A 55244-nucleotide genomic window follows, 5' to 3' on the forward strand; every position below is an offset into this window, starting at 1 on the left:
AGCTACAAGACGGTGAACGGCTTCGCGCAGCGCGAGATCGAATGGCTGCTGTCGGTCGGCGGCATCGAGGTGCGCTGCAACCACGCGCTGGGCCGCGAGCTGCACCTGGATGCGCTGGCCGCCGAATACGACGCGGTGTTCCTCGGCCTCGGCCTGGCCGGCGTGAACGCGCTGGGCCTGGGCGAGCAGACCGGCGTGCGCGACGCGGTCGACTTCATCGCCGAGCTTCGGCAGGCCGCCTCGCCGGCCGACGTGGCCATCGGCCGGCATGTGGTGGTGATCGGCGGCGGCATGACTGCGGTCGATGCCGCGGTGCAGTCGCGCAAGCTGGGCGCGGAAGACGTGAGCATCGTCTACCGCCGCGGCCAGGAGAGCATGGGCGCCTCGGCCGACGAGCAGAGCTGGGCCAAGGAAAACGGCGTGCGCATCATCCACTGGGCCGCGCCCAAGGCCCTGCGCGCCAAGGGCGGCGTGCTGCGCGGCATCGACTTCGCGCGCACCGCGCTGGCCGGCGGCAAGCTGGTCGAGACCGGCGAAAGCCTCGCGCTGCAGGCCGACATGGTGCTGTGCGCCATCGGCCAGAGCTTCATTGCCACGGTGCTCGAGGACAGCGGCGTGCAGCTGCAGGGCGGGCGCATCAGCACCGACACCGAAGGCCGCAGTTCGCGGTCCAAGGTATGGGCCGGCGGCGACGCGCGCTTCGGCGGACGCGACCTCACGGTCGAGGCAGTGGAAGACGGCAAGCAGGCCGCGCTGTCCATCGACCGGCATCTGCGCGCGGCCTGACGCCGCGCTTGCCACCTCTTCTTCGCACCCTCTTTCATCCAGCGTCGCACATGGCCGCGACACACGGCCGCGACAGGAGCATTTCATGGCAGACCTGAGCATCGACTTCGTGGGCATCCGCAGCCCCAACCCTTTCTGGCTGGCTTCCGCGCCGCCGACCGACAAGGAGATCAACGTGGTGCGCGCCTTCGAGGCCGGCTGGGGCGGCGTGGTCTGGAAGACCGTGGGCGAAGACCCGAACGTGGTCAACGTGCACGGGCCGCGCTATGCCGTGTCCTATGCGGCCGACAGGCGCGTGACCGGCTTCAACAACATCGAGCTGATCTCCGACCGGCCGCTGCGCACCAACCTGGAGGAGATGACGCGCGTCAAGCGCAACTGGCCCGACCGCGCGCTGGTGGCCTCGGTGATGGTGCCCTGCACCGAAGAGTCGTGGAAGAACATCCTGCCGATGATCGAAGACACCGGCTGCGACGGGCTGGAGCTGAACTTCGGCTGCCCGCACGGCATGAGCGAGCGCGGCATGGGCGCGGCCGTTGGCCAGGTGCCGGAATACATCCAGATGGTGGCCGAGTGGTGCAAGCACTACTCGAAGCTGCCGCTCATCGTGAAGCTCACGCCCAACGTGGCCGACATCCGCCCCGCCGCGCGCGCCGCGAAGAAAGGCGGCGCCGACGCGGTGAGCCTGATCAACACCATCAACTCGATCATGGGCGTGGACCTGGACGCCATGGCCATGTTCCCCAACACCGGCGGCATGGGCTCGCACGGCGGCTACTGCGGCCCCGGCGCCAAGCCGATCGCGCTGCATATGGTGGCCGAGATCGCGCGCGATCCGCAGACCGCGGGGCTGCCCATCTCGGGCATCGGCGGCGTCTCGACCTGGCGCGACGCGGCGGAGTTCATCGCGCTGGGCAGCGGCTCGGTGCAGGTGTGCACCGCCGCCATGGTGTACGGCTTCAAGATCGTGCAGGACCTGTGCGACGGCCTTTCCAACTTCATGGACGAGAAGGGCTACCAGAACCTCGAGCAGCTGCGCGGCCGCGCCATCGGCAGCATCACCGACTGGAAGGAGCTCAACCTCAACCACGTCGACAAGGCCGTGATCCACCAGGACGCCTGCATCCAGTGCGGCCGCTGCCACGTGGTGTGCGAGGACACCTCGCACCAGGCCATCACCGCCACCAAGGACGGCATGCGCTACTTCGAGGTGAAGGAAGAAGAGTGCGTCGGCTGCAACCTGTGCGTGTCGATCTGCCCGGTGCCCGGCGCGCTGTCGATGCGCACCCTGAAGCCCGGCGAGGTGGACGCGCGCACCGGCCATCCGGTGGTGGCGCAGTACGCCAACTGGACCACGCACCCGAACAACCCGATGCGCGCCGACCAGCACGCCTGAGCAAGGACACGAACCCGGCGCAGACCGGGCGACGGCAGGAGGGGAACGACAACACGGCAAAGACCACAACACACGTTCAGGAGACAACCCACATGACGACCCCATCGCACGGCGGCGCGCCCGCCGCCAACCTCTGGAACGAAGACCTCGCGCCCACCACGCTGGCGCAGCGAACGTGGCGCTGGTACCACTTCGCGGCACTGTGGGTGGGCATGGTCATGTGCATTCCCGCCTACACGCTGGCGGCCAGCCTGATCGAGGGCGGCATGTCGTGGTCGCAGGCGGTGCTCACGGTGTTCCTGGGCAACGCGATCGTGCTGGTGCCGATGCTGCTGATCGGCCACGCCGGCGCGAAGTACGGCATTCCGTACGCGGTGATGGCGCGCGCGTCCTTCGGCACGCGCGGCGCGCGGCTACCGGCCCTGCTGCGCGCCATCGTGGCCTGCGGCTGGTACGGCATCCAGACCTGGTTCGGCGGCGAGATGATCTACACGCTGGTCGGCGTGCTCATGGGCCAGCCGCTGGGCGGTGACAAGCTGCCGATCCTCGGCATCAACGGCGCGCAACTCGTGTGCTTCCTGATCTTCTGGGCGATCCAGCTGTACTTCGTGGTGCACGGCATCGAGTCGATCCGCCGGCTGGAGACCTACACCGCGCCGCTGAAGATCATCGTGTGCATCGCCCTGCTCTACTGGGCGGTGCAGCGCGCGGGCGGCCTGGGGCCGATCTTCGAGCAGCCCTCGCAGTTCGAGCCCGGCGGCAAGAAGGCCGGGCTGTTCTGGGCGGTGTTCTGGCCGTCGCTCACGGCCATGGTGGGCTTCTGGGCCACGCTGGCGCTGAACATTCCCGACTTCACGCGCTTCTCGCGCTCGCAGCGCGACCAGGTGGTGGGCCAGGTGATCGGCCTGCCCGCGCCCATGGGCCTGCTCGCGATGATGGCGGTGATGGTCACCTCGGCCACGGTGGTGATCTACGGCAAGGCGCTGTGGGACCCGGTGGACCTGGCCAGCCGCATGACCGGCGCGGCGGTGCTGATCGCGCTGATCATCCTGCTGATCGACACGGTGAGCGTGAACCTGGCGGCCAACCTGGTGGGGCCGGCCTACGACTTCTCGGCCCTCAACCCGGAGAAGATCTCCTACCGCAAGGGCGGCTACATCACCGCCGGCATCGCCATCGTGATGATGCCGTGGAAGGTGCTGGAGACCACGCAGGGCTACATCTTCACCTGGCTCATCGGCTACTCGGCGCTGCTGGGGCCCGTGGCCGGCATCCTGATCGCCGACTACTACCTGGTGCGGCGCAAGGAACTGGACGTCGATGCGCTCTACCGCGGCACCGGCCAGTACGCCTACGGCAACGGCTGGAACATGGCGGCCATCGTGGCCTTCGTCGTCGGCGTGCTGCCCAACATTCCGGGCTTCCTGAACGCGGCGTTCCCGTCGGCCGTGCCGTCGATGCCCGAATTCTTCAAGACCATCTACACCTATGCATGGTTCGTCGGCGTGGTGCTGTCGGCCGTGGTGTATCTCGGCCTCATGAAGGCGCGCGCGCCGCAACTGCAGGGCGTGGCCGCGCCGCTCAAGAACCCCAGCTAGAAAAGGAACTCATGCCATGACCGTACTCATTCGCGGTGGCACGGTGGTCAACGCCGATGCCGAACAACGCGCAGACGTGCTCTGCGAAGGCGACAAGGTGGTGCAGGTCGGCGCCGGCCTGCAGGCGCCCGCCGGCGCGCAGGTGATCGACGCCGGCGGCGCCTACGTGATGCCCGGCGGCATCGATCCGCACACGCACATGCAGCTGCCCTTCATGGGCACGGTCGCGGCCGACGACTTCTTCACCGGCACCGCGGCGGGCCTGGCCGGCGGCACCACCAGCATCATCGACTTCGTGATTCCCGACCCGCAGCAGCCGCTGATGGACGCCTTCCGCATGTGGCGCGGCTGGTCGGAGAAGTCGGCCGGCGACTACAGCTTCCACGTGGCCGTGACCTGGTGGAGCGACAGCGTGCACAAGGACATGGGCGAGCTGGTGCACGAGCACGGCGTGAACAGCTTCAAGCACTTCATGGCCTACAAGAACGCGATCATGGCCGACGACGAGATCCTGGTGAAGAGCTTCCAGCGCGCGCTGGAACTCGGCGCCATGCCCACGGTGCACGCGGAGAACGGCGAGCTGGTCGCGATGCTGCAGCAGCAGTTGCTGGCGCAGGGCATCCGCGGGCCGGAGGGCCATCCGCTGTCGCGACCGCCGATGGTGGAGGCCGAGGCCGCCAACCGCGCCATCGCCATCGCCGACGTGCTGGGCGTGCCGATCTACGTGGTGCACGTGTCGTGCGGCGAGGCGCTGGAAGCCATCACCCGTGCCCGCGCGCGCGGCCAGCGGGTGTACGGCGAGGTACTGGCCGGCCACCTGGTGGTCGACGAAAGCGCCTACCGCGACCCCGACTTCACGCGCGCCGCCGCCCACGTGATGAGCCCGCCCTTCCGCTCGCGCGAGAACCAGGCCATGCTGTGGCGCGGCCTGCAGGGCGGCAACCTGCAGACCACCGCGACCGACCACTGCACCTTCTGCGCCCCGCAGAAGGCGGCCGGCCGCGACGACTTCACGAAGATTCCCAACGGCTGCGGCGGCGTGGAAGAGCGCATGGCCGTGCTGTGGGACGCAGGCGTCAACACCGGGCGGCTCACGCCCTCGGAGTTCGTGCGCGTCACCTCGACCAACGCGGCGCAGCTGTTCAACCTGTATCCGCGCAAGGGCGTGATCCAGCCCGGCGCCGATGCCGACATCGTGGTGTGGGACCCGAAGGCCACCAAGACGCTGTCGGTGAAGACGCAGCACTCGAAGAGCGACTTCAACATCTTCGAAGGCCGCGAAGTCATGGGCGTGCCCAAGCACACACTGAGCGCTGGCCGCTGGGTCTGGCGCGACGGCGACCTGCGCGCCGAGCCCGGCACCGGCCGCTACCTCAAGCGCCCGGCCTTCGCACCGATGTTCACCGCGCTGGAACGCTTCAAGCACCAGCATGCGCCCACGGCCGTGGCGCGCTGAATCCCCAAGGAGTCTTCGACATGAATGCAGTAGTGGAAAAGCAGGTGCTCAAGATCAACGGCGAGCGCCTGTGGAACTCGCTGATGGAGCTGGCGTGCATCGGCGCCACGCCCAAGGGCGGCGTCAAGCGGCTGGCGCTGACCGATCTCGACAAGCAGGGGCGCGACCTCGTGGTGTCGTGGGGCAAGGAGGCGGGGCTATCGATCACGGTCGACAAGATCGGCAACGTCTTCATGCGCCGCGAGGGCACCAACCCCGCGCTGCCGCCCATCGTGTCGGGCAGCCACATCGACACCCAGCCGACCGGCGGCAAGTTCGACGGCAACTATGGCGTGCTCTCTGCGCTGGAGGTGGTGCGCACGCTGAACGACCAGGGCATCCGCACCGAGGCACCCATCGAGGTCGCGTTCTGGACCAACGAGGAAGGCTCGCGCTTCGTGCCGGTGATGATGGGCTCGGGCGTGTTCTGCGGCGCCTTCAGCCTTGAGCACGCCTACGCCGCGAAGGACACCGAAGGCAAGACGGTGCGCGAGGAACTGGAGCGCATCGGCTACGTCGGCCCGCAGACGCCGGGCGACCACCCCATCGGCGCCTACTTCGAGGCCCACATCGAGCAGGGCCCGGTGCTGGAAGACGCGGGCAAGGTGATCGGCGTGGTGCCCGCGGTGCTGGGGCTGTCGTGGTACGACTGCGTGGTCACCGGCATGGAAGCCCATGCGGGGCCGACGCCGATGCACCTGCGCCGCGACGCGCTGCAGGTGGCGACGCGGATCATGCAGGAGGTGGTGGCCATCGCCTACAGCTACCAGCCGTACGGCCGGGGCACGGTCGGCATGGTGCAGGTGCACCCGAACAGCCGCAACGTGATTCCGGGGCAGGTGAAGTTCTCCATCGACCTGCGCAACGTGAACGACGAGCTGCTCGACCGCATGCACGCGGAGATCCTCGCGTTCGTGGAACGCACGGCCCGCGAGACCGGGCTGGGCGTGACCATCGAGCGGGTGTCGTACATACCGCCCTGCCCGTTCCACCCCGACTGCGTGGACGCGGTGCGGCGCGCGACCGAAGTGCTGGGCTACTCGACGATGGACGTGGTGTCGGGCGCGGGCCACGACGCGATCTACGCGGCGCGGCTGGCGCCGGCCGGCATGATCTTCGTGCCCTGCAAGGACGGCATCAGCCACAACGAGATAGAAGACGCGCAGCCCGACCACCTGACGGCCGGCTGCAACGTGCTGCTGCACGCGATGCTGGAAAGAGCGAAACGCGTGGACTGAAGCGTGGACTGACGCTTCTTACTGGTACGCCGCCAGCTCCTGCTTGGCGATGGCGTTGCGGTGTACCTCGTCGGGGCCGTCGGCCACGCGCAGGTGGCGCTCGTAGGCGTAGAAGTGGGTGAGCAGCGTATCCTGGCTCAGGCCCATCGCGCCGAAGGCCTGCATGGCCCAGTCGATCACCTTCACGCAGTTGTTGGGCGTGAGCACCTTGATCATCGCGATTTCCTTCGCGGCGACTTTGTTGCCCACGGTGTCCATGCGGTAGGCGGCGTTGAGCACCATCCAGCGAGACTGCTCGATGAGCATGCGCGACTCGGCAATGCGTTCGCGCCACACGCCCTGCTCCGACAGCGGCTTGTGGAAGGCGGTGCGCGACACCAGCCGCTGGCACATCATCTCCAGCGCCGACTCGGCCATGCCGATGGCGCGCATGCAGTGGTGGATGCGGCCCGGGCCGAGACGGCCCTGCGCGATCTCGAAGCCGCGGCCTTCGCCCAGCAGGATGTTCTCGACCGGCACGCGAACGTTGTCGAACACGATCTCGGGGTGGCCGAAGGGCGGGTCGTACATGCCGAGCAGCTGCATGTCGCGCACGATGGTCACGCCGGGCGTGTTCTTCGGCACCAGGATCATCGACTGCTGTTTGTGGCGGTCGGCGTTGTCGGGGTCGGTCTTGCCCATGAGCACGAAGATTTCGCAGCGCTCGTGCATGGCGCCGGTGATGTACCACTTGCGGCCGTTGATGACGTATTCGTCGCCTTCGCGGCGGATGCTGCAGCGGATGTTGGTGGCGTCGCTCGAGGCGACCTCGGGCTCGGTCATCGCGAACGAGGAACGGATTTCGCCCGCGAGCAGCGGCTTCAGCCAGCGCTCCTGCTGGGCCTTGGTGCCGTAGCGCGCCAGCACTTCCATGTTGCCGGTGTCGGGTGCGGAGCAGTTGAATATCTCGGCGCACCAGTAGCGCCGGCCCATGATCTCGCACAGCGGCGCGTATTCGACGTTGGTCAGGCCCGGGCCGTGTTCGGCCTCGGGCAGGAACAGGTTCCACAGCCCGCGCTCGCGCGCCTTGGCCTTGAGGCCGGCCATCATCGGCAGTTCGGCATAAGGGCGGCCCGCGCGTGCATTGGCGGCCAGCTCTTCCTCGCGGCGCTTTTCGTTCGGATAGACGAACTCGTCCATGAACTTGAGCAACTCGTCGCGCAGCGCGATCACCTTGGGTGTGAATTCGAAATGCATGGTGCGTCCTTCAACAAAGTGCGTTCGAAGTTAAGCGGCGCACCGGGTTTCGCACGGTCCTTCGCGCGACAGCCGCGCGGTGCCGCTGTCACCTGTGTGCCAGCGGCCGGCCGGCGCGAGAATGGCGGCCCATGAACACCCAGAACAACGAGACCCCGCAAAAACCGGCTGCCGCGCGCCCCGTGCGCAACGCGGCCACGCTCATCGTGCTGCGCGACGGCGCGCGCGGCCTCGAGGTGCTGATGCTGCGCCGCGCCGAGAAGGCCAACGACCAGAACAGCGGCGCCAGCGTGTTCCCTGGCGGCGTGATCGATGCGCACGACCGCGGCCTGCACGGCCACTGCAGCGGCATGGACGACAAGACGGCGAGCGAGCGCCTCGCGGTGCCCGAGGGCGGGCTCGACTACTACGCAGCGGCGATCCGCGAATGCTTCGAGGAAGCCGGCCTGCTGTTCGCGACGGACAAGGCGAGCCAGGGCCGGCTGGTGGCGCTCGACGGCATGCCGGCCGAACGGCTCTCGGCCATGCGCCACGCGGCGGAGCAAGGCACCGACGCGCTGCTCTCAATGTGCGAGAGCCACGGCTGGCAGCTCGCGGCCGACCGGCTCGCCTACTTCACGCACTGGCTCACGCCGCCGGGCATGCCGCGCCGCTTCGATACCCGCTTCTTTTTGGCATCGATGCCCGATGCGCAGACGGTGCGCCCCGACGGGCGCGAGACGGTCGAGCACATGTGGCTGCAACCGGCCGAGGCCGTCGCCCCGGTGCGCGGGCTCAAGCTGATGAACGTGACGCGGCGCATCCTCGAGCAGCTCGCGCAGTTCCGCAGCGTGCAGGAGCTCATGGACCATGCGCGCGGGCTGAAGCACATTCCGCGCGTCATGCCCCGGCTCGCGGATGGCCCCAAGGGACGGCGGCCGGTGAACATGGAAGAGCCCGCGTACGACGAAGTCGGCCGCGTCGACCCCGACGGCGAAGGCGGCGGGCGCTATGCGCACGAAGCCGGGCTGGCGATGCGGCTGTCGGCGCGGGTCTGGCGGGTCACCGGGCCGGCCGATGCATCGGGCGCGCTGCCGCACAGCTATTTCGCGGGCGTCGAGGGCGGCGACTGCGTGCTGATCGACCCCTCGCCCGCGAGCCCCGCGCACATCGCGGCGCTGCGCGATGCAGCGCCCGGCCAGGTGCGATGGATCTGGTCGACGCTGGCGCGCCCGCTGGAAGACGCAGCGCGCGAAGCCTGGCCCGAGGCGTCCGCCGTGCAGCCTGCGGCGGGCGAACGGCTCGACCTTGGCGGCGCCACGCTGCATGTGCTGAACGGCGAGGAGGGCCCGCAGTTCCTGCTGGCCGAAGACAGCACGCTGTTCACCGGGGTGGCCGCCACCGCTGTCGGCACCGCCGACTGGATCGCACCGCGCCACGGATTCCTGCGCCGCCACGCCAAACCGTCAATGCCGTAAGAATTCCGTGGCATGCATCGTGCAAGATCGCACCATGCTTCCCCTGTCTCCCGACGCGCTGCGCCAGCGGCTGCGGTCCTTTGCTTCCCGCGCGCAGCCCGTGCGCATCCTGCTCACGCTCGGCAGCCTCATGGCGCTGTGCGGCTTCACCGGCCATCCCGACGCGGTGATCCCCCTGTTCCTCGGCGCCATTGCCAGCGCGCTCGCCGAAACCGACGACAGCTGGCGCGGCCGGCTGCGCGCGCAGGTGGTCACGCTGGCCTGCTTCGCGGCCATCGCGTTCGCGGTCGAGGCGCTGTTCGGCCTGCCGTGGCTGTTCATCACCGCGTTCGCGCTCGCGGCCTTCTGCCTCACGATGCTGGGCGCGGTGGAGGCGCGCTACAAGGCCATCGCGTACGCGACGCTGATCCTCGCGATGTACGCCACGCTCGGCATCGAGAACATGGCCTCGCACGGCACGGCGGCCCTGCGGGGGCGCGAACCGTTGCTGCTGCTGGCGGGCGCGGCCTGGTACGGCGTGTTCTCGGTGCTCTGGTGCGCGATTTTTCCGGCGCAGCCGGTGCAGGCGCGGCTGGTGACGCTGTTCACGGTGCTGGGCAACTACGTGCGCTTCAAGGCCTCGCTCTTCGAGCCGCTGCGCGGCATCGACATCGAGCGCAAGCGGCTCGCGCTCGCGCAGCTCAATGCCGAGGTGGTGAGCGAACTCAACGCGGCCAAGGAAAGCATCTTCCGACGCATCGGCGCGCGGGCGCCGACCGGGCGCATCTCGCGCTATCGCGGCCTCTACCTGATCGCGCAGGACGTGCACGAGCGCGCCAGCTCGTCGCACGACGACTACAACGCGCTGGCCGACGCCTTCTTCCACAGCGACCTGCTCTACCGCTGCCAGCGCGTGCTGGGCCTGCAGGGACTTGCGTGCCTGCGGCTGTCGGAATCGATCGCGCGGCGCGAGCCCTTCGACACCGGCACCGAGACCGTGCAGGCCCTGGCCGACCTGCGCAGCGCCATCGAGCACGAGCGGGCCCGGGCCGTGACGCCCGAGCGGCTGGTGCTGCTCGCATCGGTGGAGGCGCTGGCGCGCAACCTCGCGCAGCTCGACGGGCAACTGGCGGGCGCGAGCCAGCCTTCGGCGCGCGCCGGCCGAACCGAGATGGGTTTGTTCGACCGCTCGCCGCGTTCCTGGCGCGACGCCGTGGAGCGGGTGCGGCGGCAGCTCACGGTGCGCTCGCCGCTCTTTCGCCATGCGCTGCGGCTGTCGATCGCGCTGGTGGCGGGTTATGGCGTCATGCAGGTCATCCATCCGGCGCAGGGCTACTGGATATTGCTGACCACGCTGTTCGTCTGCCAGCAGACTTACGGCGACACCATCGCGCGCATGGGCCAGCGCATCGCGGGCACGGCGCTGGGCGTGGTGGCGGGCTGGGCGCTGCTGCAGCTGTTTCCGCAGCCGCTGGTGCAATCGGTGATCGCGGTGGCGGCGGGCGTGGTGTTCTTCGCGACCCGCGCCACGCGCTACCTGCTGGCCACCGCGTCGATGACGCTGCTGGTGCTGATGTGCTTCAACCAGGTGGGCGACAGCGGCGTGCTGCTGGTGCCGCGGCTGGTCGACACCGCCATCGGCAGCGCGATCGCCGGGCTGGCGGTGCTGCTGGTGCTGCCGCACTGGCAGGCCCGACGCATCAACGAACTGGCGGCCACGGCCATGCGCGGCCATGCGGGCTACCTGCGGCAGATCGTCGAGCAGTACCGCACCGGCGCGCGCGACCACCTCGACTACCGGCTGGCCCGGCGCAACGACCACAACGCCGACGCGGCGCTGTCCACCGCGGTGTCCGACATGTTCCGCGAGCCGGGCTACGTGCGGCCCCGCGCGGGCGTGGCGCTGCGCTTTCTGATCCGCTCGCACACGCTGCTGAGCTATCTGTCGGCGCTGGGCGCGCACCGCGCGGCGCTGCCCGACTCGGCGCAGATGGCGGTGCTGCGCGGCGCGGCCGAAGGCGCCGTCGCGGCGCTCGAAGCGCTGGCGGCGGGCCTGGAAAGCGGCTCGGTGGACGGTCCGCGCGACACCGCGGCCGAGCTGGCGGCACGTTCGGCGCTGGCCCAGGCGACCGCCGCCGGCGGCGAATCGGACCCGCAGGCGCGAACTTTCCATACAGAGATGGCTCTGATCTGGCTGCAGATCGACGCCTTGCGCACCCATGCAAGCGAGTGGCTGCAGCCCGAGGGCAGCGAAACGCCGACCGCGCCTGCCTGAGCGAGCATCCGTGCGATCAGGTCGGTTGAAAGTGGCCGCGCCGGACAGCCCCTGGCGCGGCAGGTAAAATTACCCCTTCATGTACCGCTGGTTTGCCGCTACTGTCCTTGCCATCATGTTGTCCTGCTACGGCTTTGCCGTGCTTGCCCACAACATGATCGGTGCCGGCCATTCGCATGCCCAGCAGGCGCAGTCCTCGCAAACCACCCTGACCTCCAAGACGCTCGTCGCCGCCACGTCGCTGGCCGACGAAGCCCTTTCTGACGGCCAAACACTGGTCGCCGATGCCGATTCGGCATCGGACGATGCCAATTCGCTCGATGAAGCCGGCTCCGAGCACGCCGAGCTGGTCGACGCCCGCAACGACATCCCTCTGCCGCTCCTTCTTTCGGAGCAGCCACCCAAGCTCGGCCTGACCACCACGGTCTCGCCGTTCCTCGCCCGGCCCAAGCGGCCACCCCGCGCAGCGTCCTTCGTCGCCTGAGGCCGCAAGGCCCAGCGTGACCGGGAGCCGCCACGGCTCCCGCCTCCCCGATCCGGGCCAGCCGGCCATTCGGCGGCACCCCGCATCGCCCAGACAGCAATTTCGTTTTTTCCGGCCGTTCGCCGCTGCGCACGCCAATTCGCCCCGCAAGGCGCCGGCCGCTCAACAAGCATCAAGGACTCATCACAATGAACAACAGCTCTCCCGTCTACGCCAGCCTCGACCTGCCGCTGGCCTCCCCCCAGGAACGCAACCGCGTCCTGCGCAACACCTATTGGCTGCTCGCGCTGTCGATGGTGCCCACCGTGCTCGGCGCCTGGATCGGCGTTTCCACCGGTTTCTCGCGCGCGATGTCGCCGGGCATCGGCCTGATGGTGTTCCTCGGCGGCGCCTTCGGCTTCATGTACGCCATCGAGAAAACCAAGGAATCGGCCGCCGGCGTGCCGGTGCTGCTGGCCTTCACCTTCTTCATGGGCCTGATGCTGTCGCGCCTGGTCGGCACGGTGCTCGGCCTGCAGAACGGCGCCAGCCTGGTCATGACGGCCTTTGCCGGCACCGGCGCGATCTTCCTGGGCATGGCGACGCTGTCGTCGGTCATCAAGCGCGACCTGTCGGGCATGGGCAAGTGGCTCTTCATCGGCGCCATCCTGCTGCTGGTGGCGGGCATCGCCAACTTCTTCCTGAAGTCGAGCGCGCTGATGATGACGCTGTCGGTGCTGGCCATCGGCATCTTCTCGGCCTTCATCCTGCACGACCTCAAGCGTGTGAAGGACGGCCTGGAGACCAACTACATCTCCGCCACGCTGGGCGTGTACCTCAGCATCTACAACGTGTTCCAGTCGCTGCTGGCCCTTCTGGGCATTGCCGGCGGCCGGGACGAGTAACAGCTCCCAGTAAGGAAGGAACTCTCATGCGCCTCACCACCAAAGGCCGCTTCGCGGTCACGGCGATGATCGACATCGCCCTGCACGGACGTTCGGGCCCGGTCACGCTGGCGTCGATCAGCATGCGCCAGCGCGTCTCGCTGTCCTACCTGGAGTTGCTGTTCGGCAAGCTGCGCCGCAACGACCTGGTCGAATCGACACGGGGCCCGGGCGGCGGGTATTCTCTGAGCCGCAAGGCAGCGGATATTTCCGTTGCCGACATCGTCCTCTCGATCGAGGAACACGATGCGGAATCCACCCGCCAGCGCGGCGCCGACGTGCCTGGCGAACCCGGCCGCTGCGAAATCGACGAACTCTGGGCCACCGTGAACCTGCGGGCGGTCGAGTTCCTCAAGTCGATCTCGCTGCAAAGCCTGGTCGACGAACAAAAGGCCAAGGGCGTTCAAGCCGCCGCGCGGACCGACAGCCGGCGCACGCCGGCCGGCCAGCCGGCCACGCGCAAGCCTTTCGTCGTCGACGCGCCGAACTCGGTGTTCGCACTGGGACGGCGCCAGCAAAGCGCCAGCTAGCTCCAAGCCAGCCACCGCCATAGCGGCCCATGCGGCAGGGCCCGCCGCCACGGATCGACGTGGCGGCGGGCCTTTGCCTGCATGGGCTTTTTGTCGTTGGTTTCAACCTTTGGAAGCTCAAGGAATCCTTCATGTTGCGACGCAACACGAGCGGCACAATGCACCAACATTGTGCAAATAACACCCGCGCGACCCGGACGACTTCGGCTCGCGCCGCACCGCGTTTCTCAACGGCCATGACCTCCAAGTTCCTGTTTCCCCTCTCGCTGCTTTCCGTGATCGTGCTCGCCGCATGCGGCGCCAAGCAGCCTCCCGCCGCCGAGACTCCGCCGCCCGAAGTCGGCGTGGTGACGCTGCACGCGTCCGACGTGCCGGTGCGCACCGAACTGGCGGGCCGTACGGCCGCGTTCCGGGTGTCCGAAGTGCGCCCGCAGGTCAACGGCATCGTGCGCAAGCGTCTGTTCGAGGAAGGCAGCATGGTCCGTGCGGGCCAGGTGCTGTACGAGATCGAACCCGGTCCGTTCGAGGCCGCGCACGAGCAGGCACGGGCCGCGCTCGCCACCTCGCAGGCCAGCATCGCGAGCCTGCGCGGCAAGGCCTCGCGCTTCGGCGAACTGATCAAGGCCAACGCGGTGAGCCGCCAGGAGCATGAAGAAGCACAGGCCGCACTGGTTCAGGCCGAAGCCGGCGTGAAGGCCGCGCAGGCGGCGGTGAAGGCGGCGCGCATCAACCTCGGCTTCACCCGCATCACCGCGCCCATCGCGGGGCGCATCGGACGCTCCAGCGTGACAGAAGGCGCGCTGGTGGTGCCGGGCCAGACGGCGGCGCTGGCCACCATCCAGCGGCTGGACCCGATCTACGTCGACGTGGTGCAGTCGAGCCTGGAGCTGACGCGCCTCAAGCGCCGCTTCATCTCTGGCGACATGGCGCCCGCCAGCACGCAGGTCGGCCTGCGCATGGAAGACGGCCTGCCCTATTCGCACACCGGCACCCTGAAGTTCTCCGAGGTCGCGGTCGATCCGGCCACGGGCTCGGTCACGCTGCGCGCGGAGTTCCCGAATCCGCAGGGGCTGCTGCTGCCCGGCATGTACGTGCGCGCGCAGGTCGAGTCCGGCGTGGAGCGGCAGGCCATCCTCGCGCCGCAGCGCGGCGTGGCACGCAACGAGAAGGGCGAGCCCACGGCGCTGGTGGTCGGCGCGGGCGACAAGGTCGAGCTGCGTGCGCTCGAATTGCGCACCACCTCGGGCGACCAGTGGATCGTGAGCAAGGGCCTGCGCGAAGGCGACCGCCTGGTGGTCGACGGGCTGCAGCGCGCCCACCCCGGAGACAAGGTCAAGCCCGTGCCGGTGACGGCAGCGCCTGCCGCCACGGCTTCTTCCGCAGATTGAGCAACACGACGTGATCGCGAATTTCTTCATCCACCGGCCCGTGTTCGCATGGGTCATCGCCATCCTCATCATGCTGGCGGGCGGCGTGGCCATCCGCACGCTGCCGGTGTCGCAGTACCCGGACATCGCGCCGCCCACCGTCGTCGTCTCTGCCAACTACCCCGGCGCGTCGGCGCAGGCGGTGGAGAACAGCGTGACGCAGGTGCTCGAGCAGCAGCTCAAGGGCATCGACGGCCTGCTGTACTTCAAGTCGACCAGCAGTTCGGCCGGCTACGCCGACATCAGCGTCACCTTCCGCCAGGGCATCGACCCCGACACCGCCCAGGTGCAGGTGCAGAACAAGGTCAGCCAGGCCACCAGCCGGCTGCCGCAGGCGGTTCAGCAGCAGGGCGTGACGGTCTACAAGTCGCAGAACAACTTCCTGCTGATCGTGGCGCTCTACGACGAGACCGACCGCCGCACCGACACCGACGTGGCCGACTGGATGGCCAGCAACCTGCGCGACCCGGTGAGCCGCGTCGACGGCGTGGGTTCGGTGCAGGCCTTCGGCGCGGCGTATGCGATGCGCATCTGGCTCGACCCGCACCGGCTGGCGAGCTACCAGCTGATGCCTTCGGACATCACCGCCGCCATCACCGCCCAGAACACGCAGGTGTCGGTCGGAGAGATCGGCGCACGGCCCTCGCCCGCCGGCCAGCAGCTCAACGCGACCGTGACCGCGCTCTCGCGCCTGCAGACGCCCGAGCAGTTCCGCGGCATCGTGCTCAAGACCCAGGCCGACGGCGCCGTGGTGCGGCTGGGCGACGTGGCGCGCGTGGAAATCGGCAACGAGTCTTACGCCGAGACCACGCGCCTGAACGGCCACCCCGCCGCCGGCGCGGCCATCATGCTGGCGCCCGGCGCCAATGCGCTGACCACCGCCAAGGCGGTGAAGGCGCGCATCGCCGAGATGGAGCCTTCGCTGCCTCCGGGCCTGCGCGTGGCTTATGCGGAAGACACCACGCGCTTCGTGAAGATCTCGATCCAGTCGGTGCTCAAGACGCTGCTGGAGGCCATCGCGCTGGTGGTGGTCGTGATGTACCTGTTCCTGCAGAACTGGCGCGCCACGGTGATCCCGGCCATCACCGTGCCGGTGGTGCTGCTGGGCACCTTCGGCGTGCTCGCGGCCTTCGGCTACTCGATCAACGTACTCACGCTGTTCGGCATGGTGCTGGCCATCGGCTTGCTGGTGGACGACGCCATCGTGGTGGTGGAGAACGTCGAGCGCGTCATGCACGAGGAAGGGCTCGACGCGAAAGCCGCCACCATCAAGTCGATGAAGGAGATCACCGGCGCGCTGATCGGCATTGCCCTGGTGGTGTCGGCGGTGTTCCTGCCGATGACCTTCTTCGGCGGCTCGGTGGGCGTGATCTACCGGCAGTTCTCGGTGACGATCATCGCGTCGATGGCGCTGTCGGTGGTGGTGGCCATCGTGCTGATTCCGGCGCTGTGCGCGCGCTTCCTGAAGCCGGGCGTGCCGCCGCGCACGCGCGGCTTCCTGGGTGCGTTCAACCGGCGCTTCGACGCGGCGCAGGGCCGCTACGTGGGCCTGCTCGGACGCATCCTGCGCAAGCCGCTGCGCTTCACCGCCGTGTACGCCGCCATCGTGGCGGGCATGGGCCTGCTGTACCTGGGCCTGCCCGGCGGCTTCCTGCCGGAGGAAGACCAGGGCAGCGTGATGGTGCAGGTCTCGCTGCCGGCCGGCGCCACGCAGGGCCGCACCGACGCGGTGAACCGGGCGGTGGAAAAGCACTTTCTCGAAACCGAGAAGGACACCACCGACACCATCTTCACGCTGGCGGGCTGGAGCTATGCCGGCTCCGGGCAGCACACGGGCATGGCCTTCGTCTCGCTCAAGGACTGGTCGGAGCGCAAGGACCCGCAAAAGCGCGCGCAGGCCATCGTCGAACGCGCGAGCGCGGCGCTGTCGAAGCAGCAGCGCGACGCCGAGGTCTACGGCATGGTGCCGCCGCCCATCGAAGGCCTGGGACAGTCCAACGGCTTCGAGTTCTGGCTGCAGGACACCTCCGGCATGGGCGCCGACAAGCTGGTGCAAAAGCGCGAGGCGCTGGTGCGCGACGCCAACAAGGACAAGCGCCTGCAATCGGTGCGCGCCAACAGCATCGCCAACACGCCGCAGCTGCAGGTCGACATCGACCAGGTCAAGGCATCGGCCCTGCGGCTGTCGCTGGACGACGTGAACACCACGCTGGGCATTGCCTGGGGCGGCAACTACGTCAACGACTTCATCGACCGCGGGCGCGTGAAGCGCGTATACGTGCAGGCCGACGCGCCATACCGCTCGGCCCCCGAGGACATGGGCCAATGGTTCGTGCGCGGCAGCACCGGCGCGATGACGCCGTTCTCGGCCTTCGCCACCACGCGATGGTCGCAGGGGGCGTCGCAACTGGAGCGCTACAACGGCCTGCCCGCGGTGCAGATCCAGGGCACGGCCGCGCACGGCACGAGTTCCGGCACGGCGATGTCGGCGGTCGAAGCCGTCGCCAGGAAGCAGACCGGCACGGGCCACGCATGGAGCGGGTTGTCTTACCAGGAGCGCCTGTCGGGCGGGCAGGCGCCGCTGCTGTTCGCGGTGTCGATCCTGGTGGTGTTCCTGTGCCTGGCCGCGCTGTACGAGAGCTGGTCGGTGCCCTTCTCGGTGATGCTGGTGATTCCGCTGGGCGTGCTGGGCGCGGTGATTGCCGCGTCGCTGCGCGGGCTGTCGAACGACATCTACTTCCAGGTCGGCCTGCTCGCGACCATCGGGCTGTCGGCCAAGAACGCGATCCTGATCATCGAGTTCGCGGAGGCGGCACTGCGACGCGGCGTGCCGCTCCTCGACGCGGTGGCCGAGGGCGCGCGCCTGCGGCTGCGGCCGATCCTGATGACCTCGCTGGCCTTCCTGGCCGGCGTGGTGCCGCTGGCGCTGGCCACCGGCGCGGGCTCCGCGAGCCAGGTGGCCATCGGCACCGGCGTGTTCGGCGGCGTGCTGGCCGCGACGGCGCTGGGGATCTTCTTCGTGCCGCTGTTCTATCTGCTGGTGAAGCGGCTGGCGGCGCGCTGGGGCGGCAGCAGGCTAGGGGCGGAACGGGCCGCCTGAGCCTGCCCGAGGCCCTGGTACAGCGCCCCGGCCGGGCGCTGTACCTATAATTTCTGACTACTCCGCTCCCGCGCCACAGATCAGCCGCCGCCACATCTCAGCCACGACGGGAGTTTCCTGTTCCACACCGGCTGAGGTGTACCGTGCTCGAGCGCTACTACAGAGAACTGTTGCGGTATTTCACCCGCAAGGCCGGCGACGGCGACACCGCCGCGGACGTCGTGCAAGAGGCCTATGCCCGCGTGCTCATTCACCAGGACGGCGGCGGCACGGTCCTCGAGCCCCGCGCCTTCCTCTACCAGACCGGACGCAACGTGCTCGCCAACCAGGCCGCGCGCCGCGCCGCCGAAACCCGCATGCTCGACACGCTCGCGCTGGTGAGCGACCACAGCGCGCCGTCCGTTGAGCGGCACGTCGGCGCGCGGCAGCAGCTCGACCGGCTGGTGGCGCTGCTCGAAGACATGCCGCGCAAACGCCGCAACGCCTTCATCCTCGTGCGCATCCACGGCCTGAGCTACGCCCAGACCGCCGCCCACATGGAAATCAGCGAGAAGGCCGTGGAGCGCCACATGACACGCGCCCTGCTCGACTGCGCCGGCTACGGGCCGGCCGGGGACTGAAAAAAAAGAAGAAAAAGACATGGCCTCCCGCACCGCCCCCCTGCTCAGAGACGAAGAACGCCGCGCGCCGCGCGCGCTGGTGGAACACGCGCTGACGCTCATCGGCCGCATCCACCGCGGCAGCCCCGAAGCCGCGCACGCCGCCGAGGCCGAACTGAGCCGCTGGCGCGCGCTATCCCCCGGCAACGCCGAAGCCACGGCCACCGCGCAGCGCATCTGGAACGCGGCAGACGCAGGCGCCCTGCGCGACCAGCTGCCGCTGCCGCCCTCCGCCGCGCAGGAACGCCAGTCGCGCCGCCGCGTCGTCGGCATGCTGGGCGTGGCCGGTTTTGCCGCGCTGGCCGGTGCGGGCGGGCGCTGGTACTGGCAACGCCCGGTCTACGAGGCCGCGCCGCAGACCGGCCAGGCGCAACTGCTGTCGCATGCGCTGCCCGACGGCAGCATGCTCGACCTCGCGGCCAACACAGCGCTGCAAGTCGTGCTCTACCGCGACCGGCGCACCGTGCGCCTGGTTCGCGGCGAGGCGCGCTTCGCCGTGGCACACGACGCCGACCGCCCCTTCACCGTGGAGACCGACTGGGGCCGCGTGCGCGTGCTGGGCACCGTCTTCACGGTATCTGTTCGCGATGGCCGCATGCGGCTGACCGTGGCCGAAGGCCGGGTGGCGGTGTGGGCCCACGGCCAGGCCGACGCGCCGCCCTCCACCATCCTGCAGGCGGGCGAAGCCATCGAGGCCGACGCGAACGGCCTGGGCCCGCGCAGCAGCGTCGACATCGGCGAGGTGGCCGACTGGAAACAGGGCTGGCTGGTGTTCCGCAACACACGGCTGCCCGAGGCCGTCGCACGCTGGAACGACTACCTGCGCCAGCCTCTTCGGCTGGCGGACGACGACGCGCTGCGCGAGATGCGCGTCACGGGCACTTACCAGTTGCGCGATCCGCAGGCGTTTCTGAGCGGGCTGGGCGTGATGCTGCCGGTGCGCACGGCGCGCGCGGCCGACGGCGCGACGGAGATCGCACGCCGGCCTTGACTCCCCTCCTCGCCCGGCCTTTCGAAAAATTTTCGAGTTTTTTTGTGGGGTACGAGGCCTCGAGCTTGTCTTCTGTTCGAAACCCATCTCCAGGACCTTCGAACATGACCCAGCAGCACCACGGCGCGCAACGCTTCCGCGCCGATTCCTTTCCCCTTGCGGCGCTCGCCTGCGCCGTCGCTTCAGCCTTGCTCGTGATGGGCGGCACGGCGCATGCGCAGGAGGCGAGCGCGTCGCCGCCGTCGGCGCCCACGGCCGTTTCTTTGTCGCTGCCCTCGCAGCCCCTGGCACAGGCCCTGGGCGTGCTCTCGCGGCAGTACGGCACCGCCATCGGCGGCGAGAGCTCGCTGCTCGAAGGCCGCACCGCGCCCGCCGTGCGTGGCACCGTCACGCTGCAGCAGGCGCTCGAGCGCGTGCTCGCGGGCAGCGGCCTCACCGTCGTGCGCAGCGGCGCCTCGGGCTTCACCGTGATCCGTGCCGCCGCGGCAGGCACCACCACCCTGGCCCCGGTCACGGTGACGGCCGACGCCGAGGAAACCGCGACCGCCCACATGCCGGGCTACATCGCGCGGCGCAACACCACCGGCAGCAAGACCGACACGCCCATCATCGAGACGCCGCAGTCGATCTCGGTGGTGACGGCCGACTTCATCGAGGCGACCGGTGCCACGCGGCTGAAGGAAGCGCTGGCCTATACGCCGGGCATCAACGTGTCGCCGTGGGGAGCGGACTCGCGCTTCGACTGGACCATCCTGCGCGGCTTCGACGCGCAGGCACCCGGCTACTACCTCGACGGGCTGCAGCTGCGCAACAACAACGGCTGGGCCATCTGGCAGACCGAGAGCTACGGGACCGAGCGGGTCGAGGTGCTGCGCGGCCCCAGCTCGGTGCTGTACGGACAGAACGGGCCGGGCGGCATGATCAACGTTGTCAGCAAGCGCCCCACCGAGGAACCGCTGCACGAGCTGCAGGTGCAGTTCGGCGACAACGCGCGCCGGCAGATCGCGGGCGATTTCTCGGGCCCGCTGGATGCAGAGGGCAAGGTGCTCTACCGCCTCACGGGGCTGGTGCGCGACGCAAAGCTGCCGGCCAGCGGCCTGCCGAACGACCGCACATTCCTCGCGCCCGCGCTCACCTGGAAGCCCTCCGGCGACACCACGCTCACGGTGCTGTCGCACTACCTGCGCGTTCGCGACGGCAGCTCGTACGGCAGCTTTCCCGAAGTGGGCACGCTGCTGCCCAACCCCAACGGCCGGTTCTCGCCCAAGACCTATGTCGGAGACCCCAACTTCGACCGCTTCAACCAGGACCAGTGGATGCTCGGCTACCTGCTCGAGCACCGCCTGAACGACACCTTCACTTTCCGCCAGAACGCGCGCATCGGCTCGAACAAGGTCGACTACGGGCAGGTCTTCAACCAGCCGAACTTCGTCACCGTCGACCCCGACAACGCCGACAGCCCGGCCAACTATCGGGTGCTGAGCCGCTTCCCCTTCGCGAGCAAGGAAAAGTCGCGCATCGCCTCCATCGACAACCAGCTGCAGGCCAGGCTGCACTGGGGCGACTGGCAGCACACGCTGCTGTTCGGGCTCGACTACCAGCGCTCGCGCAACGACCAGCGCACGTCCAACAGCGGCACGGTGCCCGACATCGACGGCTACCTGCCGGTGCACGAAGGCTTCGTGACCACCGCCGACCCGTGGTTCGACGCGCGCACCACGCTGTCGCAGACCGGCTTCTACATGCAGGACCAGATCAAGTGGGGCGACTGGGTCGCCACGCTGGGCGGGCGTTACGACAGCGCCAGGGCCGTGTCGTACAGCCACATCGACGGCAGCACCACGCGCGTTTCTGACCACAAGTTCACCAGCCGCGCGGGGCTGGTCTACCTGCACCCGAGCGGATGGGCGCCGTACTTCAGCTACTCCGAATCGTTCTCGCCCACGGTCACCATCGATCCGCAGACGCAGCAGCCGCTGAAGCCCGAGACGGGCCGGCAGTACGAGGTGGGCGTGCGCTACCAGCCGGCGGGCCGCAAGGACAAATACAGCGCCGCCGTCTTCGACCTGCGCCGCCAGAACTACATCACCTACGACGCCGACTTCGTGCCCAAGCAGACCGGCGAGATCCTGGTGCGCGGGCTGGAGCTGGAAGCATCGTTCGAGCCGATGCCGCGCATGAACGTCACGGCCGCCTACACCTACACGCCGAAAGCCGTCGTCACCGCCAGCAGCACGGCGAGCGACATCGGCAAGCAGATGCAGGCGGTGTCGCGCAACCAGCTGTCGGTGTGGGCCGACTATCGCTTTTCCAACGGCGTGAAGACGGGTCTGGGCGTGCGCTTCATGGGATCGAACCGGGGCTACCAGGAAAGCACGAAGGTGCCGGTGCCGTCATACGCGGTGTTCGACGCGCTGGTGGGCTACGACTTCGAGCGCTGGAACCTCGCGCTCAACCTGCGCAACCTGGGGAACAAGACCTATGTGGCGAACTGCAGTTCAGGCAGCTGCTACTACGGCGAGCCACGCAAGGTGCTGGTGACGGCGACCTACCGCTGGTAAGCCGCCCGGCGCCGGCTCACTGCCCGGCGTTCTTCGCCGGCACCTCGAAGCTCAGCGTGGCGGTGTGGCGCACTTCGTCGTACTTCTTGCCGTCGACGGTCACGGCGCCGTTCACGCGGGCCGTCACTTCCAGCACGTAGAGGCCGGGGAACGGCGTGCCCAGCGTCACGGTGCCGTCCTTGGCGGGACGCAGCACGCGGCGCCAGCCTTCGGAGGTGTCGACGTTGACCTGCGTGGCCGGCACGGTGCTGCCCTTCCACACCAGCTTGAAGGTGTTGCCGCCGGGCTCGGTGGGCACCAGCTCGAGGTCGTTGACGGCCTTGGTCTCGGTGCGGCCCCAGCGCGCCTGGTATTGCGTGAGCGTGGCCTTGCCGGCTTCACCGCCGGCACGGCTGGCGACGGCGCGCAGGTCGGCGCCCGCGGCGGCAGGGATGACGACGCGGTCGGCCTCGGTGGTCAGCGGCAGGTCCTTGCCGTCCGCCAGGAAGGCACGCGGCGCGCTCACGCCGGTCACCGGCTGCGGCGTCTTGTCGAGTTCGCCGATGCGCGCCGCGGCATTGGCGCCGTCGCGCGAGAGCCAGAGGTAGTCGGCCTGCGCGGCACCGGTGGCGGCAAGGCAGGCGGCGGCCAGAAGCAGCGGGCGGAAGCGGAAGAAAGAAGAAGACGGCATGTGCGACGGGAAACAGGAGTGGATGAAAAAACAAGGCGGCCCCGCCGGTCAAGGCAAGGCTCCGATGAGCGCCAAGGCCAGCGCGGCGCTGCCCGCCGGGGCGGCAATGGCGGCGAGCCATGCGGCGCCGCGCGGGCGGTAGGGCAGCATCAGCGCCACCGCCAATGCGCCGGCCGAAAGAAAGCCCAGCCACGCGACGGGCCCGACGGTAGCACCCCAGGCCATGACGCAGGGCACGAGCGCGGCAATGAGCAGCAGCCAGCCGCCGATGCGCAGCAGCACGCGACGACGCACCGGCGTTTCGCGCAGGCTCGTCAGCTGCTCATGGTGGCGGTCCATGGCAAAGCCCAGGCCGGCCATTCCTGAATACGCCAGCGCAAGGCCGAGCAGCGAGGCATACGAGGTCGTCATGCGGCGGACTCCGAAGAAGCGGGCAAGGCGGCAGCCGAAGAATTTCTGCGAATGCCGCGCAGATGCCGAAGCGCGCCGAGCGCGGCAAGGCCGAAAGCCATCGCCGTCAACGCCACGCCGGTGCTTTCCCAATCGCCGCGCGTCAGCTGCGCCGGCAGGTGGTCGCCCGTGGTCAGCAAGTCGAGCGCGGGCAGCAGCAGGCACAGCGCCGCCAGCACGCCCAGTTGATCGCGCCACGCCCGCGCGGGCGGGCGAACGAAGGCGTGCGCCAACGCAAGCGCCCACACGGCGAAGAAGGCGCGCAGCTCCCAGTCGGCCCGCTGCGCGATGTCCACCGGGATCAGCCGGTTGGCCCACAGGAAGCCGATGCACGCCAGGGCGAGCCCCGCGATGGCGGCGACATTGAGCGCCTCGACGAGCCGGTAGACCCGCGCGGTCGCGCCGCCGAATTCGCCGAGGTGCTTCTGGCGGCGCTTCACGATGAAGAGGATGGCGCCCGTGCCCATCATCGCGGTGCCCGCGAGCCCGCACAGGAAATACAGCCACTTCATGCCCCAGCCGCCGAAGGTGGCCATGTGCAGCCCGCTCATGGTCGACTGCGCGAGCAGCGCGGCGCCACCGTCCGATGCGCCCGGCAGGCGCACGCGCAGCAGCTCGCCCGTGGCGGCGGAGAACTGCGCCATGCCGGTGTTGGCGTTGATGCGGCGCAGCGCTTCGTCGTCGCCGTTCCAGCCGTAGATGCCGATGCGCGCCCCGGCGTCGCCGGGATGGTCGATCACCACCGCGCGCACGGGCTGGCCGGTGAGCTGCTGGCCGCGCGCGGCGAAGGCTTCGAGGTCGGGCACGGCCATCGCGCGGCCGGCGCGCCGCGGCTTGACGCCGTCGCTCAGCTCCGAGACGAACTGCGCCTGCGCCGTGCTGCCCGTGCCGTAGTGAAGCACCTTGCCGGCCGGCATGAAGGAGGTGCCGGAGATCACGAGGCCGGTGTAGGCGATCATGAATTGGAAGGGCAAGGTCAGCACCGCCACCGCGTTGTGCGCGTCGAGCCAGCTGCGCTGCCCCTTCTTCGGGCGGAAGGTGAAGAAGTCCTTGAAGATGCGCTTGTGCGTGATGACGCCCGACAGCAGCGCCACCAGCATCGCCATCGCGGCAATGCCGACGATCCACAGGCCGACGGTGCCGGCGTGCAGCTCGTAGTGGAAATCGACGAAGTGATGGCCGCCGAGCGTGGCGCGCACCGCATGGGCGCCGGCCCCCGCGGCCGCGGCCAGGGGCCGGCCGGTGGCGGGGTCGAGGCTGGCCGAGACGTAGCGGTTGTCGGCGTCGAGCCAGTAGACCGTGAGGCCGCCGCCGCCCTTCGCGTCGGAAGGCCACAGCTCCCACATCCGTGCCGCGGGGTGGTGCTCGGCCATGTAGGCGACGCCCCAGGCGAGGCGCTGCGCGCGGCCGGCGGTGGCTGCATCCGTGGTCTTGGGCGCGGCCGCTTCAGCAGCTTCAGCGGCTTCTTCGGCCCGGTGCTCCGGCGTCATCCAGTGGGTGATGGGCTCGTCGAAAACCGCGAGCGTGCCGGTGAGGAAGACCGCGAACAGCAGCCACGAAAACCACAGCCCACACCAGGTATGCAACCAGGCCTGCGCCTGCCGGAAGCCGCCCTGCCTTGCCTGCTTGCTCATGCGCCCACCCCGCGCAGCGACCAGCCCAGCCCCGCCAGCACCACGGCCGGCAACAGCAGCCACAACCAGACGCGCATCAACGCGACCGGCGAGAAGGCCCAGATCGCCGCGATGGCATGTACCGCGAAGCTGAACTGCATGCCGCCGACGACGGCTTCGGCGCGGCCCGTCGGCAACACGGCCGCAAGAAAGAACGCCACGGCCGCGGCCAGCGCGTAGCCGCCGAACACGGCGGCCGCGACACGGCTCAGCAGGAGCAGGCCCGGAGTGAGGGAAGAGAGGCGGGATGTCATGGTGGGAAAAGAAACGGGGCGCGAAATCGCGCCCCTCCCACTACATGACAAACGAAAAGCCAAAAAGGGTCAGACGGCCCTTCAGAACTTGTAAGTGAGCGTTGCCACCGCGTTGCGCGGCGTGCCGTAGTAGCCCTGCCCGTCGATGTTGTTGTAGTACTTCTTGTTGAAGAGATTCTCGATGTTCAGCTGCAGCGAGAGCTTGGGGTTGAACGCGTAGCGCGCCATCAGGCTCGCGACCGCCACCGAGTTCTGCTGGAAGCGCATCGCGACGTCGCCGACGCTGTAGCGGTAGTAGGTGCGGTTCTGCCAGTTGACGCCGCCGCCGATCGTGAGCTGGTGCCAGCGGCCCGGCAGCCGGTAGGTGGTGAACACATTCACCAGCGTGGTCGGCATGGCGGTGTTGATCGGGTCGCCGTTGCCTTCGCGGCCCAGGGTGCGCGCGATGCCGGCGCTCAGGTTCCAGCCGCTGGCCAGTTCGCCCGACACCTGCGCTTCGAAGCCCTTGCTGGTCACGCCCTTGGCGCCGTAGTAGGCGTTGTCGACCGAGTTGGGCACGAGCCGCGTGCCGTCGCGCTGCGCTACGTTTTCCTGGCGCGCGCGAAAGACGGCGAACGAGGTATTGAGCTTGCCGTTCAGGTGCTCGCCCTTGATGCCCAGCTCGTAGCTCTTGCCCGTGACCGGATCGAGGTACGCACCGGCGGCGTCGCGGTAGTTCTGCGGCTGGAAGATGTCGGTGTAGCTCGCGTAGAGCGAGTAGCTGGCGTTCAGGTCGTACACCAGCCCGGCATAGGGCGTGAACACGTCGTGGCTGCGCTCGGCCTTGGCGTTGCGCGTGCGCCAGCTGTTCTGCCGCCCGCCCACGATCAGCTTGAGTGGATCGGCCAGCGACAGGCGCACGGCGCCGTAGTAGCCGGTCTGGCGGGTCTTGTCGATCTGCGACACCTTGAGCGCGCCCCAGGTCGGCTCCGGGTACGAGCCGTTCCACAGATAGAAATTGCCGGCGTCGGCCACCTCGTCGGTCTGCGGATGCTTGGCCTGCACGTAGCGCGACTGCGAATTGCTGATGCCCACCACCAGCTCGTGCTTGCGGCCCAGCAGCTCGAAGGGGCCGGTGGCCTGCAGGTCGATGCTGCTCTGGCGGAACGCATGCTCGAAGAAGCCGGGCAGCGCGCCCAGCCCGGTGCCGGTGAGGCGGTCGAGGTCGCCGTAGAGGTAGAGCAGCTTCGCGTCCTGCTCGCTCTTGCGGTACGACAGGTTGGCCTTGACCTTCCAGCCGTTGTCGAAGCGATGCACGAGGTTGGCGAAGACAGTGGTGTTGGTGGCGTCCCAGTGCGTCCACGGCGTGCCCACGGTCTGGCTCCGACGCCAGTCGGTGGCCGTGCCGTCCGCGAACACCAGCGGCAGGCCGCCCCAGGTCGAGCCGGTGGGGCGGTTGGCCTGGTAGTCGATGCCAACGCTCAGCGTGGTGTCGGGTGTCAGGTCGGCATCGACCACGCCGTAGAGCACCTGCTTGCGGCCGTGGTACATGTCGATGAAGGAATCGCGTTGCTCTGCCATGCCGATGAGGCGCGCGCGCACGCGGCCGTCTTCGGTGAGCGGGGTCGACAGGTCGACGGTGGCGCGGCGCTGGTTCCACGAGCCGATGCCCAGCGACGCCGCGCCCGCGAACACCTTGCTGTCCGCATGCTTGCGCACGAGGTTGACCGAGGCCGACGGATTGCCCGCGCCGGTCAGCAAGCCGGTGGCGCCGCGCACGACCTCGATGCGGTCGTACAGCAGCGGGTCGCTGTTGGAGGCGCCGAAGAAGTCGGTCGTGACGGTGGTGGGCACGCCGTCGTACTGGTAGTTGTCGATGTAGAAGCCGCGCGCATAGAGGTCGGTGCGGTCGGTGTCGGAGCTGACCGCGAAGACGCCGGTGACGCTCTTCATCGCCTGGCCGAGCGAGAGCATGTTCTGGTCTTCGATCTGCTGGCGCGTGAGCACGGTGACAGATTGCGGCGTGTCGCGCGGCGCCAGCGCGAGGCCTGTGGCCGCTGCCGTGGCGGGTGTGATGTAGGCGCCGGTGCCCTCGGTGGTGCCGCTGCGGTCGGCTTCGGCGGTGACGGTGACGGGTGCGAGGGTGGTGCCGTCGGCGCTGCCTTCCCTCTCGCCGCTGGTGGAGGGGCGCAGCGCGTAGGCACCGCCCGCGCCGCCGGCCGCCTCGAGCCCCGAGCCCGCGAGCAGGCGCGCGAAGCCCTCGCGCACGGCGTAGCTGCCCTGCAGCCCGGGCGACCTGCGCCCCTGCACCAGGGCGGGGGGCATTGTGATGCTCACGCCCGCCGTGGCGGCAAAGCTGGAGAGTGCATCGTCCAGCGGACCGGCCGCGATGCTGTAGGCCTTGCGCGGGCCCGCCTGCGTGGCCGATGCGTCGGCGGCGGGCACGGTCTGCGCGCCGGCAGTTCCGGCGGCGCAGGCCATCGCCAGCAATGCGCCGCGCACGGCGCGCGTGATGTGTTGTGAGTCGAAGGGAAACGGTCGGCGACGGGCCATGAAATGTTCTCTCGCAAAGAATGTGAAGTTGCTGTTCCTCAGGGCTTCACACGCGAGAAAACGAAAAGGGACACGGCCCGCCAAAAAAACCTGCGGACGCCCCCGCTTCAACCGCCAGGCGCCACCACCGTCACCCAGTAGCGCGTGCGGTAGAGCACGTCCACCGGCAGCGCCTGCGGCAGGCTGTCGAGCACCGGACCGGTGTCGTTCAGCTGGAACACGCCCGACACGCGCAGGTCGGCCACCGCCGGATCGCAGCGCAGCACGCCCGGCCGGTAGCGGCCGAGTTCGGCGAGGAAGTCTTGCAGCCGCATGTTCCTGGCGCGCAGCACGCCGCGCGACCAGTCGTCGGCTTCCGGTCCCACGGGCGTCACGGCGTCGATTGCCGAGTCCGAGAAGCCCGCCTGCTCGCCTGCGCGCAGCACCATGGCAAGGCCGCGCGCATCGTCGGGTCGCAGCTCCACCGCGCCTTCGAGCACCGCGACATGGCTGCGCCGGTCCTCGTGTTGCCGCACCACGAAGCGCGTGCCCAGGGCTTTCAGCCGGCCTTGCGCGGTCTCGACCACGAAGGGCCGGTAGGCGGGGTCGCTGGAAGCCACCGCATCGGGCGCGGTGTCGATCAGGATCTCGCCCGCGCGCAGCCGCACGAGGCGCAGCTTCGCGTCGTAGGCCAAGTCGACGGCGGTCGCGGTGTTGAGCTGGATGCGCGTGCCGTCCGGCAGGCGCAGTTCGCGGCGTTCGCCGGTGGCGGTGCGGTGGTCGGCCAGCCATTCGCGCGCCGGTGAGACGCGCCATGCGAGCCAGCCTGCCGGTGCGGCTGTCAGCAGCAGCGCCAGCGTCTTGACGGCCACGCGGCGATCCGCGCGCACCGTGCGGCCCAGCGTGGGCATCGACAGGCGGCCGGGCAGCATGCCGAACTTGCGGCTCACCTGCTCCGCGCGCTGCCAGGCCGCTTCGTGCGAAGGGTCGGCTTCGCGCCATTGCGTCCAGCGCATGCGGTCGGCAGAGGTGGCCTCGCCCGACTGCATCAGGAAGAACCACTGCGCCGCCTGCATGGCGACGGCTTCGTCGACGACCACCATCGCCTGTGAGGCGCTCATGCCGCGAGCAGGATGCAGCGTGCCATCGCCTCGGCCATGTAGCGCTTGACGGTGCGTTCGCTCACGCCCAGCGTGGCCGCGATTTCCGCATAGCCCAGCCCTTCGAGCTGCGCCATCAGGAAGGCCCGCCGCACCGGCGGCGCCAGCCCGTCGAGCATCGCGTCGATCTCCTGCAGGGTCTCGAGGATGATGGCTTGCTGCTCCGGCGACGGTGCCTGCGGCTCGGGCAGCGCGCTCAGCGCCTCGAAGTAGGCCTGCTCCAGCGAGCGGCGGCGGTACAGGTTGGCGAGCAGCCGCTTGGCCACGACCGTGAGGTAGGCGCGCGGTTCGCGCAGTTGCCAGTCGCCCTGCTTTTCGGGGGTGTCGTCGGGCGCGGCGAGGATGCGAAGAAAAGTGTCCTGCGCAAGGTCCGCCGCGTCGAAGGCGTTGCCGAGCTTCTTGCGCAACCAGCCCTGCAGCCAACCGTGGTGGTCGCAATAGAGTGTCTGGATGTGCGGATGGTGAAGAACGGAATCGGCGGCCATTGGCGGACGGGCACGGCGGCCACGGCCACCTCAGATAAGAATTATTCTCATTTTAGAGGCAGTGTCGCGCGCGCCGGGAAACGAGGCCCCTTCCGCTCCTTTGCCGAAGGGTGGATGGGTATGCTCGACAGAGGAAAAACCGGCCCCGAAAAGAACCCATGACAACCGAAGCTCCGGGCGAGATGCCCCTCATCGAATGGAACGACTTCACCAAGGTGGAGCTGCGCGTCGGCCGCGTGCTCTCGGCCGAACCGCTGCCGAAGGCGCGAAAGCCGGCCTATGTGCTGCAGGTCGACTTCGGCCCGCTGGGCATCAGGAAATCCAGCGCGCAGGTCACCGACCTGTACCAGCCCGAAGGATTGGTCGGAAAGCTCGTGGTGGCGGTCGTCAACTTTCCGAAGAAGCAGATCGGCTCGCTGATGTCGGAATGCCTGGTGACGGGCTTCCACGACGAGAACGGCCATGTGGCGCTGTGCGTGCCCGACCGCGAAGTACCGCTGGGCACCAAGCTGTTCTGATGCTTGCGCGCCCTGGTCGCGCTCAGGCGCCGGCGTAGCGGTAGATCAGGAACGCGCCCGAACACAGCACCGCGACCGCCACCACGCGAAGGAACTGCTCGCGCGACAGCCGCAGCGTGATGCGCCGCCCGAGGGCCGTGCCCACCAGCATCGCCGGAAACAGCAGCACCGCCAGCCACAGAATGGCCGTCTGCGCGTACACGCCGGCCAGCAGGAACAGCACCGCGCGCGTGAGCGTGCTGAGGCCGATCAAGGTCGACTGCGTCACGCGGATGCGCTCCTTCTGTTCGATGCGGCCCGCCAGGTAGATCGCGTAGATGAAGCCGCCGCTGCCGAACATCGCGGAGAAGATGCCGCCCACGAAGCCGAAAGGTACGGACGCGCGCGGCGAAAGCTGCGAGACCGGCTTGAGGCCGCTGAGCGAATACAGCGCATAGGCCACCGCGAAGATGCCCAGCGCCAGCAGCAGCACCTGCGGGCGCCCGAGCAACAACAGCGCCGCGCCGACGAGGCTGCCCAGCGCCATCACCGGCACCAGCCGCCGCAGTTCGCCGGTGTCGGCGGAGCGCGCGTCGCGGCTCACGTTGACGATGGCCGCGAAAAAATCGAGCAGCGCCAGCAGCGGCACCACGCTGGCCACCGGAATGAAGTTGGCCAGCACCGGCCCCGCGACCAGCGCGGTGCCGAAGCCGGCGATGCCGAAGATGACGTAGGCGACGACGACGCCCGTGCAGACGATCGCGAACTGAAGCGGAGTGATGGGCAAGGCACCGAAGAGGGAATCCATGCCCGCGAATCTAGGGGCTTCGGCCGCCGCGCGCCAATACCGAATGGGGCGGGCGTCCATCTCGAAATCAGCTGAATGCTTCCGGCGCCGCGCCCATTGCCATGCGCAGCGATTCGACCAGGTCGCGCGCGAGCTGCGTGCCTTCGTCGGCGCGCCACAGCACCAGCACGGTGGTGACGCAGTCTTCGCCATCCAGCGCCAGGAGCCGCACGCCCTCGGGCGCCATGCGGCCCATCGACACCGGCAGGATCGCGATGCCGAAGCCTGCCTGCACCAGTGCGAGCTGCGACCATTTGCGCGAACGCACCTGCGCGCCGGCCGGATGAAAGCCATGCGCGCGGCACAGCTCGGCCACGCGCTGGCTCAGGCCGCCGCGCTCCATGTGCGGCGTGGCGACGAAGGGCTCGTCGCGCAGTAGCGCGATGCTCACGCTTTCGCGGGCAGCCAGTGCATGCGCGGCCGGCACGGCCACCACCAGCGGTTCGGAGAAAAGCGGTGCCTGCCGCACGCCAGGGTAGCGGCGCAGCACCGGTTCGCGCGCCAGCCCGACGTCGGCAATGCCTTGCTCGATATCGAGCGCCTGGTGCTCCGACGAACGCTGCGACACCTCGATCGACACGCCCGGATAACGCCTTGTGTGTTCCTTCAGGCCGCCGAGCAGCGCATGCGTGAGCGGCACGGAGCTGGAGTGAAGCAACTGCACCGTGCCCTCGATGCCGCGCTGCGCATGGCGTGCCGCAACCGTGGCGCTGTCGATGGCCGCGAGGATGCGGCGCGCGTCGCCGTAGAGCGAGCGGCCGGCCGGCGTCATCTCCAGGTGCCGGGTGTCGCGCGCCAGCAGCGGCACCTGCAGGTGGCGCTCCATTTCCTTCACCTGCCGACTCAGCGCCGACTGCGCGATGAACAGGCGCTCTGCCGCCAGGCTGAAGCTGCCCGCGTCCACGATGTCGACGAAGTAGCGAAGCTGCTTGTGGGTGAGCATGCGCGGCCCCTGCGTCAATCGCGCGGCTTGCGCAGCAGCGCCTCTCCAGGCTCCGGCCCCAGTTCGGGTGCGTTGCCGGTCATCATCTGGCTCAGCAGGCCCGACAGCACCTCGCGCTGCGAGGCATCGAACATGCGCAGCAGATGCAGTTCCGCCGCCGCGTGCCGGGGCATGGCCTCGTCGGCCAGCCGGATGCCCTTGGCCGTGAGCTTGACCAGCACGCCGCGCCCGTCGTTGGGGTCGATGGAGCGCTTGATCCAGCCCTCCTTCTCGAGCCGCTTGAGCAGGTTCGACAGCCCGCCCGACGTGAAGAGCAGCGTGCTCTGCAGCCGCGACGGCGAGAGGCGGTAGGGCGCCCCCGCCACGCGCAGAGTGGCGAGCACGGCGTACTCCTGATACTTCATGCCGAAGGGCTCCAGCACCTGGTTCAGGGTGCGCAGCACGACTTCCTCGAGCCGCAGCAGGCGCCCGACCACCGACTTGCCACTGCTGTCGATGTCGGGCCGCTCGCGCAGCCACTGGCGGATGCCGCGCTCGACCAGGTCTCCGCCTTCGGCCGGGGCCTCGTCGAGTACCTCGCGCTCCTTGGCATCGCCTTGGGGCGGACGTCGGTTCGATGCTTCTTTTTTGTGCGGCATGACGTGCTCTCCATCAAAGGTGGGGCCATTGCGCCGCCATTCTGGTGCAGCGCAGCGGCGCGGGTTCGTCCCTATCTTAAATGCCTTGCATTTATCTTTTACGAAAGATAAAGTGAATTCCAACGCAGCCTTCAGGCCTGTGCCCCTACAGGAGTTCACGATGAAACCCACGTTCTCGCGCTGTCTCTTCTCCGGTCTCGCGGCCGCATTGCTGGCCGGTGCCGCGTCGGCCGCGCAGGCCGAAGAGCTGGTGGTCGGCATCTTCGGCGGCTCCTTCGCCGAAGACTCCAAGACCTGCCACATCGCTTCCTTCGAAAAGAAGACCGGCGCCAAGGTCGCGCTCAAGCTCGGCAGCTCGTCGCAGTTCGCGGCCTCGATCCGCGCCACCGGCGGCAAGTCGGACTTCGACGTGGTCTACATCGACAACTCGCTCGCCTCGCAGCTCAAGAACGAGAAGCTGCTGGAGACCATCGACAAGAGCAAGCTTGCCAACGCCGCCGAGGTGTCGCCGCGCGCGCTCGACAAGGACGGCCAGTACGTGGTGTTCATGACCGGCGCCACCGTCATCGTGTACGACACCAAGCAGATCAAGACGCCGCCCACTTCGTGGGCCGACCTCGCCAAGCCCGAATACGACGGCCGCCTCGCCATCGGCGACATCAGCGGCACCTCGGGCTCGCAGTTCCTCATGGCGCTGAACCGCATGAAGGGCGGCACGCTCGCGAACATGGATGCGGGCTTCGCCGCCATCAAGCCGATCGCGAAGTCTTCCGTCACGCTCTACACACAGGCCGACCAGATCGTCTCGCTGTTCGAGCGCCAGGAGATCGCGGCCGCCGTGTGGTACCCCGACCGCGCCGGCTCCGCCATCGACAAGGGCCTGCCGCTGGCCATCGTCTACCCCAAGGAAGGCGCGGTGGGCATCCTGCCCGCGCTGGTGATTCCGAAGGGCGCCAAGTCGCCGGCGCTCGCGCTCAAGTACATCGACGAAGTGCTGTCGAAGGAGGGCCAGACCTGCTTCGCCGAGCGCAAGTACGCGGGCCCCGTGAACACGCAGGTCAAGCTCAGCGACAAGGCCGCGAAGATCGTTCCTTATCAGCAGACGTTCGACAACCTCTGGCTGCCCGACCCCGAGGCCGTGGCCAAGTCGCTGCCCGAGTGGACCAAGCGCTGGCAGCGCGAAGTCGCACGCTGAGCGCCCTTCTTCAACCCTCACCACCCGACAGACATGCCGGCACTCACGCTCGACCGTCTCGAGAAACGCTACCCGGGCCACGTGGCCGCGTCGTCGGTCTCGCTGTCCGTCCATGACGGCGAATTCATCTCGCTGCTCGGTCCCTCCGGCTGCGGCAAGACCACCGTGCTGCGCATGGTGGCGGGGCTGATCGAGCCGACCGGCGGGCGCATCCTCGTCGACGGCCGCGACATCACCGCGCTGCCCACCAACCGGCGCAACATCGGCCTGGTGTTCCAGTCGTACGCGCTGTTCCCGCACATGAGCGTGTTCGAGAACGTCGCCTTCGGCCTGCGCCGCCAGGGCATGCAGGGCAGCGAGCTGAAGCAGCGTGTCGACCAGGCGCTGGCCAGCGTGCGCCTGTCGGCCCTCGGCGACCGCATGCCGAAGCAGCTCTCCGGCGGCCAGCAGCAGCGCGTGGCGGTGGCGCGATCGATCGCGCCGCGCCCCAGCATTCTTCTCTTCGACGAACCGCTCTCCAACCTCGACGCCTCGCTGCGCGACGAGATGCAGATCGAGCTCAAGCGGCTGCAGCGCGAGGTCGGCATCACCACGCTGTTCGTCACGCACGACCAGGGCGAGGCCATGTCCATGTCCGACCGCGTGTGCGTGCTCGCGCACGGCGTGGTGCAGCAGTTCGACACGCCCGAGGCCATCTACCACCGCCCCGCCACCGGCTTCGTCGCCAGCTTCATCGGCCGCCCCAACCGGCTCACCGGCCGCGTGGTGCGCGCCAATGGCGCTTCCGCCGCGGTGCAGCTGGACGACGGCCCGATGCTGCCCGCGTCCGCCGCCGAAGGCATGGTGCAGGGCGCGGCGGTCGACGTGGTGATCCGGCAGGAAGACATCCGCTTCGCCGATGCACCCTCGCCCGGCGCGGCCACGCTCGCGGGCCGCGTCGCCATGCGCTCTTTCGTGGGCGCGCGCGTGCAGTACCTGCTCGCGTTCGGCGGCACCGAGCTGATCGCCGAGGCCGTCACCAACGGCCCGCACGCCGGCCTCGAGGTCGACGCGCCGGTGCGCGTGGCCATCGCGCCGCAGCATGTGTACGTCACCGCCCGGGCCGCGCAGGCCGCGTCGGCATGAACCCGCGCAAGCTCACGGGCGCGCTGCTGGCGTCGCCGCTGCTGCTGCTCCTGCTGCTGGCCTTCGTCGCGCCGGTGCTGCTGATGGTGCCGCTGAGCCTGCATCCCTACGAGCCCGGCACCGGCATCTCCGCCGGCTGGACGCTCGCCAACTACACCAGCATCGTCACCGACGAGTACTACCGCGAAGTGGTGGTGCGCACGCTGGTGCTGGGCTTCGGCGTCACCGCCATCTGCCTGCTGCTGGGCTACCCGCTGGCCTACTACATCGCCAACGCGGGGCCCAGGATGCGCCTGGCGCTCACCATGCTGGTCATCTTCCCGATGCTGCTGAACCTGGTGGTGCGCTCCTTCGGCTGGATCGCGCTGCTCGCCAACCGGGGCCTGGTGAACAACCTGCTGATCGACATCGGCCTGATCGAGCGGCCGATCAAGATGATGTTCAACCTGTTCGGCCTGCTGGTGGGCATGTCGCACATCTTCCTGCCGTTCATGGTGCTGATGCTCGTGCCGGCCATCCAGGCGATCTCGAAGGACGTGCAGGCCGCCGCGTACACGCTGGCCGCGAGCCGGCTGCGGGTGTTCTGGTCGATCACGCTGCCCATGAGCGCGCCGGGCATCCTGTCGGGCTCGATCCTCGTCTTCGTGCTGACCATCAGCGCGCTGGTCACGCCGCGCATGCTGGGCGGCCCCACCTACAAGGTGATGGCCACGCTGATCTACGACGACTTCCTGCAGACGCTCGACTGGCCCGCCGGCGCGGCCATGTCGTTCGCGCTCACCGCGCTCACGCTGGCGGTCATCGGCCTGTCGAGCCGCGTGCTCAAGCGCTGGGGAGGCAACGCATGAACGCCGACGGAAAGAAGACGCCCGTGCTCGCGGCCACGGCCATCGCGGTGGTGGTGTTCCTGCAGATTCCGGTGCTGGTGGTGGTGCTCGCGGCATTCAGCAAGACGGCCTACCTCACCATACCGCCCAAGGGCCTGACCTTTCACTGGTTCGAGGTGGTGCTGCGCGACCCCGAGTACCTGGGCGCCGCATGGACCAGCCTGTGGCTGGCCGCCGCATCCACCGCCGCGGCGCTGGTGCTGGGCCTGATCGCGGCCTACGCCATTCACCGCCGCATGGTGCCGGGCGCCGCGGCGCTCACCTCGCTCTTCATGGCGCCGCTGATCCTGCCTTCGGTGGTGCTGGGCGTCGCGCTGCTGCAGTACTACACGATGACCGGCCTGCGCGGCAACTCGCTGGGCCTGTGGCTCGCTCACGTGGTCATCACCGTGCCCTACGTAGTGCGGGCCAGCCTGGGCAGCCTCTCGTCGGTCGACGAATCGCTGGAAGACGCGGCGCGGGTGCTCGGCGCGGACGGTTTCACCAGCTTTCGCCTCGTCACGCTGCCGCTGGTGAAGCCGGGCCTGGTGGCCGGCGGCCTCTTCGCCTTCATCACCTCGCTGGACAACGTGCCGGTGTCGGTGTTCCTTCTCTCCGCAAGCCAGACGACGCTGCCCGTGAAGATCTTCACCTCGGTCGAGCAAGGCGTGGACCCCAGCGTGGCCGCGGTCTCCACCCTGCTCATCGTGACCACCGGCATCGTGCTGCTGCTGGCGGAGCGCTGGACCGGCTTTCACAAGCACGTTTGACAACAACACCCCCCGATTTCGCCAAGGAGTTTCCCGATGCCGACCACGAGCAAAGGCTTTCCGCTCATGCTGACCTTCGACCTGGACGCGGAGACCATGTGGACCGGCCGCGACCCGGCCAACGCCAAGCGGCCCATCCTGATGTCGCAGGGCGCCTACGGCTGGAAGGTCGGCATGCCGCGCATCCTGGCGCTGCTGGCGCGCTACGGCATCAGCGCCACCTTCTTCATCCCCGGCGAAGTGGCCGACAAGCACCCGGACCTGGTGCGCGAAGTGGTCGACAAGGGCCATGAAGTGGCGCACCACAGCTACAGCCACCGCTGGATCGTCAACCTGAGCCCCGCCGAAGAGCGCGAGGAAATGGAGCGCGGCATGGAAACGCTGACGCGCCTGGCCGGCACCCGGCCGCGCGGCTGGCGCTCGCCGGCGGCGGAGTTCAGCGCCATCACGCTCGACCTGCTCAAGGAATACGGCTTCGACTACTCGTCGAACTTCTTCGACGACGACTCGCCCTACTTGCTGGAGATCGGCGGCGAGCGCACCGACATCGTCGAGCTGCCCTTCCGCTGGGTGCTGGACGACGCGCCCTTCTTCCAGTACTCGATCACCCTGCCCGGCCGCACGCTGCAGGCGCCCTCGGCGGTGCTCGAGGCATGGACCAGCGAGTTCGACATGCTCCATGCCGAAGACCGGATGATGATGGTCGGCATGCACCCGCAGATCATCGGCCAGCCTTCGCGGCTCAAGGTGCTCGAAGGCCTGATCGAGCATGCGCTCGCGCACTCGGGCGTGTGGATCGACCGCTGCGACCGCATCTCCGACGACATGCGGCCGCGCCTGAAGGCGGCCGTCGCAGCATGACCGGCGCGGCTTCTACCGGCTTGCGCTTCGTCGTGAGCGGCGGCGCCAGCGGCATCGGCCTTTCGGTGGCGCGGCTGGCGGTGCAGCGCGGCGCGCGCGTGGCGCTGCTCGACCTCGACCAAGCCGGCCTGGCCGCCGCCTGCGCGGCGCTGGGCGACGCCGCCCTGCCGCTGCCCTGCGACGTGGCCGACCCGCACGCGGTGCGGGCGGCGGTCGACGCCGCCGCCCACTGGCTCGGCGGTGTCGACGCGCTGGTGAACTCGGCCGGCATCGATTCGCTCAAGCCGCTGGAGCAGACCGGCGACAACGAATGGGCGCGCATGCTGGCCGTCAACCTCACCGGGCCGATGCTGCTGTGCCGCGCGGCCATGCCGCACCTGCGCGCGGCCGGCGGCGGCAGCATCGTCAACATCTCGTCGGGCGCGGGCCTGCGCCCGTTGCCCAACCGCACCGCCTACTGCGCCACCAAGGCGGCGGTCATCATGTTCGGCAAGGCGCTGTCCATCGAGGCCGCGGCCGACGGCATCCGCGTCAACGCGGTCTGCCCCGGCGCCATCGACACGCCCCTGTTCCGCACCAGCTACGAGAACAGCGACGACCCCGAGCGCACGCTGGAGGAAATCCGCCAGCGCTACGCCCTGGGCCGCGTCGCCGCGCCCGAGGAAGTGGCCGAGGCCGTGCTCTACCTGAGCGGCCCGGGCGCGAGCTACATCACCGGCACCGCGCTCGCCGTCGACGGCGGGCGCACCTTCCACTGAGGGGCCCGAAGCCATGACGTTCGACCGACGCACCGCCGTCGTCACCGGCGGCGGCCAGGGCATCGGCGCCGCGACGGTGCTCGACTTCCTGGACAAGGGCGCGCGCGTCGCCGTGCTCGACCTCGACTGCGCGCCGCTGCAGCAGCAACTCGCAGCCCTGCCGCCCGACACCGCCGCACGCTGCCTCTGCGTGGCGGGCGACTGCACCGACGCCGGCGTGGTCTCGGCCTTCTTCGACCGCGCCGAAGCCGAGCTGGGCGCGGTCGACATCCTCTTCAACAACGTGGGCCAGAGCGCGCGCGAACGCGGCGGCCCCTTCACCGAATCCGACGAAGCCGTGTGGCGCTTCGTCATCGAGGTATCGCTGCTCACCACCATGCGCGCCTCGCGCCGCGTCGCGCCCGGCATGAAGGCGCGCGGCTTCGGCCGCATCGTGAACATGAGCACCGACGCCGCCTTCGCCGGCGACGTGGGCCTGGCCGACTACGCCGCCGCCAAGATGGGCGTGGTCGGCTTCACGCGCTCGCTGGCGCGCGAGCTTGCGCCGCATGGCGTCACGGTGAATGCCGTGTGCCCCGGCGCGATCCGCACGAGAGCGCACGACAAGCTGCGGCCCGAGGTGCTCGCGAAGATCGTCGCCGACACGCCCGCCGGCTTCGTCGGCACGCCCGAGGATGTCGCGGCCACGGTGCGCTTCCTGGCGAGCGACGAAGCCCGCTTCATCACCGGCCAGACGCTGCTGATCGACGGCGGCCGCTGGATGCTCTGAGCCATCTACCGAAGGAAACGACCATGGACCTGATGGACCACAGCGCGACCGAACTCGCCGCGCTGATCCGCGACAGGAAGGCCTCGCCCGTCGAGGCGGTGCAGGCTGCGCTCTCGCGCATCGAGGCGCGCCGCGAACTCAACGCCTTCATCACCGTGACCGGCGAGCAGGCGCTCGATGCCGCGCGCCGCGCCGAAGCCGCGGTGATGGCCGGCGAAGCGCTCGGCCCCTTGCATGGCGTGCCCTACTCGGTGAAAGACCTCACGCTGACGGCCGGCGTGCGCACCACCATGGGCTCGGCCATCTACGAAGACTTCGTGCCCGAGGAAGACGCGGTGGCGGTGGCGCGCGCCAAGGCCGCCGGCGCCATCCTCATCGGCAAGACCACCACGCCCGAGTTCGGCCACAAGCAGGTGGCCACCGCGCCCATCTTCGGCCGCACGCTGAACCCGATCGACGCGCGCTACACGCCCGGCGCATCGAGCAGCGGCGCGGCTGTGGCCGTGGCGGCGGGGCTGGGTTCGCTGGCGCTGGGCACCGACGGCGGCGGCTCGATCCGCATTCCGGCGTCGTGCTGCGGCATCGTCGGGCTCAAGGCCACGCTGGGCGTGGTACCCAACCTGCAGGCGCCCGACCTGTACTCCGCCAACTCCTTCACCGGGCCGATGGCGCGCGACGTGGCCGACACGCAGTTGCTGTTCGACGCCATCAAGGGCTTCGATGCGCGCGACCCGTACGGGCTGTGCGGGCCGATGCCCCGTCGCGCCAGGCCCGCCTCGCTGCGCGGCCTGCGCGTGGCCTGGCTGCCCACCGCCGGCAACCCTGTCGACCCCGAAGTCGAGGCCGTGACCACCGCCGCCGTGAAAGCGATGGAGCGCGAAGGCGCGGTCGTCGAAACCGTGATGCTCGACTTCGTCTCGCTGGAGCGTCACTTCCTCGTAGTGCTGCAGTCGATGCTCGCCGCGCGCGTGGGCGCCAACCTCGAACGCTTCGGCGACCGGCTCGACGCGACGCTGATCGACGCGGTGCGCAAGGGCCGCCAGCACAGCGCCGTCGACCTGCACGAGGCCACCTTCGCCAAGACCCGCTGCTTCACCGAGCTGCAGGCGCTGTTCGGGCGCTTCGACGTGCTGGTGTCGCCCACCGTCTCCGCGCCGCCGCTGCCCATCGACATGGACGTGAGCGGCGAGGTCGAGATCGGCGGCAAGCCCGCCGGCACCATCCGCGGCGCCTGGTATCCGTACACCTATCCGATGAACCTCACCGGCCATCCCGCGCTGTCGATGCCCTGCGGCAAGAGCACGAACGGCCTGCCCATCGGGCTTCAGCTCGCGGGCCGCTGGTACGACGACGACTACCTGCTGGCCATCGCAGGCCTGGTCGAGCAGGCGCTCGGCTGAGCCTTCCTTCATTTCTTTTCAGAACCGAGACCTTCCATGCGCACGTTCGTTCGCCCTCTTCTTGCCTCCGCGGCCTTCATGCTGGCCACGCTCCCCACCGCGCATGCCGAATTGCCGACAGGGCTTGCGGGCGGCAACCTGAAGATCGTCGTCGGCTACGCAGCCGGTGGCGCGGCCGACACGGTCGCGCGGCTGTATGCGGAACAACTGAAGGACGCGGGCTTCGGCAGTGTGCTGGTCGACAACAAGCCCGGCGCCTCGGCCCGGCTCGCGTGGGACATGGTGAAGAAATCGAAGGCCGACGGCCTCACGCTCTATCTCGCGCCCTCGCCGCTGCTCACCATCCTGCCGCTGACCTACAAGACGCCCGGCTACGACGCGGACAAGGACCTGACGCCGGTCGCGCTGCTGGTGGAGATTCCCACCGCCGTCGTCACAGGCGCCTCGCAGCCCTACAGCAGCATGAAGCAGTACGTGGAGTGGGCGAAGAAGAACCCCAAGAAAGCCACGCTGGGCCTGGCGACCATCGGCAGCTCGGGGCACCTGGGTGCCTTCGCGCTGGCCAAGGCTCAAGGCTTCGAGGTCACGCCCGTGGCGTATCGCGGTGCGTCGCCGATGCTGATCGACGTGGTCGGCGGCGAGCTTTCGATGGGCTGGGACGCGGCCGCCAGCATGCTGCCGCTGTACAAGGGGGGCAAGATCAAGTTCCTGGGCCTGAGCGGCGACAAGCGCCTGGCCGCACTGCCCGACGTGCCGACCGCCAAGGAACAGGGCTTTGCCGAGTTCGTACCCGCGACGAGCTGGTACGCCGTGTACGCACCCGCCGGCACGCCGCCCGCTACCCTGGCCGCGCTGGAGCGCAGCTTCCTGGCGGCGGCGGCAAAACCGGAACTCGCGCGCAGCCTCGAAGCCGCCGGGCTGGTGGCCCACGCGGAAGGCCGGGCCGAGCTGGCGCAGCGCGCACAACGCGAGCGCGCCAACTGGGCGCCGATCGTCAAGGCGGCCGGCATCGTGGTCGACGAATGAACGCGCAAGAAAAGAAGCCGCCTGCCATGTCCGACGACTCGCTCTTCTTCACGCCCGCGACCGAGCTCCTGGGCATGATCCGCGCCCGCCAGCTCTCCCCGGTCGAGCTGGTGACGGCCGTGCTCGCGCGCGCCGAACGCCTGCAGCCGGTGCTGAACTGCTTCATCAATCTCACGCCCGAACGCGCGCTGGCCGAGGCCCGCCGCGCCGAGGCCGACATCGTGGCGGGCCGCCCGCTCGGCAGGCTGCACGGCATTCCATTCACCGTGAAGGACCTCGTCAACACCGAGGGCGTGCCCACCACCTTCGGCGCGGTCGTGCACCGCGACAACGTGCCCGCGGAAGACGCGGTGAGCGTGGCGCGGCTGCGCGCCGAAGGCGCCATCCTCATCGGCAAGACGACCACGCCCGAGTTCGGCTCGGGCCCGATGACCAATTCCCCGCTGTTCGGCAGCACGCGCAACCCGTGGGACCTGTCACGCACCAGCGGCGGCTCCAGCGGCGGCGCGGCGGCGGCCACTGCAGCCGGCATCGCGCCGCTGGCCATCGCCACCGACGGCGGCGGCTCGACGCGCATCCCGGCGGCATGCAACGGCGTGGTGGGCCTGAAGCAGTCGAACGGCGTGATCCCGCACAGCCAGGCGCAGGACCTGTTCGCCAACCAGACCTACGTGACCCCGACCACGCGCACGGTCGCGGACACCGCGCTGATGCTGCAGGTGATGGCCGGCCCCAGCGCCGTGGACCCGTGGTCGCTGGGCCTGCGCGCGCATGACTACGTCAAGGAATCGGTGCCGGAGGGCGACCTGCGCGGCAAGCATCTGCTGTACTGCCTCACGCCCTCGGGCCGCCCGGTGTCGCGGGACGTCACCGAAGGGTTCTCTGCCGCGCTGCAGACCCTGGCGTCGCTGGGCGCGACGCTGGAGCCCTTCGACAGCAGCGGCTTCGACGTCGAGCCCATCTGGCGCGCCATCAACCACACCGTGTGGCGCGCACGCTTCGCGCCGCTGGTGGAGAAGCATCCCGACAGCTTCAGCGACACCTTCAAGCGGCAGATCGCCTCCGCAGCTCATGTGAGCGGCGTCGAGTACCAGGAGGCGATGTTCGCGCGCTCGGCGCTGTTCAAGCGCGTGCAGGGCCTGCTCGCGAAGGCCGACGCGCTGGTCATGCCCACGCTGACACGCAGCGCACTGCCGCTCGGACAAGACCTGTTCGGCACCATCGACATCGACGGCCAGCAGTTCGACAACGTGCGCGCCCATTGGTATCCGTGGACCATGCTGTTCAACATGACCGGGCATCCGGCCATCAGCGTGCCCATGGGCTTCGGCCGCGACGCGATGCCGCTGGGGCTGCAGCTGGTCGGCCGCTTCCATGGCGACGCCGAACTGCTGCAGATGGCGGGACAGTTCGAGGCGGCGGTGGACCTCGGCGCGCGCCGGCCGCCCGGCCTCTGATCAGCGCCGACGCGCGGCAGGCGCCACCGAGGCCTGCGCCTCGATCAGGTCATAGAGCGCCTGCGCCGCCGGCGAAAGCCGCGCGGTCTTGCGCGTCATCAGCACCAGGGTGCGCGACACCTTGGGTTCCGTGAGCTCGACGATGCGCAACGTGGGGTACGCGCCCTTCTGCAAAGCAAGCCGGGGCACCACCGCAGCCGCCACGCGTTCGGCGACCAGCCCCACCGCCGTCGAGCTGCGCTGCACTTCGTAGAAAGCCTGCAGGCTGGCCGAGGCCGCGCCCAGCGCCAGGTCGAGCAGCGGGCGGTTCTCGCTCGCGTGGCCCGCGAAGATCAACGGATGCGGCTCCAGCTGGCGCCAGGCGATGCGCTTGCGTTGCGCCAGCGGATGCGCCTCGTGGCAGATGAGCACGTACTCGTCTTCGATCAGCGGCACGCTCTGCAGCTCCGGCGAATGCGCGCCCACCATGCCGATGCCGAACTCCACCTCGCGGTGCAGCACCGCATTCGCCACGGCCGCCGACGAGTGATCGAGGATCTTGATGCGGTTGTGCGGATGTTTGGCCGAATAGGCCTTCATGATGCGCGGCAGGAACTGCACGCCCGCCGTGGGCACGCAGGCGATCGACACGTCGCCGCGCTCCGCCTTGCCGGTCTCGCGGATCTCGAGCAGTGAATCGGCCAGCTCCACCAGCAGGCGTCGCGCGCGCGGCACGAAGTCGCGGCCGATGGTGGTGAGTGCCACCGAGCGCGTTGTGCGCTCCACCAGCGCCACGCCCAGAAACTCTTCCAGCTTGCGCAGCCGCTGCGTGATGGCGGTCTGCGTGACATTGAGCGCGCCGGCCGCTGCCTGGAAGCTGCCTTCGTCGGCAATGGCCACGAAAGCCTGGATACCGAGGATGTCGATCTTCATCAGATTTATGAATCAATGGCCAGAATAAATTCATTTTACGTAGCGGCTCCTGCTCGGCAAACTCGCCGCCAGAACAGCAAAGGAACCCCACGATGACCTGGTCAGCCAAGCAATATTCGGCCTTCGAAGAAGAACGCACCCGCCCCGTGCGGGACCTCGTGGCCGCCCTGCCGCAGCGCGAAGCGCGCACCGCCGTCGACCTGGGCTGCGGCCCCGGCAACTCCACCGAAGTGCTTGCACAGCGCTTTCCCGGCGCACGGGTCAGCGGCATGGACAGCTCCGACGACATGATCCAGGCCGCGCGCAAGCGCATGCCCGGCGTGAACTTCGACGTGGCCGACATCGCCACATGGCAGCCCGCGGAGCCGGTCGACGTGATCCTTGCCAACGCATCGCTGCAATGGCTGCCCGATCACGCCACGCTCTACCCCCGGCTCGCACGGCAGCTCGCACCCGGCGGCAGCCTCGCGATCCAGACGCCCGACAACCTCGAGGAGCCCGCGCACCGCCTCGCCCGCGAAACCGCGAAAGACCCGCGCTGGGCCGACCGCATCGGCGACGTGCGCCATCCCGCGCGGCACGGCGCCATCGACTACTACGAGATGCTGCGTCCGCACTGCAGCCGCGTCGACGTATGGCGCACCACCTACTACCACCCGCTCGCGGGCGGCGCGGCGGCGGTGGTCGAATGGTTCAAGGGCTCGGCGCTGCGGCCTTACCTGGCGCTGCTCGACGCCGAACAGCAGGCCGGTTTTCTGGCGAGCTACCTGGCGGTGATTGCGAAGGCCTACCCGGCGCTGAAGGACGGCAGCGTGCTGCTGCCGTTCCCGAGGCTCTTCATCGTCGCGACGCGCTGAAGAGCGACAGCTTCAACCGCCGCGCCAACCCCTGGCCGCGGCCCGGGCCAGATTCGAGCGCACCACGAGCCGGTGAAACGGCGAGATCACGAACAGGTAGAGGCGGCCGAGCGCGTTGTGGCAATGCACGGCGGTGGTCACGACCAGCTCGCGCGGCTCGCCGTTCGCCGAGCGGCGAAGCAATACCGAAGCCCTGAAGTCCAGGTGCTTGTCGTCGTCGCCGATGATCAGTTCGTCGGGCTGCCGGCCCACGATGGGAAGGAAGTCGATGCGCGCCGACGCATCGGTGCCCAGTTCGTGCCGCAACTGCCCCGAGGTCTTCACGCCGAAGGGCCGGACGATGGCATCCCGGCAGGCCAGCAACGCGCGAAACCATGGCGCCGGATCGCTGAACACGGCCCGGGCCAGCGCCTCCGCGTCCCGCGGCGCTTCGGCCGGCAGCGTGACCGCGAAAGCATCCGCAAGATGTGCGCCGCCGAACAGATGGGCGATCGCGCTTTCCGCCGGCAACGCGACGGCCCTGACGCTGTGCGTGTTCATGGCCCCATTGTGCGACTCGGCCGGAACCACGTACGCTCTCAGGGCGAGAAGCCCGAGCGCCGCACCACCGGTTCCCATTGCTGGCGATAGGCCTTGAGCATCTGCGCGGTCTCGGCCGTCGAGCTGACCACCGGCGTGATGTAGGCCGCCTCGGCCGCCTTTTGCAGGCCGGGGTCGCGCATCGCGTCGCGGATGGCATTGGCCACCAGCTGCACCTTGGCGGGCGCCATCGTGCTGGGCGCGAAGAAGGTGTTCCAGCCGTCGGCGTCGATCTTCATGCCGGCCTCGCGAAAAGTCGGGATCGTGGGTGCGAAGCTCGCGCGCTTCTTGCCCGACACGGCCAGGATGCGCACCTTGCCGGCCAGGGGCTGCGCATAGAGCGAATCCAGCGTGTCGATGGCGATCGGCAGCGTGCCGCCGATCAGGTCGGCCGACAACGGCGCCGATCCACCGTAGCCCTTGATCTGCGGCTGCACGCTCAGGGCGTCGCCCACCATCAGGCCGAAGAAGTGAGGCAGGCTGCCGGTGGCGGGCACGCCGAACACCGCTTCTTCCGGATGCGCCCAGAGCCGGCCCACCAGGAACATGGCACGGTCGAGCTGCAGCTTCTGGCCCACGGCCAGCGCGAAGTCGTAGCTGCTGACCTGCGACACGGGCACGAAGTCCTTGTCGGGGTCATAGCCCGCGTCCTTGATGACCAGTGGCGCAACCACCATCACCGCGGGGTTGCCGAGCATCAGCACGTTCTGCCCCGGCGGCGTGCGGCGCACTTCCTTGGCCGCGAGCCGGCCGCCCTCGCCGGGCTTGTTCTCGACGGTCACCGTCACGCCGAGCTTGGGCTCCAGCCGTTCGGCGACCAGGCGCGCGATGCGGTCGGTGGTGCCGCCGGCCGCGTAGCCGACCACCAGGGTCAGCGGGCCGTCCAGCGCCTGCGGCGCCTGGGCGTGAACGACGGGAGCGCAGGCGGCGAGCGCAAGGCCCCACGCCAGGAGCTTGCGCCTGGAAAAGAATGCGACCATCGAGTCTCCTGCCAGCGGCGGTTGTGGGCGAACGGACATGCGCGATGCCGTCGCGACGAGAATCGCCCGCCGGTCCCGGCCGCTGCCTGTGAAAATTTGTGACCGGTTTATACGCAGCCAATAAACAGTTGATCTAATCCATCAACCGCCTTCCGAGGCCAGCGAACCACAACGCCCAGCACCCTTAATCCATCCGTATGCAAGCCTTTCCCGATGCAGGGTCGCTGCGCGCGCCCCGCTCCCTGGACGACCTGTTGCTCTACAGGTTGTCGCGCGCCATGCGCACCAGCAGCGGCATGGCCACGCGCATGGTCGAAGGCGGCTTCGGCATCACGCGGCGCGAGTGGGGAATGATCGGCACGCTCGCGCAGCGCGGCGAAATGACTTCTTCCGCGCTGGCCGCCCATCTGCACCTGGACCGGGTGCGCACCTCGCGCGGGCTGCGCAGCCTCGTCGAAAAGAAACTGGTGACGCGGCGGCAGGATGCCGAAGACCGGCGCGAAGTGCATGTGTGCCTGAGCGCCTCGGGCGAGCAGCTGTACGGCAAGCTGTTCCCGCGCATCGCGGGGCTCAACATCGAGCTGCTCGAGGGCATCACGCCCGATCACCTGGAGATTTTTCTCCAGTGCCTGCAGCACCTCGAGCAGCGCGGCAACGAACTGAGCGCGCAGGGCGTGGTCATGGAAAAAGCCGACCGGCGCTCGGGCGGCACGCGCCACCGCTGGCCCGAGCGCGAGGCCGGCGGCGGCTGAAGGCAGCGAAGGCTCAGGCCTGCACGTCCACCGTTCCGCCGATGGGCACGCCTTCGGCGTTGGTGCGATTGCCGTGGCCGCTGTGCTTGGCGCTGCTCACCGCCTTGGAGACCGATTCCAGCGCCTCCTTCTGGACCTGCGAGGTCCGCAGCATGTTGATCTGCTGCTGCAGCATGATGACCTGCGCGGCCATCGCCTGCAGCTGCATCTGGATCGCCTTGCGCGCTTCTTCATTGGGCGCCTTGAGCAAGTCGCCCTGCGTGTCGGCGATCTTCTTCTGCGTGTCGGTGATCTGCCGCTGGATCTTCGCGATCTGGGCGTTCACGTCGCTCCCGCCGCCGCTCGCGGGCGTCGTGGCTCCGATGGCTGCAACCATGCTTTTTCTCCGTCCTTGATGTGTAGACCGAGGTATATCGGCAGCGCGGCGGAAAAATGAAGGCCGGCGTTGTCGTTACTTCGGCAGATACGGCGCGATGTACCTGAAGGCATTCGTCACGTACGCCTCTTTCTCGCCCACCGGTGCCACGTAGTGCAGCGCCGCTTCGGCGGCTTCGCGCCCCTCGCTGCGGGCGATGATCCACGCGGCCAGGTAGGGCGACGCAAAACAGCCGCCCGCCGTGGCGACGTTGCCGCTGGCAAAGAAAGGCTGGTTCAGCACCTCGACGCCCGCCGCCTGCACCCACGGCTTGGTGGTCAGGTCGGTGCAGGCCGGCACGCTGCCGAGCAGGCCCAGTCTGGCAAGGATCAGGGTGCCCGAGCACTGGGCCGCGATGAGCTGGCGGCCGGGGTCCATCGCCAGGCGCTCCATCAGCTCCGGGCTCTCGACGACTTCGCGCGTGCGCACGCCGCTGCCGACGACCACGGCCTCGGCCGAGCGCGCCTCCTCGAGCAGCGACTGGGCGCGCACGGTGACGCCGTTCATGGACGTGACCTCCGGCGTCGGGCAGCAGAGCGTGACGCGCCAGCCGGGCTTCTTGATCCGGTTCAGCACGCCCAGCGCGATGAGCGAATCGAGTTCGTTGAAGCCGTCGAAGGTGAGGATGGCGATATGCATGGCGTCGTGGGTCCGGTGTGATGTGCGGGAAGCGGGTTCTGCCATCGTAGGCAAGAAGATCAATACAATCAAAAAATTGTCATGGATACATCGCACGATGGCCGAAGCCCGCTACAAGCAACTGGTCGATGAACTCGCCGCCGAGATCCGCGCGGGCCGGCTGCAGCCCGGCACCCGGCTGCCCACGCACCGGCGGCTGGCCGAGCGCCACGGCCTCGCGTTGGTGACGGCCTCGCGCGTCTATGCCGAACTCGAAGCCATGGGCCTTGTCAGCGGCGAGGTCGGCCGCGGCACCTTCGTGCGCGAAGCGGCGGTGTCTCGGGACCAGGGCATCGACCAGCAGGCCGTGGCGGCGGGCCAGGTCGACCTGAACTTCAATTACCCGTCGCTGCCCGGACAGGCCGAGCTGCTGCGCGGCGCGCTGCGGCAGCTTGCCGCCGGCGGCGAACTCGACGCGATGCTGCGCTATGCACCGCACGGCGGCCGGATGCACGAGCGCGCCTGCGTCGCGCGGCATCTCGCATCACGCGGGCTCGGCGCGCTCGACCCGTCGCGGGTGCTGCTGGTCGACGGCGCGCAGCACGGTCTCGCGGTGACGGCCATGGCGCTGCTGCAGCCGGGCGACGTGGTGGCGGTCGATGCACTGACCTACCCCGGCTTCAAGGTGCTTGCCGAAGCGAACCGGCTGGAGATGGCGCCCACCCCGGCATCGGGCGCCGGCCCCGACCTCGATGCGCTGGAGCACCTGTGCGCGCGCCGCCGGGTCCGCGCCGTCTACACGATGCCGACGCTGCACAACCCGCTGGGCTGGGTGATGAGCGCGAGCCGGCGCCGTCGGCTGGCGGCCATTGCCCGGCGGCACGGCCTGATCGTCATCGAGGACGCGGCCTACGCCTTTCTGGCCGACGATCCGGAAGATATGCCGCCACCGCCGCTGGCCACGCTGCTGCCGGAGTCGACCGTGTATATCTCGGGCCTGTCGAAGAACGTGGCGACCGGTTTGCGCGTGGGTTTCGTCGTCGCGCCGAAGGACTGGGTGCCGAAGATGGAGCGCGCCATCCGGGCCACGACCTGGTGCACGCCCGGCGTGACCACGGCCATCGCCTGCGCGTGGCTGGAAGACGGCACCGTGGCGCGGCTCGAATCCGAGAAACGACAAGACGCGGCGGTGCGCCAGGCCATCGTCGACGAAACGCTCGCGGGCATGCGCTTCGTGCGCCATCCGTCGTCGTACTTTGTCTGGCTGCCATTGCCGGAGGACATGCGCGCCGACCATGTTTCGGCGGCGCTGATGCGCGAAGGCATCTCGGTATCGACGGCAGAGCCCTTCGCCACGTCGAAGCATGTGCCGCATGCGCTGCGTCTGGCGCTGGGCTCCGTGGGGCTGCAGAGCCTGCGCAGTGCGCTGCTGACGGTGCGGCGCGTGGTCGGCGTGTAGCCGGCGTCACTACACTGCCCCGGATGAACCCCGCCCCGCCACCGCATCGCACGCGAGACCGCCTCACGGCCTTCTACCGCAGCGGCGACGCCATGCGCAGCCGCGGCGTGAGCGACGTGGTGCCGACGGCCACGCTCGACGTGCCCATGCCTCCAGCGCGCCTCATTACAGATTGGGAACGCGAAATCTCCGAGCAGCTTGCGCTGGAACCCGGCGACGTCGAACAGTTGCCGCTGGCGCGCGCACGCACGCGCTGGCCGGACTACCGGCAATGCGTGCAGGCGGCGGCCGACTGGACCGAAGCGCTCGGGCTGCCCGGCGTGCTCGCTTCGAGCGACATCGCGCTCATGGCCTGCCGTGGCGCGAGGTATCACCACGACGGCGCGCAGTACGGCGGCGCGGCCTTCTGCAACCTTTTCATGAGCGAGGACAAAGGGCTGGACCTGCACTTCCCCTTTGCGGACATTCGCATCCCGCTCGTGCGCGGCACGGCGGTGGTCTTCGATACCGGCCAGCCGCACGCCGTGATTCCGCGCGGCGGCAAGGACGGCTTCGACGCGGCCGACTTCGCGCCCGAGCGTGATTGCACGCTGGTGTTCCTGACGTGGGAACTGCCCATCGAGAACGCGCAGGTGAGCCGCGCGCTTCAGATCGGCTTCGATGTCGATCCTGCCGCTGCCTCGCGGCTCGACGAAGAGCAGGTCATGGTGAACGGCGCGCCGGCGGTGCTTTGCCCGTCTTCCGGCCGGTGGCTTCCGGTCACCGACTGAGCCCCAGGCCGCTCAGAGCATCCGCACCGTCACCTTCGACAATCCGCGCAGGTGCCTCGGCCCCAGCCGTGTGTCGTTGGCGGAGATCAGGCAGATCCTGCCCAGGTGCGCATCGAGCGGCTCGGCGTTCTTCTCGTACAGCACCAGCACCTTCTCGCCGATGGCGCTGTTGTAGAGCTCGTTCCAGCTGAAGATGGCCTGGTAGCCGTCATTCCCCAACGCCACCGCGACGCAGCGCTTGAGCTCGGAGCGCGGCCGCTCGGTGAGGCCGCAGGCGTCGAGCACGTCGACGAGCCGCGCGCCGACATAGCTGTCGACCTGCGCGACCGGACGGCCCGAGTAGCACAGCACCTGCGTCGGCCCCAGGTCGTGCCGGGGCAGGCGCTCGAGCATGCCGATGGTGAAAGCGCCGGGGCGCGGGACGAAGCCCTCGACTTCCAACAGTCCGCCGTTTTCGGGTACCTCTGGGTTCATCGTCTCGATCAGCCGAAAGTGAATGCAAAGGCCTCCGCGCCGGGATCGAGGAATTCGATCTCGAAGCGCCTGTCGGCCACCGTGCCACGCTGGCGCACCAGCTGGTAGAGCCGCTGGCCGCTGACAGTGCCGTTGCCCTGTGCATCGACGTCCATGCCGTGGTCCTCGCCGGGAGGCTTGCCGTCGATGGTCACCTTGATGCGCACCGGGCGCCCGTCGGCCGACGAGCCCAGCACCAGGTGCAGGTCGCGCGCGTGAAAGCGGTATGCGATGCGGCCCTGCGCCTTGCCCAGTACCGCGCTCTGCTCGCCCACGGTCCAGTCGCCGCCCAGCGCCCACTGGTTGGTCGCGAGCTGGCCCGGCACGGCATAGGCGTGCGGCTTGCCTCGCACCAGGCCGCCGGTAGACGCGAAGTTCTCGGCGCGCTCGTAGCCAATGTAGGTTTCGGGCGACTTCACGTTGGCGCTGTCGGCGGCGGCCTGCGCGCCCTGCGCATCGACCTTGACGAATTCGCCGGGCATCGATGCCTGCCCCGCCTCGGCCAGCAGTTGCTGGATGACCTGCTCGGACTTGTCGTACTCGCCTTCGCCGAAGTGGTGGTGCCGGATGCGGCCCTGCGCGTCGATGAAGTAGTGCGCGGGCCAGTATTCGTTCTTGAACGCGCGCCAGATCGCGTAGTTGTTGTCGATAGCGACGGGGTAGTCGACCTTCAGGTCAGCCACAGCCTTGCGCACATTGCCGATGTCCTTCTCGAACGCGAACTCCGGCGCATGCACGCCGATGACCACCAGCCCCTTGTCCTGGTAGTTCTTCGCCCATGCTTCCACATAAGGCAGCGCGCGCAGGCAGTTGATGCAGGAGTAAGTCCAGAAGTCGATCAGCACGACCTTGCCGCGCAGGCCCTCCATGGTCAGCGGCGGCGAGTTGAGCCATTGCACCGCACCGTCGAGCGAAGGGCTCGGGCCCTCGACGGGCAAGGGTGCCGCGGCGCCCTTGTTGCCGTCGGCCGCGGCCATCATCGCGTTGTTGGAAGCCATCATGGCGTTCGAGCCGGCCATCATCACCGTGGAGTCGGGGCCCGTCGTCACGATGGGGGCGTCAGCCACGCTCTCGGCGGGCTTCTTCGGCCGCACCTTGTCGATCAGCGCCTGCTCCACCGACGACGTGCTCGACAGCGACAGCTGCGCCAGCACGCCGGTGTCCAGCCCCAGGGCAATGGCCGCCACGCCGCACAGCAGCGCCACGCCGATGCCGCGGCGGATCCATTCGCCCGCGCCGAGCGACTTCTTCATGGCCTTGAACAGGCGCCCGCCTACCAGCAACGCGCCCGCCAGCGAAGTCGCCGCGCCGGCCGCATAAGCCAGCAGCAGCAGCGAGGTCTGCGCGCTCGCGCCGCCGAGTGCCGCGCCAGTCAGCACCAGCCCGAGGATCGGACCGGCGCACGGCGCCCAGAGCAGGCCCGTGGCGACGCCCAGCAGCACCGAGGTGACGAAGGACGAACGCCCGCCCTGTGCCTCACCGCCATTGCCGCCGGCCGAGGCCGACAGCCGCTCGCCCCAGTTCACCAGCGGCCGCGTGAGCCGCTCGGCCAGTTGCGGGAAGAGCAGCGTGACGCCGAACAGCGCCATCAGCACGATCGCGACGATGCGCCCGTACTGGTTGGCCTGCACCGCCCAGCCGCCGCCCACGGCGGCCAGCGACGCCACGCCCGCGAAGGTGAGCGCCATGCCGAGCAGCAGCGGCAGGCCGCTCTTGAGAAAAGGCTGGTCGCCGCGTGCGAACACGAAGGGCAGGACCGGAAGAATGCAGGGGCTGAGGATGGTCAGCACCCCGCCGAGATAGGCGACGACGAACAGAAGCATGGTGGTGCGGCGTCTGCTCGATCAGGCGGCGCCCGGGTTGAACTTCATGGCCAGGCCGTTCATGCAGTAGCGCAGGCCGGTGGGCTTGGGCCCGTCGTCGAACACATGGCCCAGATGGCCGCCGCAGCGGCTGCAATGCACTTCGGTGCGCGTCATGCCGCCGGAGGTGTCGCCCTTCTGGCCGACCGCGTTGGGCAGCGGCTGCCAGAAGCTGGGCCAGCCGGTCTTGCTGTCGAACTTGGTCTTCGACGAGAACGCCTCGAGCGAGCAGCCCGCGCAGGCGAAGCGGCCTTCACGGTGCTCGTCGTTCAGCGGGCTCGAGTAAGGCCGCTCGGTGCCTTCCTGGCGCAGCACGGCGTACTGGTTGGGCGTGAGCAGCTTGCGCCACTCGGCGTCGGTGCGTGTGATCTCGAACTTGCCGGGTTCGGCGGCATGCGCCAGGCCGGCGCTCCAGCCGAAGCCGTTGAAAAGCGCCAGGCCAAGCGTCGACGAGCCGGCCTTGAGAATGAAACGGCGTCCGTGGTGGTTCATGGCAGATCCTTGGGATGATGAGCTTTGAATACGCGGCATCGATATATATGGATGCATACAGCGTAGTTCGGTGCTCCCCGCGCGAAGGTTACGCCGTTTCGCCGGGAAGCCCCAAAAAGAACGGCAGCGCGATGCATCGTCGCCTCTCGGCTTCAGCGTGTGCTGGCCAGGCCGAGCCCCATGCCCTTGAGCAGCCTGCGGTAACCGGCCGAGGTGCGGTCGGCCGCGAAATGCGCTTCTTCCTGCATGTCCAGCGGAAGATCCTCAGGGCGCTGGCGTTCGATGATGGCCTGGTCTTCCGCGAAGACCTGCGCATTGAACGCGTACACATCCTCCAGCGAGCCATTGCGGTCGAAGTTGCGCGCAATGGGCACGAAGAGCCGCGTCTTGCGCGCGGAGACGGGGCTGGCTGCATTCAGTATGTGCAGCCGCCCTTCTTCCGGGAAATGCACGGTGAGCTGCGCCGTGAAAGGCGGATGAACCTCGAAGGAGCGCAGCCACTGGAAGCCGGGCGGCGCCAGGTGCTGCAGCGACTTCGGGTAGTTGCTCACGGTGCTCCAGTACTCGGAGCGCAGGCCGAAGTCGGTGACTTCAGTGTTGTACGCCGGAACCACAGGGTTGTCGCGATCGGCAAAGGCCTCGTGATGCACGAACGCGAAATGCGCCACGTCGACGAAGCCTTCCACCTGGCGCCCGGCCGATCCCGCGATGTCCACCGGCGGCGGCAGGATCGGCTGGTAGGCCGGGTCGGTCCACGACGGCATCGGCGGGATGGCCGTGTCGGCGCCGGGCAGCAGGCAGGTCCAGACCAGTCCGTAGCGCTCCACGGCCGGAAACATGCCGACCCTGAAGCGCGCGGGCGGCACGAGTTCAGGCTGCGCCGGGATCTTGCGGCATTGCCCGTCGGGGCCGAAGCGCAGGCCGTGGTAGGCGCACACCAGTTCCTCGCCTTCGACGCAACCCATGCTCAGCGGCACGCCGCGGTGCGGACACAGGTCGCGCCCGACATGGATGCCGCCGGGCGTGCGGTACACCACCAGCTCCAGGTCGAGCAGCGTCGCTTGCAGCGGCTGGTCTTGCACGTCCACCGCGCGCGCCACGGGGAACCAGTGCTTCGCGAGGATGGGCCAGTCCTGCGCGGCGAAGGTGCAGCCTCGCGGCAGAAAACCTTCGGGCAGGACGTTCGAATGCATGGCTTGGATGGGAATGGTCTGGCTTGCGTTCACGTTCGTCATATTTGAATGGATACGACGGATGACGAGCAAGATTCAATCCAGAACTGGCCCGGATGCCATTGCGCCACGCGATAGTGGCCATACGAAAACTTGTACGCCGCGCCAGGGCTGGCGTGCTGAATCAGCCGCCCGCGCGCCTAAGCCAGCCGAGCGTGCCGCCGGCCACCGTCCAGCGGCCGTCCGCTGCGTCGAGCGCCAGGCGGGCCCGGCTGTCGCCGAATGGCCCGGGGTTCTGCTGCACGATCTCGATGTCTTTCTCGCCCACGCCGGAGACGATCGCCACGTGTCCGTACGGATTGAGCAGCGTCGGCTTGAACACGATGAGGTCTTCCACCCGCGGCTTCTCGGCCTGCGCGTTGCGGTACTGCAGCAGGTTGCGCTTGGCATTGAGCACGCCGTGCACGGTGTCGCGGTCGAAGTAGTCCTTCGCGTTGCCGTAGGGGTCGGGCATGCGGTGGCCGAAGCGCTCGAAGTAGTAGCGCTTGATGAACTCCACGCACTGGTACTTGATGCCCAGGTTGTAGCCGTCGCTGGACAGCAACCGACCGTCCGAGTGGTTGACGCCGCCGTTGTAGAACACCTTCACGCCGTTGAACTCGTCGAGTACGGCGCCCACCTCGCGGCCCGGGTTCAGGTTCAGGTGGGTCGCGCCCCAGTAGCCGCCCGCCGCCAGCACGGCGGCGGTGGGCACGGAGACAAGAAGTAGGGCAAGGGTGCGGCGGCGCATCGTCATTTCAGGCAAGCCGGCATGTTACGGGCACCGCCGCCGCGGCACCCCTGCCGAAGGTCACTGCTTCTTTTCAGGGGCGGTGGATGCCGCCGCGGTGGGCGCCGGCGCGATCAGCACCATCGCCCCGTCCTGCCCGCGCCGTATGCGCAGCCGCGTGCCGTCCAGCAAGCGCTCCAGCGCCGCGTCGGGCGCGATCCGGCCCTTGACGCCGCGCGTCGACAGGCCCTTGACGTCCTCTATCTTGTAGATCAGCTGCACGCCCGACTGCGCGATGTAGATGTCCAGCGCGGGCCGCAGTTCGCCGCCGCCGACGTCGAAATCCCGGGCATTGGCCCATGCGAGGCCCCCGATCAGTGCGCACCCCAGGCCGACGGCGATGCGCCGCCGGGCCTGTCCGGCGCGAAGGATGGGGTTTTGCCTCCCGATTCGATTCATGTCTTTGTATTTCCAGCGAGCTGTTTTTTCTCGTACCCCCATGAGACGAGCGCGCGCGCGCTTTCCGGTAACGGCGTGCCCCATTTCAGTGCTCCTAGAATTCGCGCCGCATCGCGCGTTACCGGAAATCTTCTGGCCGTTCGTC

General features: G+C 68.9%; 52 protein-coding genes (1 of these 52 cut by a window edge). 30 read left to right on the forward strand and 22 right to left on the reverse strand.

What is annotated here, in order from left to right:
- The 5 genes from L3V85_RS27555 to L3V85_RS27575 all read left to right on the forward strand — a co-directional run.
- Positions 1-786, forward strand: partial view of an NAD(P)-dependent oxidoreductase gene (locus L3V85_RS27555; protein ID WP_237675834.1) — the 3' portion only. 573 nt of this gene lie to the left of the window's left edge; 786 of the gene's 1359 nt are visible here — the last part of the coding sequence; its start codon lies beyond the left edge, outside the window; the stop codon is at positions 784-786.
- A gap of 85 nt (positions 787-871) precedes the next feature.
- Positions 872-2182, forward strand: coding sequence for an NAD-dependent dihydropyrimidine dehydrogenase subunit PreA (preA, locus tag L3V85_RS27560; RefSeq protein ID WP_237675835.1), 1311 nt, complete (start codon positions 872-874; stop codon positions 2180-2182).
- 92 nt (positions 2183-2274) lie between these two features.
- Complete coding sequence (locus tag L3V85_RS27565; protein ID WP_237675836.1) at positions 2275-3780, forward strand: NCS1 family nucleobase:cation symporter-1; 1506 nt, start codon at positions 2275-2277, stop codon at positions 3778-3780.
- A 16-nt stretch (positions 3781-3796) separates the two neighbouring features.
- A complete protein-coding gene (gene hydA, locus L3V85_RS27570; RefSeq protein ID WP_237675837.1) occupies positions 3797-5236 on the forward strand; it encodes a dihydropyrimidinase in 1440 nt (479 codons plus the stop codon).
- Between the two features lie 20 nt (positions 5237-5256).
- On the forward strand, positions 5257-6513 hold the full coding sequence (locus tag L3V85_RS27575) for a Zn-dependent hydrolase (protein ID WP_272934170.1): 1257 nt from the start codon (positions 5257-5259) through the stop codon (positions 6511-6513).
- Positions 6514-6531: 18 nt separating this feature from the next.
- Here L3V85_RS27575 and L3V85_RS27580 read toward each other — a convergent pair whose 3' ends face one another.
- The gene (locus L3V85_RS27580) at positions 6532-7749 is read right to left on the reverse strand and encodes an acyl-CoA dehydrogenase family protein (RefSeq protein WP_237675838.1); all 1218 of its coding nucleotides are present in this window, start codon (positions 7747-7749) and stop codon (positions 6532-6534) included.
- Positions 7750-7880: 131 nt separating this feature from the next.
- On the opposite strand from L3V85_RS27580, the gene L3V85_RS27585 reads away from it, so the two are divergent.
- The 10 genes from L3V85_RS27585 (at position 7881) to L3V85_RS27630 (ending at position 22135) form a co-directional block, all read left to right on the forward strand.
- Positions 7881-9206, forward strand: coding sequence for an NUDIX domain-containing protein (locus L3V85_RS27585; protein WP_237675839.1), 1326 nt, complete (start codon positions 7881-7883; stop codon positions 9204-9206).
- A gap of 34 nt (positions 9207-9240) precedes the next feature.
- Positions 9241-11460: a YccS family putative transporter gene (gene yccS / locus L3V85_RS27590; protein WP_237675840.1), complete on the forward strand. Its 2220-nt coding sequence runs from the start codon at positions 9241-9243 to the stop codon at positions 11458-11460.
- A 79-nt stretch (positions 11461-11539) separates the two neighbouring features.
- Positions 11540-11944: a hypothetical protein gene (locus tag L3V85_RS27595; protein ID WP_237675841.1), complete on the forward strand. Its 405-nt coding sequence runs from the start codon at positions 11540-11542 to the stop codon at positions 11942-11944.
- A 188-nt stretch (positions 11945-12132) separates the two neighbouring features.
- Positions 12133-12828, forward strand: coding sequence for a Bax inhibitor-1/YccA family protein (locus L3V85_RS27600; protein ID WP_237675842.1), 696 nt, complete (start codon positions 12133-12135; stop codon positions 12826-12828).
- Positions 12829-12854: 26 nt separating this feature from the next.
- Complete coding sequence (locus L3V85_RS27605; RefSeq protein WP_237675843.1) at positions 12855-13397, forward strand: Rrf2 family transcriptional regulator; 543 nt, start codon at positions 12855-12857, stop codon at positions 13395-13397.
- Between the two features lie 236 nt (positions 13398-13633).
- On the forward strand, positions 13634-14785 hold the full coding sequence (locus L3V85_RS27610; protein ID WP_237675844.1) for an efflux RND transporter periplasmic adaptor subunit: 1152 nt from the start codon (positions 13634-13636) through the stop codon (positions 14783-14785).
- 10 nt (positions 14786-14795) lie between these two features.
- Positions 14796-17924 carry an efflux RND transporter permease subunit gene (locus tag L3V85_RS27615; protein ID WP_272934173.1) on the forward strand — a complete coding sequence of 1043 codons (3129 nt, stop codon included), beginning with the start codon at positions 14796-14798 and terminating at the stop codon, positions 17922-17924.
- Positions 17925-18067: 143 nt separating this feature from the next.
- The gene (locus L3V85_RS27620) at positions 18068-18544 is read left to right on the forward strand and encodes an RNA polymerase sigma factor (protein WP_272934175.1); all 477 of its coding nucleotides are present in this window, start codon (positions 18068-18070) and stop codon (positions 18542-18544) included.
- 19 nt (positions 18545-18563) lie between these two features.
- Positions 18564-19574 carry a FecR family protein gene (locus L3V85_RS27625; protein ID WP_237675846.1) on the forward strand — a complete coding sequence of 337 codons (1011 nt, stop codon included), beginning with the start codon at positions 18564-18566 and terminating at the stop codon, positions 19572-19574.
- A gap of 104 nt (positions 19575-19678) precedes the next feature.
- Positions 19679-22135: a TonB-dependent siderophore receptor gene (locus tag L3V85_RS27630; protein WP_237675847.1), complete on the forward strand. Its 2457-nt coding sequence runs from the start codon at positions 19679-19681 to the stop codon at positions 22133-22135.
- 16 nt (positions 22136-22151) lie between these two features.
- Here L3V85_RS27630 and L3V85_RS27635 read toward each other — a convergent pair whose 3' ends face one another.
- The 7 genes from L3V85_RS27635 to L3V85_RS27665 form a co-directional block, all read right to left on the reverse strand.
- Positions 22152-22805 (reverse strand): hypothetical protein, encoded by a 654-nt coding sequence (locus tag L3V85_RS27635; protein WP_237675848.1) that lies wholly within the window; start codon positions 22803-22805, stop codon positions 22152-22154.
- A gap of 48 nt (positions 22806-22853) precedes the next feature.
- Entirely contained in the window at positions 22854-23216 is a 363-nt protein-coding gene (locus tag L3V85_RS27640; RefSeq protein WP_237675849.1) for a DUF3325 domain-containing protein, read from the reverse strand.
- Positions 23213-24889, reverse strand: coding sequence for a PepSY-associated TM helix domain-containing protein (locus L3V85_RS27645; RefSeq protein WP_237675850.1), 1677 nt, complete (start codon positions 24887-24889; stop codon positions 23213-23215). The genes L3V85_RS27640 and L3V85_RS27645 overlap by 4 nt, the downstream gene beginning before the upstream one ends.
- The gene (locus L3V85_RS27650) at positions 24886-25182 is read right to left on the reverse strand and encodes a hypothetical protein (RefSeq protein ID WP_237675851.1); all 297 of its coding nucleotides are present in this window, start codon (positions 25180-25182) and stop codon (positions 24886-24888) included. Before L3V85_RS27650 ends, L3V85_RS27645 begins: the two co-directional genes overlap by 4 nt.
- An 81-nt stretch (positions 25183-25263) precedes the next feature.
- Positions 25264-27714: a ferric-rhodotorulic acid/ferric-coprogen receptor FhuE gene (gene fhuE, locus L3V85_RS27655; protein WP_237675852.1), complete on the reverse strand. Its 2451-nt coding sequence runs from the start codon at positions 27712-27714 to the stop codon at positions 25264-25266.
- A gap of 107 nt (positions 27715-27821) precedes the next feature.
- On the reverse strand, positions 27822-28814 hold the full coding sequence (locus tag L3V85_RS27660) for a FecR domain-containing protein (RefSeq protein ID WP_237675853.1): 993 nt from the start codon (positions 28812-28814) through the stop codon (positions 27822-27824).
- The gene (locus L3V85_RS27665; protein WP_237675854.1) at positions 28811-29338 is read right to left on the reverse strand and encodes a sigma-70 family RNA polymerase sigma factor; all 528 of its coding nucleotides are present in this window, start codon (positions 29336-29338) and stop codon (positions 28811-28813) included. Before L3V85_RS27665 ends, L3V85_RS27660 begins: the two co-directional genes overlap by 4 nt.
- A gap of 182 nt (positions 29339-29520) precedes the next feature.
- Between L3V85_RS27665 and L3V85_RS27670 the strand changes: the two genes are divergently transcribed.
- Complete coding sequence (locus L3V85_RS27670) at positions 29521-29856, forward strand: tRNA-binding protein (RefSeq protein ID WP_237680665.1); 336 nt, start codon at positions 29521-29523, stop codon at positions 29854-29856.
- A 22-nt stretch (positions 29857-29878) separates the two neighbouring features.
- Here L3V85_RS27670 and L3V85_RS27675 read toward each other — a convergent pair whose 3' ends face one another.
- The 3 genes from L3V85_RS27675 to L3V85_RS27685 form a co-directional block, all read right to left on the reverse strand.
- Positions 29879-30643, reverse strand: coding sequence for a sulfite exporter TauE/SafE family protein (locus tag L3V85_RS27675; protein ID WP_237675855.1), 765 nt, complete (start codon positions 30641-30643; stop codon positions 29879-29881).
- Positions 30644-30710: 67 nt separating this feature from the next.
- Positions 30711-31625, reverse strand: coding sequence for a LysR family transcriptional regulator (locus L3V85_RS27680; protein ID WP_237675856.1), 915 nt, complete (start codon positions 31623-31625; stop codon positions 30711-30713).
- Positions 31626-31639: 14 nt separating this feature from the next.
- Positions 31640-32263, reverse strand: coding sequence for a MarR family winged helix-turn-helix transcriptional regulator (locus L3V85_RS27685; protein WP_237675857.1), 624 nt, complete (start codon positions 32261-32263; stop codon positions 31640-31642).
- 160 nt (positions 32264-32423) lie between these two features.
- On the opposite strand from L3V85_RS27685, the gene L3V85_RS27690 reads away from it, so the two are divergent.
- From L3V85_RS27690 to L3V85_RS27735, 10 genes are read left to right on the forward strand one after another with little or no spacing between them, the layout of a single operon-like run.
- Positions 32424-33458, forward strand: a complete 1035-nt coding sequence (locus L3V85_RS27690) for an ABC transporter substrate-binding protein (protein ID WP_237675858.1) — start codon at positions 32424-32426, stop codon at positions 33456-33458.
- Between the two features lie 33 nt (positions 33459-33491).
- A complete protein-coding gene (locus tag L3V85_RS27695; RefSeq protein ID WP_237675859.1) occupies positions 33492-34583 on the forward strand; it encodes an ABC transporter ATP-binding protein in 1092 nt (363 codons plus the stop codon).
- Entirely contained in the window at positions 34580-35431 is an 852-nt protein-coding gene (locus L3V85_RS27700) for an ABC transporter permease (RefSeq protein WP_237675860.1), read from the forward strand. The genes L3V85_RS27695 and L3V85_RS27700 overlap by 4 nt, the downstream gene beginning before the upstream one ends.
- Entirely contained in the window at positions 35428-36219 is a 792-nt protein-coding gene (locus L3V85_RS27705) for an ABC transporter permease (RefSeq protein WP_237675861.1), read from the forward strand. The genes L3V85_RS27700 and L3V85_RS27705 overlap by 4 nt, the downstream gene beginning before the upstream one ends.
- 36 nt (positions 36220-36255) lie before the next feature.
- Complete coding sequence (locus L3V85_RS27710; protein ID WP_237675862.1) at positions 36256-37080, forward strand: polysaccharide deacetylase family protein; 825 nt, start codon at positions 36256-36258, stop codon at positions 37078-37080.
- On the forward strand, positions 37077-37838 hold the full coding sequence (locus L3V85_RS27715; protein WP_237675863.1) for an SDR family NAD(P)-dependent oxidoreductase: 762 nt from the start codon (positions 37077-37079) through the stop codon (positions 37836-37838). The genes L3V85_RS27710 and L3V85_RS27715 overlap by 4 nt, the downstream gene beginning before the upstream one ends.
- Positions 37839-37851: 13 nt before the next feature.
- On the forward strand, positions 37852-38607 hold the full coding sequence (locus tag L3V85_RS27720; protein WP_237675864.1) for an SDR family NAD(P)-dependent oxidoreductase: 756 nt from the start codon (positions 37852-37854) through the stop codon (positions 38605-38607).
- Positions 38608-38630: 23 nt separating this feature from the next.
- Complete coding sequence (locus L3V85_RS27725; RefSeq protein ID WP_237675865.1) at positions 38631-40007, forward strand: amidase; 1377 nt, start codon at positions 38631-38633, stop codon at positions 40005-40007.
- A gap of 36 nt (positions 40008-40043) precedes the next feature.
- Positions 40044-41033, forward strand: a complete 990-nt coding sequence (locus L3V85_RS27730) for a Bug family tripartite tricarboxylate transporter substrate binding protein (RefSeq protein ID WP_237675866.1) — start codon at positions 40044-40046, stop codon at positions 41031-41033.
- Between the two features lie 26 nt (positions 41034-41059).
- Positions 41060-42490, forward strand: a complete 1431-nt coding sequence (locus L3V85_RS27735; RefSeq protein ID WP_237675867.1) for an amidase — start codon at positions 41060-41062, stop codon at positions 42488-42490.
- Here L3V85_RS27735 and L3V85_RS27740 read toward each other — a convergent pair whose 3' ends face one another.
- A complete protein-coding gene (locus L3V85_RS27740; RefSeq protein ID WP_237675868.1) occupies positions 42491-43402 on the reverse strand; it encodes a LysR family transcriptional regulator in 912 nt (303 codons plus the stop codon).
- 92 nt (positions 43403-43494) lie between these two features.
- On the opposite strand from L3V85_RS27740, the gene tam reads away from it, so the two are divergent.
- Positions 43495-44259, forward strand: coding sequence for a trans-aconitate 2-methyltransferase (tam, locus tag L3V85_RS27745; RefSeq protein WP_237675869.1), 765 nt, complete (start codon positions 43495-43497; stop codon positions 44257-44259).
- A 12-nt stretch (positions 44260-44271) separates the two neighbouring features.
- Here tam and L3V85_RS27750 read toward each other — a convergent pair whose 3' ends face one another.
- Together L3V85_RS27750 and L3V85_RS27755 are read right to left on the reverse strand one after the other, a co-directional pair.
- Positions 44272-44799: a DUF2867 domain-containing protein gene (locus tag L3V85_RS27750; RefSeq protein ID WP_237675870.1), complete on the reverse strand. Its 528-nt coding sequence runs from the start codon at positions 44797-44799 to the stop codon at positions 44272-44274.
- 38 nt (positions 44800-44837) lie between these two features.
- Complete coding sequence (locus L3V85_RS27755; protein WP_237675871.1) at positions 44838-45818, reverse strand: tripartite tricarboxylate transporter substrate-binding protein; 981 nt, start codon at positions 45816-45818, stop codon at positions 44838-44840.
- A gap of 197 nt (positions 45819-46015) precedes the next feature.
- Here L3V85_RS27755 and L3V85_RS27760 point away from each other — a divergent pair, with 197 nt between their 5' ends.
- Positions 46016-46570, forward strand: coding sequence for a MarR family winged helix-turn-helix transcriptional regulator (locus tag L3V85_RS27760; protein WP_237675872.1), 555 nt, complete (start codon positions 46016-46018; stop codon positions 46568-46570).
- A 13-nt stretch (positions 46571-46583) separates the two neighbouring features.
- Here the strand turns inward: L3V85_RS27760 and L3V85_RS27765 are convergent, their stop codons facing one another.
- Entirely contained in the window at positions 46584-46946 is a 363-nt protein-coding gene (locus L3V85_RS27765) for a FlxA-like family protein (RefSeq protein ID WP_237675873.1), read from the reverse strand.
- 75 nt (positions 46947-47021) lie between these two features.
- Positions 47022-47624: a DJ-1/PfpI family protein gene (locus L3V85_RS27770; protein ID WP_237675874.1), complete on the reverse strand. Its 603-nt coding sequence runs from the start codon at positions 47622-47624 to the stop codon at positions 47022-47024.
- 97 nt (positions 47625-47721) lie between these two features.
- Here L3V85_RS27770 and L3V85_RS27775 point away from each other — a divergent pair, with 97 nt between their 5' ends.
- Together L3V85_RS27775 and L3V85_RS27780 are read left to right on the forward strand one after the other, a co-directional pair.
- On the forward strand, positions 47722-49062 hold the full coding sequence (locus L3V85_RS27775; protein WP_237675875.1) for a PLP-dependent aminotransferase family protein: 1341 nt from the start codon (positions 47722-47724) through the stop codon (positions 49060-49062).
- A 23-nt stretch (positions 49063-49085) separates the two neighbouring features.
- Positions 49086-49832 (forward strand): hypothetical protein, encoded by a 747-nt coding sequence (locus tag L3V85_RS27780; RefSeq protein WP_237675876.1) that lies wholly within the window; start codon positions 49086-49088, stop codon positions 49830-49832.
- A gap of 12 nt (positions 49833-49844) precedes the next feature.
- On the opposite strand, the gene L3V85_RS27785 is transcribed toward L3V85_RS27780, so the two are convergent.
- From L3V85_RS27785 to L3V85_RS27810, 6 genes are all read right to left on the reverse strand, one after another.
- Positions 49845-50306, reverse strand: a complete 462-nt coding sequence (locus tag L3V85_RS27785) for a hypothetical protein (RefSeq protein WP_237675877.1) — start codon at positions 50304-50306, stop codon at positions 49845-49847.
- Positions 50307-50314: 8 nt separating this feature from the next.
- A complete protein-coding gene (locus L3V85_RS27790; protein WP_237675878.1) occupies positions 50315-52168 on the reverse strand; it encodes a cytochrome c biogenesis protein DipZ in 1854 nt (617 codons plus the stop codon).
- Positions 52169-52189: 21 nt separating this feature from the next.
- Positions 52190-52699, reverse strand: coding sequence for a peptide-methionine (R)-S-oxide reductase MsrB (msrB, locus tag L3V85_RS27795; RefSeq protein WP_237675879.1), 510 nt, complete (start codon positions 52697-52699; stop codon positions 52190-52192).
- 152 nt (positions 52700-52851) lie between these two features.
- Positions 52852-53892 carry an aromatic ring-hydroxylating oxygenase subunit alpha gene (locus L3V85_RS27800; protein WP_237675880.1) on the reverse strand — a complete coding sequence of 347 codons (1041 nt, stop codon included), beginning with the start codon at positions 53890-53892 and terminating at the stop codon, positions 52852-52854.
- 163 nt (positions 53893-54055) lie between these two features.
- Entirely contained in the window at positions 54056-54625 is a 570-nt protein-coding gene (locus tag L3V85_RS27805) for a CHAP domain-containing protein (RefSeq protein ID WP_237675881.1), read from the reverse strand.
- 96 nt (positions 54626-54721) lie between these two features.
- The gene (locus L3V85_RS27810) at positions 54722-55099 is read right to left on the reverse strand and encodes an STN domain-containing protein (RefSeq protein WP_237675882.1); all 378 of its coding nucleotides are present in this window, start codon (positions 55097-55099) and stop codon (positions 54722-54724) included.
- Positions 55100-55244: the final 145 nt, after the last annotated feature.

It is taken from the genome of Variovorax paradoxus (assembly GCF_022009635.1).
GTDB lineage: Bacteria > Pseudomonadota > Gammaproteobacteria > Burkholderiales > Burkholderiaceae_C > Variovorax.

What these genes read in the sequence shown, in the direction of transcription:
- preA (WP_237675835.1), top strand. Translation starts at nt 872, where the DNA reads ATGGCAGACCTGAGCATCGACTTCGTGGGCATCCGCAGCCCCAACCCT.
- L3V85_RS27565 (WP_237675836.1), top strand. Translation starts at nt 2,275, where the DNA reads ATGACGACCCCATCGCACGGCGGCGCGCCCGCCGCCAACCTCTGGAAC.
- hydA (WP_237675837.1), top strand. Translation starts at nt 3,797, where the DNA reads ATGACCGTACTCATTCGCGGTGGCACGGTGGTCAACGCCGATGCCGAA.
- L3V85_RS27575 (WP_272934170.1), top strand. Translation starts at nt 5,257, where the DNA reads ATGAATGCAGTAGTGGAAAAGCAGGTGCTCAAGATCAACGGCGAGCGC.
- L3V85_RS27580 (WP_237675838.1), bottom strand. Translation starts at nt 7,749, where the DNA reads ATGCATTTCGAATTCACACCCAAGGTGATCGCGCTGCGCGACGAGTTG.
- L3V85_RS27585 (WP_237675839.1), top strand. Translation starts at nt 7,881, where the DNA reads ATGAACACCCAGAACAACGAGACCCCGCAAAAACCGGCTGCCGCGCGC.
- yccS (WP_237675840.1), top strand. Translation starts at nt 9,241, where the DNA reads ATGCTTCCCCTGTCTCCCGACGCGCTGCGCCAGCGGCTGCGGTCCTTT.
- L3V85_RS27595 (WP_237675841.1), top strand. Translation starts at nt 11,540, where the DNA reads ATGTACCGCTGGTTTGCCGCTACTGTCCTTGCCATCATGTTGTCCTGC.
- L3V85_RS27600 (WP_237675842.1), top strand. Translation starts at nt 12,133, where the DNA reads ATGAACAACAGCTCTCCCGTCTACGCCAGCCTCGACCTGCCGCTGGCC.
- L3V85_RS27605 (WP_237675843.1), top strand. Translation starts at nt 12,855, where the DNA reads ATGCGCCTCACCACCAAAGGCCGCTTCGCGGTCACGGCGATGATCGAC.
- L3V85_RS27610 (WP_237675844.1), top strand. Translation starts at nt 13,634, where the DNA reads ATGACCTCCAAGTTCCTGTTTCCCCTCTCGCTGCTTTCCGTGATCGTG.
- L3V85_RS27625 (WP_237675846.1), top strand. Translation starts at nt 18,564, where the DNA reads ATGGCCTCCCGCACCGCCCCCCTGCTCAGAGACGAAGAACGCCGCGCG.
- L3V85_RS27630 (WP_237675847.1), top strand. Translation starts at nt 19,679, where the DNA reads ATGACCCAGCAGCACCACGGCGCGCAACGCTTCCGCGCCGATTCCTTT.
- L3V85_RS27635 (WP_237675848.1), bottom strand. Translation starts at nt 22,805, where the DNA reads ATGCCGTCTTCTTCTTTCTTCCGCTTCCGCCCGCTGCTTCTGGCCGCC.
- L3V85_RS27640 (WP_237675849.1), bottom strand. Translation starts at nt 23,216, where the DNA reads ATGACGACCTCGTATGCCTCGCTGCTCGGCCTTGCGCTGGCGTATTCA.
- L3V85_RS27645 (WP_237675850.1), bottom strand. Translation starts at nt 24,889, where the DNA reads ATGAGCAAGCAGGCAAGGCAGGGCGGCTTCCGGCAGGCGCAGGCCTGG.
- L3V85_RS27650 (WP_237675851.1), bottom strand. Translation starts at nt 25,182, where the DNA reads ATGACATCCCGCCTCTCTTCCCTCACTCCGGGCCTGCTCCTGCTGAGC.
- fhuE (WP_237675852.1), bottom strand. Translation starts at nt 27,714, where the DNA reads ATGGCCCGTCGCCGACCGTTTCCCTTCGACTCACAACACATCACGCGC.
- L3V85_RS27660 (WP_237675853.1), bottom strand. Translation starts at nt 28,814, where the DNA reads ATGAGCGCCTCACAGGCGATGGTGGTCGTCGACGAAGCCGTCGCCATG.
- L3V85_RS27665 (WP_237675854.1), bottom strand. Translation starts at nt 29,338, where the DNA reads ATGGCCGCCGATTCCGTTCTTCACCATCCGCACATCCAGACACTCTAT.
- L3V85_RS27670 (WP_237680665.1), top strand. Translation starts at nt 29,521, where the DNA reads ATGCCCCTCATCGAATGGAACGACTTCACCAAGGTGGAGCTGCGCGTC.
- L3V85_RS27675 (WP_237675855.1), bottom strand. Translation starts at nt 30,643, where the DNA reads ATGGATTCCCTCTTCGGTGCCTTGCCCATCACTCCGCTTCAGTTCGCG.
- L3V85_RS27680 (WP_237675856.1), bottom strand. Translation starts at nt 31,625, where the DNA reads ATGCTCACCCACAAGCAGCTTCGCTACTTCGTCGACATCGTGGACGCG.
- L3V85_RS27685 (WP_237675857.1), bottom strand. Translation starts at nt 32,263, where the DNA reads ATGCCGCACAAAAAAGAAGCATCGAACCGACGTCCGCCCCAAGGCGAT.
- L3V85_RS27690 (WP_237675858.1), top strand. Translation starts at nt 32,424, where the DNA reads ATGAAACCCACGTTCTCGCGCTGTCTCTTCTCCGGTCTCGCGGCCGCA.
- L3V85_RS27695 (WP_237675859.1), top strand. Translation starts at nt 33,492, where the DNA reads ATGCCGGCACTCACGCTCGACCGTCTCGAGAAACGCTACCCGGGCCAC.
- L3V85_RS27700 (WP_237675860.1), top strand. Translation starts at nt 34,580, where the DNA reads ATGAACCCGCGCAAGCTCACGGGCGCGCTGCTGGCGTCGCCGCTGCTG.
- L3V85_RS27705 (WP_237675861.1), top strand. Translation starts at nt 35,428, where the DNA reads ATGAACGCCGACGGAAAGAAGACGCCCGTGCTCGCGGCCACGGCCATC.
- L3V85_RS27710 (WP_237675862.1), top strand. Translation starts at nt 36,256, where the DNA reads ATGCCGACCACGAGCAAAGGCTTTCCGCTCATGCTGACCTTCGACCTG.
- L3V85_RS27715 (WP_237675863.1), top strand. Translation starts at nt 37,077, where the DNA reads ATGACCGGCGCGGCTTCTACCGGCTTGCGCTTCGTCGTGAGCGGCGGC.
- L3V85_RS27720 (WP_237675864.1), top strand. Translation starts at nt 37,852, where the DNA reads ATGACGTTCGACCGACGCACCGCCGTCGTCACCGGCGGCGGCCAGGGC.
- L3V85_RS27725 (WP_237675865.1), top strand. Translation starts at nt 38,631, where the DNA reads ATGGACCTGATGGACCACAGCGCGACCGAACTCGCCGCGCTGATCCGC.
- L3V85_RS27730 (WP_237675866.1), top strand. Translation starts at nt 40,044, where the DNA reads ATGCGCACGTTCGTTCGCCCTCTTCTTGCCTCCGCGGCCTTCATGCTG.
- L3V85_RS27735 (WP_237675867.1), top strand. Translation starts at nt 41,060, where the DNA reads ATGTCCGACGACTCGCTCTTCTTCACGCCCGCGACCGAGCTCCTGGGC.
- L3V85_RS27740 (WP_237675868.1), bottom strand. Translation starts at nt 43,402, where the DNA reads ATGAAGATCGACATCCTCGGTATCCAGGCTTTCGTGGCCATTGCCGAC.
- tam (WP_237675869.1), top strand. Translation starts at nt 43,495, where the DNA reads ATGACCTGGTCAGCCAAGCAATATTCGGCCTTCGAAGAAGAACGCACC.
- L3V85_RS27750 (WP_237675870.1), bottom strand. Translation starts at nt 44,799, where the DNA reads ATGAACACGCACAGCGTCAGGGCCGTCGCGTTGCCGGCGGAAAGCGCG.
- L3V85_RS27755 (WP_237675871.1), bottom strand. Translation starts at nt 45,818, where the DNA reads ATGGTCGCATTCTTTTCCAGGCGCAAGCTCCTGGCGTGGGGCCTTGCG.
- L3V85_RS27760 (WP_237675872.1), top strand. Translation starts at nt 46,016, where the DNA reads ATGCAAGCCTTTCCCGATGCAGGGTCGCTGCGCGCGCCCCGCTCCCTG.
- L3V85_RS27765 (WP_237675873.1), bottom strand. Translation starts at nt 46,946, where the DNA reads ATGGTTGCAGCCATCGGAGCCACGACGCCCGCGAGCGGCGGCGGGAGC.
- L3V85_RS27770 (WP_237675874.1), bottom strand. Translation starts at nt 47,624, where the DNA reads ATGCATATCGCCATCCTCACCTTCGACGGCTTCAACGAACTCGATTCG.
- L3V85_RS27775 (WP_237675875.1), top strand. Translation starts at nt 47,722, where the DNA reads ATGGCCGAAGCCCGCTACAAGCAACTGGTCGATGAACTCGCCGCCGAG.
- L3V85_RS27780 (WP_237675876.1), top strand. Translation starts at nt 49,086, where the DNA reads ATGAACCCCGCCCCGCCACCGCATCGCACGCGAGACCGCCTCACGGCC.
- L3V85_RS27785 (WP_237675877.1), bottom strand. Translation starts at nt 50,306, where the DNA reads ATGAACCCAGAGGTACCCGAAAACGGCGGACTGTTGGAAGTCGAGGGC.
- L3V85_RS27790 (WP_237675878.1), bottom strand. Translation starts at nt 52,168, where the DNA reads ATGCTTCTGTTCGTCGTCGCCTATCTCGGCGGGGTGCTGACCATCCTC.
- msrB (WP_237675879.1), bottom strand. Translation starts at nt 52,699, where the DNA reads ATGAACCACCACGGACGCCGTTTCATTCTCAAGGCCGGCTCGTCGACG.
- L3V85_RS27800 (WP_237675880.1), bottom strand. Translation starts at nt 53,892, where the DNA reads ATGCATTCGAACGTCCTGCCCGAAGGTTTTCTGCCGCGAGGCTGCACC.
- L3V85_RS27810 (WP_237675882.1), bottom strand. Translation starts at nt 55,099, where the DNA reads ATGAATCGAATCGGGAGGCAAAACCCCATCCTTCGCGCCGGACAGGCC.